Raw genomic sequence first — 57,671 nt, forward strand, 5'->3', positions numbered from 1 at the left:
TGTCTTGCCGTCTATCGCGATAAGTTGACCTTGCGTTATTTCATGCACGGCTTGCATCCACTTTATGAAACACAGCCTAAATTGCTCGGGGTCAATGCGTGAGATGGTCCTCGCGATGGTGTCATCGACAGGGACACCATCACTTAAATATCCATGCTGTTGAAACCAATCAAGATGACCATCTGCGTAGTCACGGATCTCGCTCCAGCCCTCGGCGCCTGCTATAACGCCACACAAGGTAACAAATAAAATATCTTCGAGAGGGTAAGTGATTTTAGCCGATTGACGAGTGTCGGTAAGCTCACTGAAAAAGGTTGTGAAGGCTTCAAGGTACATATTTTACTCTCCTAAAAGAGAGTATAAGATCACAGCTAAGCCAAGGCGTCAAACAGATTGTGTGTCAATATCAGCAGCTCAAAAAACGTTCACGATCTCACCCTGAATAAATAGGCTTGTTCTCGCTCAGGGGTTTTTACCATTGTTAAAATGGCATCGATATTATTTTGCTGTAGATTATTAACAATGTCTGGCCATTTATGCTCGTCATTAATGACAAACTCAATGCCTGTTTTATCACTAATCAAAGATAATATATCAATCGCTAGGCCAACAAGTTGACCGTCTTCATTAAAATAACTATAAGGCGGGAAATAACCGTCGACCCCAATTTTAACCACCGGATGTTGAGACAACCATTGTTGCTCTTGTGCAGTTAACACTGAAAGAGCATGAGTGTTTTCGTCGCGATTTTCTGCTATCAAAGGTTGCGGCAACAACAGCACCAACATCCCAAAGACAAACCATGTAAATGCATAAGTTTTGACTCTCAAAACCATAGTTAGCCGTACTCCATTGAATCTAAAACTGTAAAAAGTTGACCATACAAAAAGTAAAAATAAAAAGGATCAAGTAAACAAAGACTCACTTTTGACGACGCTTATTATTCAAATAAAAACTCAATTACAAAGCAAAAATTAGTAAGCAGTAATATATATAGATTATAAACGTAAATCAGTTGGTTAACTTGAAAATAAATCACTACCACACTTGTTTGAGTCATTATTGTGAGTCAATTCTCAAAAAAATTGTTTTTTATTAATTCAAACAAACAGCTGTTTCGTTTTAGGTCGACTCTGTTTGTGAAATCCACAGGGTTATCACGAGTGTAAAGCTTGTAAATGCTTAGCAATAATTTATTCATAAACTGACAATAACAAAGGTGGATTCATGGCGTTAGTGACAACATTGGCAGGCTTTATCGCTACTGTTATTTCAATGGGTTTATATTTTGCAAAGTAAAACGCATTTTTAGCTAATTCATCCTTAACCAACAGCCACACATGATGTGGTTGTTGGTTCATCTCCTAAAACCTAACTAACATAGATAATAAATCGACAATCGAGAACTTCCCTGTATAATCCGCGACCTTATGTCTTAAGCCCTATCAGTCTTATTTTCACAACGCTACTGTTTGTCGATAACGATGCTGTACCACTCTATGGAAACTTGTTTTGATTTCTACCGCTAATATTACTATGCAGTTTGGCCCTGAGCCGTTGTTTGAAAACATTTCGGCGCAATTTGGCCATGGCAATCGTTACGGCTTAATTGGCGCAAATGGTTGTGGTAAATCCACATTCATGAAAATTCTCAGTGGCGAGTTAGCCCCAACCTCTGGCAACGTATCCATCACGCCAGGTTTAAAAGTCGGTACATTAAGCCAAGACCAGTTCGCCTTTGAAAAATACAGCGTGGTTGATGCTGTGATCATGGGTGACGTTGCATTATGGAAAGTCAAACAAGAGCGTGATTTCATTTATGCTAAAGCAGAAATGACCGATGAAGACGGCATGCGTGTGGGCGATCTTGAAAGCGAATTTGCTGAAATGGATGGCTATACAGCAGAAAGCCGTGCAGGTGAAATCTTACTTGAAGCGGGTATTGAAGAATCATTTCACTTTGGCTTAATGCAACAAGTGGCCCCCGGTTGGAAATTGCGTGTGTTATTAGCACAAGCATTGTTTGCTAACCCAGATATCTTGTTACTAGACGAACCCACCAACAACTTGGACATTCATACCATTAGTTGGTTAGCAGAAGAGCTAAACAAGCGTAAGTGCACCATGATTATCATTTCGCACGACAGACACTTCTTGAACTCTGTGTGTACTCATATGGCCGACATCGACTACGGCGAATTACGTATTTACCCAGGTAACTACGAATACTTCCTCGAGCAATCAAGCTTGATTCGTGAGCAGTTATTAGCCGGTAATGCTAAAAAGAGTGCTGAAATTGACGAACTACAAGATTTCGTTAACCGTTTTGGTGCTAACGCATCTAAAGCAAAGCAAGCCAGTTCTCGCGCTAAAAAAATGGATAAAATTAAGCTTGATGACGTTAAATCATCTAGCCGTATTACCCCATCAATTCGCTTTACCGAATCTAAAAAATTACACCGCCAAGCGCTCGTGTTAGAAGAATTAGGCCATGGTTTTGATGAAGTGTTATTTGAACACGGCGACCTCATCCTTGAAGCTGGTTCTAAACTGGCGATTATCGGTGAAAACGGCGTGGGTAAAACCACCCTATTACGTTGTTTAGTAAACGAACTTCAACATAATCACGGCCGCATTAAATGGTCTGAAAACGCCGCCATTGGTTATTGCCCGCAAGACAGCAGCGCCGACTTCGACAATGACATGACATTATTTGATTGGATGTCACTGTGGCGCACCCCCAAACACAATGATTTAATGGTCCGTGGCATGCTAGGCCGTTTATTATTTACCGAAGATGACGCCAACAAAAAAGTGCGTAATTGTTCAGGTGGTGAGAAAAACCGTTTATTATTTGGTAAGTTAATGATGATGGACATTAACGTACTGGTAATGGACGAACCCACAAACCACATGGACATGGAAGCGATTGAAGCATTAAATCAAGCCTTGAAATTATTTGAAGGCACTTTGATTTTTGTTAGTCACGACCGCGAGTTTGTATCATCACTCGCAAATCGAATCATTGATTTAAAAGACAAAAAGCTGATTAACTTCCAAGGTACTTATGATGAATATCTTGCAAGCCAGGCAGAAGCCGAAAGCAAGTAATAACATTAACAACGGTTAATGAGCTTGCGGTTCATCGCAGTTAGCGATGTAATAAAGGCCTTTATTGATGGCGAACTTAAGCCGCAATAGAGGCCTTTTACTTTTAGGCTGTTTCAGCTAAGCCGTTTAAATAGACTGTTTAGCAACAAGATAAAGATGTTACATCGACTTATTACACTCATATTAACGGACTAACAAAGCGAACTTATCATGACGAGAAAAATCGAATTACTGGCACCCGGTGGAGACGTCGATGCAATCAAAGCAGCAATCATAGCCGGCGCCAACGCGGTATATTGCGGCCTAGATACCTTCAACGCCCGTAACCGAGCGGCTAACCTGTCGTTCGATGACTTAATTGGTGTGATTGCCCTAGCCCATCAATACCAATGTGAAGTCTTCTTAACCATGAATATTGTCATTCTGGAAAACGAAGTGTCCACGTTAGTTAAGTTGCTTAATCAACTGGTTAATACCGGTATCGACGGCATCATAGTACAAGATTTAGGGCTGTTTAATCTGGTCAGCAAGCATTTCCCATCGTTAGCCATTCATGCCTCTACTCAGCTAACCACTCACAATGAAGGCCAAATTGGTTTCTTGGCCAAAATTGGCGCAACGCGAGTCAACTTATCGCGCGAGTTAAACCTAGGCGAAATTAAAAGCTTAACGAGCCTGGCACACGATCACGATGTATTAACAGAAGTGTTTGTGCACGGCGCCTTGTGTATTGCCTTCTCTGGCCAGTGTTATTCAAGCTCAGTAAGTGTTGGTAACTCAGGTAACCGCGGGCGCTGTAGCCAGGCCTGTCGTGACGAATATGAAATCACCGCAGCAGGTAATAAGTTTCCGCTAAATTTAAAAGACAATTCAGCCTATTTTGATTTACCCGAATTAGTCGATGCTGGGGTTGATTCGTTAAAAATTGAAGGCCGTATTAAAGGCGCGCAATACGTCCACACAGTGGTAGACACTTGGCGCAAGCAAATTGATCAGTTTGTCGACACTGGCAAATTATTGGCTGACGACTCAAACCTATATAAAGTGTTTAACCGCGATTTTACCAACTCATTTTTAAAAGGTAATCTCACCAAAGATATGTTTATCGACAACCCGCGCGATAACAGCTTTAAACATGCCAACGACGTCAACAATGCTATTTCTGTGGTGCAAATCCAAGAAGCACAACACACATTATCAACGGCTAAAGATGCCATTGTTGAATTAGTCGCCGAAAAAATTAATCATTTAAACATCGAAAAACCGTCTTTAACCCTGGCATTTGCGGGTAAAGCGGGCCAAACATTGTCAATCACGGTCACCACGCCAGAGCAACATTTTGTGCTTGAATCAAGCTCAACGCTCACCCAAGCGACGGAGTCATTTATTGATGAGGCAGCAATTGAAAAACGCTTTAAGAGTTTAAAAAGCACGGGTTATCAGTTACAGCCGTTTAATTTCGATAACCTAGATACCGAGTTAACCCTGCCGTTTAGTCAACTTACCCAACTTAAAAACCAATTATTACTGCAACTTACACAGCGAGAATACATTGGCGCTGTGACATTACCTAAGTTAGTTAAGCACCCAAAAGTGACCGAAACACCAAGCTTATCATTGCTAATAAGCGATGAAAAAGACGTTAACTTATGCGATGTTACCAATGCCGACATTTACTTTAAGCTGCCAGAAAGCTTTAAGAAAAACGACAACAAATACATCGACATATTTTTGCGTAATCCAAGACTCATTCCGTGGTTTCCTGCGGTATTGATTGGTAAAGACTATATAGAAGCAGTACGACTGCTAGAAGCAGTAAAACCTGCACGTATTGTCAGTAATAATACCGGTGTCGCATTTAAAGCCTATGAAATGGGCATAGACTGGATAGCAGGTCCGTTTTTAAACACCACCAACTCATACGCGTTAATGACACTGCAAGAGCAGTTAAATTGCGCAGGTGCGTTTATTTCTAACGAGATTAATCGTAATCAAATTAGAAACATCAGCAGACCAAAAAACTTTAAACTGCTGTATAGCATTTATCATCCCATTTTGATGATGACCAGCCGCCAATGCTTTTTCCAACAAACGGTGGGTTGTAATAAACCCAGTATTGAAGATGGTTGCATGCTTAAATGCGAAAAAGCCACCACCATTACCAACGTAAAAGGCATCTCGTTTGCAGTCGACAAGCAAAAAGGTGGCTACCCGAGCATTTATAACCATGAGCAGTTTTTAAATATCGAAGCCGTAGAAGACTTATCACACTTATTTGACGAGTTCTTTATCGACTTAACCGATATTGGTTCAGGCTCAAAAGCTGAAATTGACAAAGTGCAATTGGTTAACCATTTTGAAAACGTACTAAAAGGCCTAAACGAAGCCAAAGTTCAACTAAACCAATTGGTGACCGTGTCGACCAATGCGCAATACCAACAAGGATTATAAAGCCAACCGCTTTTAGCTGACCCATTGACACAGTCGTAACGATAACAAGAATGTGCTGAGTCAATGGGAACAGTGATACGTTTGAGTTAATGTGAGTTTCAATTTTAATCAATCACTTAACATCACAGCGTAAAGAGCAAAACGTTATAGTTAATACAATAGAAGTAACGATATGAATAATGACATCGAAATAGTCGATCTACTCCGAGAGCGTATTCCCTCTTTTGAATGCAAACCCGGTTGCCATGATTGCTGCGGGCCTGTCACCACCTCATCTGCTGAAATGGCCAGGCTACCGGTTAAAACCGACGCAGAACATGACGCGGCATTAGCTGAATGGAATTGTGTTCATTTAGGCCCAAATGGTTGCGAAGTCTATGAACAGCGGCCACTTATTTGCCGACTGTTTGGCACCACACCTCGTATGCCATGCCCTGAAGATCGCGCACCAGACAAAATGATCGACACTAAAACAGAACAGCAAATCCATCATTACATAGCCAACACTCGTCAAGTATTGGTGTAGCATTTATGTAGTGATGTGGATTACAAAAGGTGCTGATAGAAATTGCTTTAGCTAGATCCAATAAACTCAATACTCGTATGCCGATTGAAAAGTGAATGCCAACAATAAGAGAACACTTCAGATGACATTACCTGTGCTCTACTCATTACGAAACTGCCCTTACGCAATGCGGGCAAGGTTGGCAATTTACGCATCGGGTCAACAAGTGCATATACGTGACCTAGTATTAAGCAACAAACCTGCAGAATTACTGGCCGTATCGCCTAAAGCCACCGTGCCAGTATTAGTGATCAAGGCCAATGCAGCTTTAAGCCATGACCATGTTATTGACGAAAGTCTCGCAATTATGCAGTGGGCTTTTTCGCAAACCGATCCTAATGATTATCTGCACAGCCAATCAGCTACCGCACTGCCGCAAATGCTCGCAATCATTACTCAATTTGACACTGAGTTTAAAGGATTGCTTGAACAATACCGCTGTGCCAAGCGTTACCATGAGCCAAGCCTCACTCAACACCGACAAGCCTGTGAGCAATACCTTGGCGATCTCGAGCGACGATTAACTCAACATCACTATTTAATGTCAAACAACCCTAGCTTGGTCGATTTAGCCTTAATGCCGTTTATCCGTCAGTTTGCTCGAGTTGAACGTCAATGGTATCTGCAAGCGCCCTACCCAAAGTTGCGCCAATGGCTTAACCACTACTTACAAAGCAAAATGTTCACTAAGGTCATGGCGCAATATCCATTATGGCTAGAAACAAAACAAGACTACATATTTGGTCACAGCCAATAACCGATGCTTGTCGCTTTTGCAGCTGATTATCACACTTGCAGCGACCCTATTACCACAACGCCTGCTCTAGCTTGCCCTCATTTCAATAGCCCCAAAATATTCCACACAAATAAAAGTGCATATACATTACCTAAATAGCCTGCAAATCATACACATTTAGCGCCCCTTAAATGTTATCAACCCAACTTGAGTCACTGTAATTAAAACAAACATCAATTTACACAGTGTTAATTGCCCGCCGCAAATGCTTTGTGACAGTGAAAACCTGCAAAGGTAATACCAATAACTTAAACGCGGTTAACCAAAACCATTACCACGGTATTGGTATTAAAATTAACAAATGTAGGTAATTCGTTAATGTAATCTGGGATTGTGTTTTTCGATTACCGATAAATAACTACCCAATTAGGGTTAAACCGCCCTGCTAACCCCTGTGGTAGCGCCTCATAGCACAAATGACCACAACATAGACCTTGGTATGACAATGTTAATAATTTGGTAATATAGATTGCATTCACCAACATCGTGTTATATAAATGTTGCTGTTGAATAAAACAACAACAATTGGTAGACCGGATTGTCATACCAAATCCAAATTCTTTGGGGGGAATTATGAAGCTTAATAAAATAAGTGCATTGTTTAGCAACTCTAAATTTAAAGCGACCAACATTACCATTTTTGGTGCAACGTTAACGGCAGTGTTAACAATGCCTGGCGCATTTGCTGCAGATGAAGAACAAACAGTAGAAGAAGTAGATACAAGCGAAATCGAAGTTATTGCGGTACGTGGTATCTTCGGTAGCTTAAAAGCAGCCAACTTACTAAAACGTACTGATGCCCGTATTGTTGATGCTATCGTTGCAGAAGATATTGGTAAATTACCAGATAACAATATTGCAGAAGCACTTCAACGTATTACCGGTGTGTCAATCGAATCAGACTTTGGTGTCGGTGAGTCGGTGACCATTCGTGGTGTGTCTGAAAACTTAATATTACTTAATGGCCGCTCAACTGCTGGCCCTGGTCGTGGCGGTATTAGCCTTGATGACTTCCCTTCAAGCTTCTTAAAAACAGTTGAAGTCATTAAATCACCTACACCAGAAATGATCGAAGGTGCACTTGGCGGTACAGTTAATATGCAAACTGTACGTCCACTTGAACTTTCAGAACCGCTTATTGCCATCACGCTTGATGGCGAATATGCCGACAAAACAGAAAACGTTGCGCCTAACTTCACTGCAGCAATGGGTGATAACTGGGACTTAGGCGACAATGGTACCTTTGGTGCATCGGTTAACTTGTCATACCAAGATCGCGAACTACGTCGTGACGAATTCTTTAACAAAGTCACTTTAGAAGACGACATTGATATTGATGGTGACGGCACAGTCGATGTATCTGGCGGCCCTAACGGTAAATACTTACGCCGTACAGAAAGCACTGTTGAACAAAAAACCGAAGAGCGTGAACGTACTGCTTACGGTATTTCATTACAATGGGCACCGGCCAGCGAAGATCTGAACGTTTATCTTGATATGAACGCAACTGAATTAGACGGTGGCCAAGCAGCCTACTCTATTCTTGACGTTGGTGGTTCAGTATCGCCACGTAGCGACTCTTATTACGACAGTAATGGTCAGCTGCATAACTATGATTTAACCGGCGTGTTAACCATTCCTAAAACTTGGAGTGACTTCACCACCAGTGAATCAACATCTCATGCGATTGGTGCAGAATGGGTTATTAACGACAACTTTGAAGTCTCTGGTGAATATTCAATTTCAAAATCAGAAGAGCGCCAAACAGCTTCAGAATTTAACCTACGTCCTATTGAGCGTACTGAACCAACGTTAGACTTAGTCACTCACACCAGTACAGGTAGCTCAACCAGTGGAGATGGTATTCCATCATATGTATTTGCTGACACTGGCATGCTAACCAATCCAGACAACCTGGTTTTCCGTGAGTTTTACCACAAAACGCTAGACACAGACAACGAAGAACAAGCGTTACGTTTTGACCTTAAAGTGAATGATATTGGTGTTGATTTTGTCACAGCATTTAAAGCAGGTGTTCGCTTTACCGACCGAGACTACACTGCAAACCGCTTTGACCTTAAGCCAAACGGTAACACCTTAAAAGATTCTTATAAAAGAGCCACCAACGAAGACGGTTTATACAGCCCTACTTGGATTGATAACGCCATTATCGCTGACAGCTTTAAAACCATTAACATGGACAACTCTTTTGACCAAACAGGCATTGCCGGTCAAAACGACTTACTGACCTACAATGTTTACGATGCTGAACAACTACAAGATGCTGAAGCAACTTATGCATTAGTTCAACAAATGTTAGCAGGTACCTCTTACGCGATGAACGGCTCATTAGCCGACAACATGGTCGAAGACACAGGTGCTTATAAAACGATTAATGAGAAAACCAGCGCAATCTACGCACAATTCCACTTAGACTTTGAAGACATCTCAGCGGTTGTGGGTGGTCGTTATATTCAAACTGAACTGGAATCAAGCATTGTAGATTCAGTGGATGCCAACGGAAACAAAGTACTTGATACCGGTAAAAATGATTATTCAGACTTTTTACCAAGCTTAAACGTGACCTATAGCTTGTCACAAGAAACCTTAATACGCTTTGCGGCGGCAAAAGTAATGCGTCGTGCTGACTTTGGTGAATTAAGCCCTGCACTGTCTATCGATAACTCGTTAGTCACCGGTACTCAAGGTTCTTACCAATTAGATCCTTACCGCGTAACGCAATATGACTTATCAGTAGAACACTACTTTGGTGACGGCGGTATCTTATCTGCAGCACTATTCTACAAAGATGTTAAATCCTTCACTCAAACAGACAGTAGCTGTTTAGCCGACTCAAGCACTATCTCTGGCCAAAACACCACACAGTGGAACAACATCTGTTTGCTTAACACCGCAGGTGAAAGCCAAGGCGACATCATCAATGCAACTCAAGACCAGGGCTTAGCCTATGTTGATGCAGAAAAAGCAGCAGGCCGCACAGGTATTGTCATTGAAACTGACGTTAACGGCGGTAGCGGTGAAGTACGTGGTTTAGAGCTAGGTTACCAGCAACAGCTTGATTTCTTACCAGGTATCTGGTCAGGGTTAGGTGTTAATGCTAACTATACGTTTGCAGACAGTGAGCAACCAGACGGCAACGAATTGCTGAATATTTCAAAGCATACAGCAAACACGCAGATTTACTGGGAAGGCGAAGATTTACAACTACGTCTTGCATACAACTGGCGTGACCGTTACTTAGATGACCAAAGCACTAAGCGTGTACAAACTGTAGGTGCATTAGGTTACAACGTATTTAACCAAAATGACCCATCAGCTGATAACTACGACCCAACTGTAGGTAATAGTTACCGTGAAGCACGTGGCCAGTTCGATTTCTCTGTTAGCTATGACATCAACGAACACTTTACCGTTGTTGCCAACGCAGTAAACCTAACAGGTGAGCCAATTGAATACACCACAGAGCTTGGTTCAGTATGGGCTTACAGCGAAGCTGACCAACGTTACACACTAGGCGTTCGAGCTAAGTTCTAATAGCCAACGACATAAAGAGCCTATCAAATTGATAGGCTCTTTTGATTAAGCCCTTTGGTGTTATTACGTCGTACTCTTGTTAATACACTTTAAGCTGAAAACAAACAGACAATACACCAAGAATTAACCCAATAATTGAACGTTAATGAGTTATAAAACCCATAAATGATAACGCCTTAACCTTGTTGCCATACCCATAATATTTCAGTAATAAGTATGTAAAACAAACAAATATACTGCCCTATTAAGTTTGTCAGTCCAACCTGCAGTAATTGTTTGACAACCAACGCAAGGTCTATTACCATTTTGTAAGACAGCTTGGTAAGCAGGTCGATAATCCTGCCATTATACGGGTTCAAAAAATTCAAAATAACAAATTGCGATACCTGCGCCCTATGTCAACACACGCGCATAGCACGCCTCTTAAAGGCACAGCAATTTACAACACACAGTTAAGCAAAACCAATATATGTAGGAGTTACAAATGACAAAGCCAGTCATCGGATTTATCGGCCTTGGCCTTATGGGCGGCAACATGGTTGAGAACTTACAAAAAAGAGGTTATCAACTTAATGTAATGGACCTTAACAAAGACGCAGTAGCAACCTGTGTCGCTCGTGGCGCAAACACGGTTGCTTCAGCCAAAGAACTTGCCGAAGCAAGTGACATTGTTATGTTATGTCTTACCACCTCTGCAGTGGTTGAAAAAATTGTATATGGCGACGACGGCATTCTAGCGGGTATTAAAGAAGGCGCTGTACTTGTTGATTTTGGTACTTCAATTCCATCTTCAACTCGTAAAATCGGTGCTGATTTAGCTGCTAAAGGCGCAGGCATGATCGACGCCCCACTCGGCCGTACTCCAGCTCACGCAAAAGACGGTTTATTAAACATCATGGCCGCTGGCGACATGGACACCTTTAACAAGGTAAAACCTGTGCTTGATGAGCAAGGCGAAAATGTATTCCACCTAGGCGCATTAGGCGCTGGCCACACCACTAAGTTAATCAATAACTTTATGGGTATGACTACAGTGTGTGCTATGTCACAAGCCTTTGCTGTCGCAGAGCTTGCCGGTGTTGACCGCGCACAATTGTTCGACATCATGTCAGCGGGTCCATCTAACTCACCGTTTATGAAGTTTTGTAAAAACTACGCCGTTGATGGTGTAAGCGACTTAGGCTTCTCTATTGCTAACGCCAATAAAGATTTAGGCTACTTCTTAAAAATGGTAGAAGACTTAGGCACTCAATCTAAGATTGCCGAAGGTTCATCTGCTAACTTACAAGCCGCATTTGATGCTGGTTTAGGTAACGGCAACGTACCAGAAATCTTCGACTACTTTGTTAAGCTAGCAAAATAGTCATATTGCATCGCCCGATAAGGGCTTTATAAATGCAACATTTAAAAGGTCTTCGTAATGAAGACCTTTTTTATCATCAAAATAAGTCGGATACTCAGCTATGCAGATTACATTTTATTCACATAAAAACGATGTAAACTTAAGCCATCTAAAACGTAAAGATGTTAGCCGAATCTGTCACAACACACATTCTTAAAAAACATAAGCCCTATCAACGATATTTATCATTTAACGACACTTTTTGTGGTCGTCAATCTGGTCAGCATAATCAATACACGGTATGGTTACACCAAACCAGAATACTGATATCGGACTTTGATTGTTTACCTACAATATCAATGGCAAAGCCAGCCGCCACTTTACTTATGCAGACCTAATAAACTGCGGCAATACGGCACAATTGCATCAAATTGAAAACTTACCTAAACAACCTGAAACCTGGCGCGCACTCAGTGCATTGGCGACAAGAATACTCGACCCAATCGTCGACCAATTTGGGCCAATTAACTTAACCTACGGATTTTGCTCACCAGAGCTTGCACGGTTAATCGCTAAAAATCCTAACCCGCACATCGCCCCAAAGCTCGACCAACATTGCGCCCACGAACTCAATATCAAGCAAGCCATCATTTGCTCACGCCTAGGCGCCGCATGCGACTTCACCGTGCTCAATAAACCCGATGGTACACCAAACAATACAACAGTCGACATGCAACAGGTAGCACTGTGGATTTGCCAAAATCTTAAGTTTGATCGCCTCTATTACTACGGCAAACACCGACCACTGCATATCAGCTTTGGACCACAACAAAACCAGTTTTTACAAACCATGAAAACCAACCCAGACACTGGCCACCGAGTGCCATCAAAAAAAGGCCGAGGGCCAACCGCAATCAGTGTGATTGAACAGGTTGATTATTGATTTTGGTTGGATTCGTCCCTAGTTTGAATACAAACTAAATACTTGAGACAGCTATAATTTATCGATAAACTCACATCAGAATAAATATAGGATGAGTTATGTCTACCATCGAGTTTTACAATCAACATTCCCAAGCCTTTTTTGACTCAACTGTTAATGCTGATGTCAGTGAACTTTATCAAACATTTGTCAGTCAATTACCGGTTAATGCTCGTGTTTTAGATGCGGGTTGTGGTTCTGGACGAGACAGCAAAGCCTTTATTGATATGGGTTACCGAGTCATGGCGATTGATGCAAGTGCAGAATTAGCTAAAACGGCCTCAGAATACATAGGCCAAACGGTAGCAGTATGCACCTTTGATGATATTGACCTCTCCCATAAATTTGACGGTATTTGGGCTTGCGCTTCTTTACTTCATGTTGAAGCAAACGCCCTACCCAAAACCTTTGCCAAGTTAGCCAGCACACTGGTACCCAATGGCGTATTTTATTGCTCTTTCAAATATGGTGTACAAGAACGAACTCATAATGGCCGTTTTTTTGCTGATGCCGATGAGTCTTTGCTTGAGCAATGGATACAAGGTTCAGGTTTGACGTGCAAACATACCTGGGTGACTACAGATGTACGCCCAGATCGCGCAAACGAAAAGTGGCTAAATGCCATTCTTATTAAGACCTCAAAGTAGAGAAACGTCATGAAGTTAGCAGAAGGACCTGTATTAACTAGCGGTGGTTTTGATGACCCGTTTTTACCTAAGTTATTGCAAGCGATAAACCGAGCAAGCAATATTGAAATCTCGGTTTCTTTTATTCAACGTTCTGGGCTGGATTTAATCTTTGATGCGTTATCAGATGCCTTAGATCGCCAAGCCAGTATTGATATTGTCACCTCTGACTACCTTTGTATTACCGATCCCGTAGCATTACGTCACCTGATGATTTTGCAATCTCGCGGCGCTAAAACTAAAATATTCACCTGTAAAAGCGGCCAAAGCTTTCACATGAAAACCTACATTTTTGTTCAACAACACAGCGATAAAAATGATACCGGTTGTGCGTATGTGGGCTCAAACAACATCAGCAAGGCCGCGTTTACCCATGCGTTCGAGTGGTGTTTGCGTCATGACTTAGTTGAAAATCAAGACCCCAGCGAATTTATCTATATTCGCCAGCAATTTTTGCAGATTTTTAATCATCAGCAATCGATGCATCTTACTGATGATTTTATCAATCGTTATGCCGAAAAACGCAAAGTGGTTAAGCCGCCGCTTGCAATCGTTAATGAAGTTGAACCAGAAGAACCTGCACCCAATTTTGCTCAGCAAGAAGCTTTATCAGCCCTTGCCAACACACGCTTAGCATTGCAATCCAAAGGTTTGGTGGTTTTAGCCACTGGCATGGGAAAAACATGGTTAGCGGCATTCGATGTACAGCAATTTAACGCCCGTAAAGTACTCTTTGTTGCACACCGAGAAGAAATATTACTGCAGGCAGAGCGCACGTTTAAGACATTGTTACCTAAACTTATTAGCGGCCATTTTAATGCCAAAACCAAAGTTGTTGATGCCGATATTGTGTTTGCATCGATTCAAACATTAGGTCAGCAAACACACCTCAATCAGGTGAACCCAAATCATTTTGATTATGTCATTGTCGATGAATTTCATCATGCCGGTGCCAGCAGTTACCAATCATTATTAAACCACTTTACCCCGCAGTTTTTATTAGGCTTAACCGCCACGCCTGAGCGTACAGATCAGGCGGATATTCTTTCCCTGTGTGATAACAATTTAGTTTACGAAAAGAACATTATTGATGGTATTGAGCTTGGTATCTTGGTGCCATTTCAATATCAAGGCATTAATGATGACACGGTTAATTATCAAGACTTACCTTGGCGAAACGGCAAGTTTGATCCCAAAGCTCTCGAAAACCAATTTGCCACCGAAAAACGTGCCAAGCATGTTTTTGGCCATTGGCAAAAACACAAACAACAACGCACTTTAGCGTTTTGTGTATCAAAAGCGCATGCAGATTATATGGCCAACTGGTTTTCACACCGAGGTATTAATGCGGTTTCGGTACACAGTGGCTCTGACGTAAGACGCGCAGAAGCCTTGAGCTTGTTAGAATCAGGCAAAATTGATGTGATTTTTTCAGTCGATTTATTCAATGAAGGTACCGACTTACCTTCAATTGATACCATTTTGATCCTGCGCCCTACTGAATCAAAAATCTTATTTTTACAGCAATTAGGTCGAGGTTTGCGTTCCTCGCCTGAAACCAATAAAAAGTTTGTATCGGTTATCGACTTTATTGGTAATCACATCAGCTTTTTGAATCGTCCAATGGCGTTATTGCAAGCTTCTGATCATAAGCAGGCGATTGCACGTTTAAACAATCCCAAATTAAACCACCAGTGTTTGATTAATATTGACCCTGAATTAATCAATTTTTGGCAGCAATTGAAGCTGGATTACACCAAAGCAGATCAACAATATCAATTACTCAAAGACGAGTTAGGCCATCGTCCTACCGCTACAGAGTTTTATCATAGCGGCTACGCTTGGAATAAAATGACCAAGCAATTTGGTAGTTGGTTTGAGCTAGTTATCAGCCAAGATCCACAAGATAGTCAATTGAAAACACTCACACCTTACTTGACATTGTTAAGTCGCGGTGTTGAAAAAACCTCAATGACTAAATGCTTCAAAGCAATATTACTTGAAGCGTTTATTGAGCTAAACGGTTTACGCACACCACCGAGTATCGACGCACTTTGTATCAAGAGTTGGCAAGTTTTTAAACGTTATCCAAAATTGTGGGATTTAGATATAAAAGACACAGAAATTCAAAAAGTCGATTCAAACTCATCAGAATGGCGAAAATATTGGTTAAAAAATCCTTTCAAAGCATTTTTGAGTAAAAATAAAACAGATAATCAAGCTTGGTTTAAAATAGAAAAAGATTGTTTTTATCTAAATATTGAACTAATTGAGAATGATATCGAAACGGTTTCAAGCATGATCAAGGAGTTAGTGGACTATCGACTAGCTGAATATATCAATCGAAAATCACCAGCAGCGGTACACCAATTACCTGTTGAGCAACCGCAACACACGTTAATGCATTTTTACCCTGACTTAAAAATTGCTTGCGGTCATTTTAAAACGGGTACTGATGAAAGTAGAGAAACCCTCAAGTTAAATTCGAGTTTTATTAGGCTCGATCCAGCCATTCACTTTATCGCCCAAGCCAGTGGCAACTCAATGAATGGCGGCAAGAACCCCATTCACGATGGTGATTTATTATTACTTGAACGAGTTACTCCAACGAATGCTGGTTCGATTACTGGTAAAATCATGGCTATTGAGATACAGGATGACGCAGGAGACAACCAATACTTACTGCGAAAAGTGAGTAAATTGCCAAATGGTCAATACCAGCTCAATGCACATAACCTTGACTATAACCCCATGATTGCCAATGAAAGCATGGTTACGTTTGCGCGTTTAAAGCAAGTGTTAGATGAAGCTGATTTTGTTGAATAACAAAGTCAGCTAACCAGTGATAAGTAATACCATTTAATCTTGTGATTAATTGTCCACTTATCTCTTGTTACTTATCTCTTGTTACTTTAGTACCAGCCGCTTAAGCATTCGTCTGCTTATCAAATGCAATTCCCAGCGGTTCAAAATAGGCCATTAATGCTTGATAGATTTCGGCGCCGTGTTTGGCATCTGGGTATGCGCCGTGTTTGCTCAGCGGTGAATTGATGGTGCTGTTTACCAGGTATGGGTTGGCGATGTCGGCGTGGGTTTCTGAATACATTTCGATACTGGCTTCAAAGGCACGGGCCATCATTTCGGTGGGTTTGGCAAAGTATTGGCTATTTTGCAGTTTGTCTAACGCAATTGAGCGGCGAACATAGTCGTGGGGTTCGTGGCCGTTGGCGCTTAAAAAGGTGACTTCAAATAACTTAGACAATTGCTGATTTAGCGGATGGTTGACGATGGTTTTATCCGCCAGCCAGTGGTCTGTGGCGCAGGCAAAGCGGTTTGCTGTGCTCATGTAATCGTCGGGGCTTAATAGGCTGTCGTCGATAAACATTTTATCGGCAATGTAATGATCAAAGGCGTGCCAAAACTCGTGGGCTAATGCCCCTGCTCCGGCATTTTTCGCTAATGCTAATTCTTTATATGCTGGCGAGTAATGGGCCTGTACGCCCTTTTGCCCGCCTGAGCCAAAGGCAAACCTCAGGCTGCCGCGTAGGCCAATTAATTCGGGAGGCACACGTAAAATATTGGCAAGGTCGGCCATTGAATCAAAAATCAAATTGGCAGCCAGTGCAGATTCTTGTTTATTGACCCATTTACCGACACGAATATGGCGTAAACCAAAAGTGTCTTTAATGTCTAAAAAGCTCACCGAGGCACCATTACGATAGTCTGGACCTATGCGCTCAAAATAACGCTGGTGGTTTAATAATGAATGATGTGACGCCAAACAATACCTCTGATCAACAAACTGAACTGACACTCTTTTAACTGGTTAGCTAGTTTACAACTTTAGTGCTTTTGAACGTAGCGAAATGTTAAATGCGGATGGATGTTATATATCAATTACCGTAAACCCAACGCTGGCCACCAGCATATTTATTCATATTTATGCAAAAATAAAAGTATTAACCACGGTATTTTTTTAACTGTTATGCATTTAATTGTATATATATGCAAATAAATACAGTTTGGCCATTAAACGTTCAATGAGTTTGATGCTGTTTGATGTGTGAGAGCCACCAGCATTTATACTTGTGTTTATATGGCTATTGGCTTTATGTTGTAATACTCATCACAAATGGAGCATTGTATGATTAACCCTATCCCGCTAGCGTTTATGTTGCTGTGTTCAACGTCACTTGCCTCAACAGCATTTGCTTCAACATCTGAGCTTTCTGCAACTGTAGTAAAGGATTCGTCGCCTACGTCAATGGTCGACAGTCTTGTGACCTTGCAAAGCCAGTATTCACCCAAAGCCACTGCTGACCGTTTTGAGTCAATTATTAAAGATAAGGGCTTTACGGTTTTTGCACGGATTGATCATCAAAAAAATGCCGAAGCTGTTGAGTTAAGTTTACCTGCGACTGAGGTGATTATTTTTGGTAATCCTAAGATTGGTACTCAATTGATGCAGTGTAATCAGCAGGTCGCCATAGATTTACCGCAAAAAGTATTAATTACAGAAGATGCGAACAACAAGGTATGGTTGTCGTTTAACAATCCACAGTATCTTAAACAACGCCACGATATTAAAGGCTGTGATGCGGTGTTAAACAAAATAGCCAATGTGCTCAACACTCTGGCAAAGGCAGCAACGACAAAATAAGTTTTGATGAATAAAAAAAACCAGCGGCATGAAAATGCCACTGGGATTTTTAGTTTCTGCTAGCAGTGCTTGGATTTGTTATTTTACTATTTTGCTATGGGCAGACGAACATAAAACCTGGCGCCACTGCCAAACTCAGATTCGTACCCAATGTTGCCCTGCATGGCTGCTGTGAGTTCTTTACACAAGGCAAGGCCTAAGCCTGTGCCGCCTTTTGCTTTTGAGCTACTGGCGTCTGCTTGTGAGAACTTTTCAAAAATTCTGCTTTTAAAATCATCTGGAATGCCTGAGCCATGGTCTTGTACGGCTATTTCAATGTCGTTGTCTATAACCGTTGCCGACAAGGTGACACAACCTTCTTTGGGTGAAAACTTTACCGCATTTGATAAAAAGTTAGTCAAAATTTGCAGCAGGCGATGTTCGTCCACATACAGTGCACTTTGATGCAGTTGCTCATCCATTTGCAGCGCGAGCGTAATATTATGTTGTTGAGCGTAGGGTTGGTGATCGTCTATGGCTCTTTGCAGTAGTGGCACAATATTGAGTTTTTTCATTTCAAATTGCATTTTGCCTGCGGCCAGTTTGTCGATATCTAATAAGTCATTAATGAGTCTGCTCAGTTGCATACAATTACTGCTGGCAATATCCATGAGCTTTTGAGCTTTTTCAGGCAAGGTGATGATTTTGCCCGATTGCAATAAGTTTAATGCACCATTAATAGAGGTGAGTGGTGTACGCAGCTCATGACTCACGGTTGAAATAAAATCATCTTTCACTTTTTGTAATTTCATTCTGTCGGTGATGTCTTGCACTGAGCCTATCATGACTAAATCGGGATTTTGGTCTTCTGATACCAGCTGGCCAAGCTCATGTACCCAGCGCACTTCGCCGTTAGGGCGAATAATTCTGTGTATGACGTTATGAATACCGGTAATGCGCGCTTGCTGCTCACTTTTTTCGACTATATCGATATCATCTGGGTGAAGCGCGCTTTTAAAGAAGCTGATACTGGGGTCAATGTCTTGTTCATCTAGGCCAAAGATTTGATAAATGATTGGCGACCACCATAAGGTACCGAGCTTTAAAGAAGCCTGCCAATACCCTATTTGCGCTTGTTCGCTGGCCAAATCGAGGCTTTGCTGTGCAACATTGAGCTGTTGGTTAAGCTCTTCGAGTTGAAGGTAATGTTTTTTAGTTTCGGTGATATCTTGAATGTAGCCATGCCATAAGGTACTGCCATCTTCCATTCTCTCGGGGGTGGCACTGCCTGATAACCATTTAAACGCGTTATTGTCACTTGATACGCGATATTCAATCTCCCATAGGCTGAGGTCTTCAATTGAGCGCTGAATGCTGCTTACTAACAGGCCTAAATCATCTGGATGAATTTTCTCAAAAGCATTTGTGGCATCGGTGCGTACTTCTTCGGGGGTAACGCCGTAAATATCTTTAATGGCGGTACTGGCATAAGGGAATGCGCTTCGCCCGTCTGGCCAGGATTGATATTGATAAACCACACCAGGTAGCTGTTGAGTTAATTTATACAATTGATCGCGGCTTTGTTGTAAGGCTATTTCACTCAATTTTTGTTGGGTGATGTCGGCATGGGTACCAAACATCATTAAGGGTTGGCCGTCGGCTGTGTAAGAGATGACTTTGCCTTGGTCATGCACCCAAACATAATGTCCTTGCTTGTGTTTCATGCGGCATTTATCGTTAAAAAATGGCGTTTTACCCTTTAGGTGATCTTCTAATTTAGCATCTGAGTCGGCTAGATCATCAGGATGCAGCATGCTTAACCAGGTGTCGATCGTAATGGGCTCTAACTCTGCAAGCGTGTAGCCCATAATCTCAGCCCAGCGTTCGTTAAGTACGGTTTCCCCCGTTTGAATATTCCACTGCCAGGTGCCTATTCGAGTACCTTCGAGTACCGAACGATACATTTCCTCTCTTGCCGCAAGTTGCTCGTGGGCGTGTTCTTGTAGTCTGTCTTGAATTTCTTGTTCAATCGTTTTGCCAATTTCGGTGGCTATTTGGCGTTCTTTGTCGGTAAATTGCCGTGGTTTGCTGTCGATAAAACACAGGGTGCCAATGTTTTCACCGTTACTGACGAGTGGCACGCCTGCATAAAAGCGAATAAAGGGTGCATTGAGCACTAATGGATTGTCGGCAAAACGGTTATCGAGTTGGGCATCGGCCACTTCAAAAATGCCCTCTCCCAAAATCGTATGGCCGCAAAATGAAATATCTCGGCCTGTCTCACAGACATCGAGCCCTTGTTTAGATTTAAACCATTGTCTGTCGCCATCGACTAATGACACTAATACAATGTCAGTGCCTAAACACAGTTGGGCTAAATGGGTTAAGCGATCAAAACGTTGCTCTGGCTGAGTGTCTAATAAACCCGTTTGTTGTAATGCGTTAAGGCGACTTGGTTCATTTGACGGAAATGTTGGGGTTTGCATGAGTTACTCCGTGACATCACTGTCTGGCGATGCAAGATAAGCTTGGTAAATAGTTTCAAGCCTATCGCCTAGGCTCATTGCATCAAACGGTTTTTCAATGACCGCTACAGCACCTGCGTCTAAATATTGTTGTTTTTCGGCTTGCTGAATGCGCGCGGTCATAAATACAATCGGGGTATGTTGGCAGTGTGGTTTTTTTCGCAGTTCAATTAATGTTTGTAAGCCATCCATGCCTGGCATCATGGCGTCGAGTAAAATTAACTCTGGGGTAAATGTGTCGACTTTGGTTAAGGCATCTTGCCCGCCATCACAAGACACTAGCGTTAACCCAGATAAATCGACTAGGGCCATTTTCACGATCACACGAATAGATTCATCATCTTCTACGTGTAAAATTTTATCTAACTGCATTTGGGCTCCTGTGCGGTTGGCTTAGCTCTTATAGACCCTAATATTGTATTATAATTGTTAATGAAGCAAACTAAGCCATTGAATAAATACATTGATATTGCCAAAAGCTTCCACGGATTTAACAATTAACTCATGGTAAATAGTAAAGATAATGATGAACAGCCTCCTGCAGCTAAGGGTCTCGATACAATGACAACCACTCACAAAGTCGGTACTGAGCTGTCGGTTAGCGGTGTAAAGCCTACAACATTAGCCGAATTGCTTAGCCCTTTTGCCGGTAATGAGGCTTTTTATCGCCGCTTGATTGCCATTTTTGAAAAAAACCTCAGCCTACAACTGCTCGATATTAAGCAACTGGCTGCACAGCGCAATATGAGCGAGTTATTAGTGTTAATACATACGCTTAAAGGCACAGCAGGGACAACAGGCCTGGCTTCGCTTCATCTGGCTTTACATGATTGGGAGCGTAAATTAACCGAGCTTGATACCACTACAGAGGCCACTCGCTGTTACGCCAATGTAGGCCAACATATTGCCGATATTGCCCATGCCGAACTTGCCCATATCCACGCGCTGTTAGCCACCTCAGCGCTGGAGAGTCCCTTAGCAAAAACAGAGCAATCTACTGAGACACTTTCTCTTGTACAGCTCACTGATGAGCTTGATGTACTTCATCAGCATTTACTGCGAGGCAATCTTAATGCTGTTGATTATTGCCAGGCACTGCAAGCAAAGCTGGCTGTTAATAGTCCACTTGCAAACGATTTAACTATCGATTTAACAATCCTTTGCGACACCATTGAAGAATTAAATTTTGACGATGCTTTAATACGCTTATCTGCACTGGCGGCAACGATTAAATCACAAGGATAAAATAACAGTGCAAAATAACATAAAACAAGTCAGCTCATTACCCAGCGACATCATCGTTAACGCGGAACAATTTGTGATCGTTTATAAAAAACGCATGTTTTGGTATGTCATCCCCGCGTTTAGTTATTTTTTAATGCCTGAGTCCTTAGGGCCTGTTGATCTTTCAAGGTTGTTTTTGCAGCGAATTGTTGGCCACTTTTACAAGGCAGAGACTTCGAGGTGTAGTTATTCTACATGAAAAGTCGATAACGCAGTAAAAATGACCAACAAACGCTGCCCGAAGGGTTCGGCTAAAAACGTTTTACTCTTTGTTGAATGAATTTTGCTTAGATGACTAGGCATCAATCCATTCGCCTCGATTAACACGTTTTTAACTCGAACAAAATTTAACCTGCAAAGATCGACAGGCCCTATATATTAGCGGTTATGTTACTTGGTGGGCTTTATGCTTATGTCTTTTTCTTTTCTAGTATATCTCGGTTACTTTGGCGCTTTGACCGTGTTTTATGGTGTCAGCTGTTTATCTCTTTAGCCATAGGCTTGGGCGCGATTGTCTTTTTGCGGCTGTTTGATCTGACACATTGGCTAATACATTCTGTGGGCTTTGTACCCGATGGCGAGGTTAAGCACATTTTTGCGATTATTGCGTTTACGCCTTTGGTGGCGGCCTATGTCGACTCCTTTAAAAAAGTGGAATTAGCCTTTTATAAATCCAAGGGATACAACTATATCGGACTGTTAGGTAATCTTAATGGTATGTAGATGGTGACTGTAGGTGTAGCCATCTACATCAAAGTCATTTGAAATCGTAATGGGGTTTGTGACATAGCCCCAAAGGGCGAATTTATCAGTGAGGTCTTCTTTATTAGCCTTTCTTAACATAGCGCACTATGCCCTCAAAAGGCTGCCTCGAATACCTCACTGATAATTTTCGCTAAAAAAGCACATTCTAATGCGGATTGGTATAACTTTGGACTTTTAGGCAATCTTAATGGTATGTAGATGACGGATGAATATTGTAAATAGAAATGCCACTCAAGTTGCTTGAGTGGCATTTTGGGTTAACTTACTTGTGAGTATTTTTACTTAATCATTGATATCACTTAAAATCTTAAAGGCTTCTAAGCGTTTTTCACCTTCGACTAATTTTGCACGCTCTTCATCAGTGAATACACCCGGTGTTGGGAATTCATCTGTATGACAGCTTGAACAAGCATTGGGCATAATATCAAACTTAACACAGCCTACAACGTTGATTGGGTAATTGAAGTTGTCGTAGCATAAGTCTTTAATCGCCTGAATACTCTCCCAATCTTTGGTTAATTGCGCATCAGGATCTGCACCCACTTCAGTATATGGGCGGAGTTCATCAAATCCTTTAAGTGAATCTGTTGGTGTTAATAAATCCCAAGAGTGTGAGGTTCCATCATAACGATGTCCGCGACCACCAGCATGTTTCATCCAAGGCATATGACAATCAGCACACTTAACATCTACCTGATTATGAGAAGCCAGTTTATGATCATCGCTGTCTTTTTCTGCATGACAACTTATACATAATGCATCTGAGTCTTCATCACCATTAAATTTGAGTTTCTGTGAATGCGGATCATGACAAGTTACACAAGACATTCCATATTCACCGTGCTTAGACTCTTCAAGTTCTAATGCGTGTGTTCTGATATGACGGCGAATGGTGGTTCCTGGCCAATAACTCACATTGTCTGATGAAGAACCTTGGAATTCGTCAAGATTGTCACCAGGGTTTGGAAACATACCATGTCCTAATGGATTGTCAGCATTGAATTTATAACCGTAACCTTTTTGGATAGCTGCAGGACTGTTTAATGAAATAGGTGCAATATGACATACGTTACATTCATCGCCAGCTTGCTCACCGGTAAGATCTTTCGTAGGTTGAATAATGTCATCAGGGCTCATAGTGCGCGCATGTTCAGCCCCAGGGCCATGACATTTTTCACAGGCGATACCAAATTCAACGGTTTTACTGGTGTTGTCAATTGGGATAACGCGATTACCAAATGCCGTGTCTTTAATTTCCCAACTGGTGACTTCATAACCTGTTGTATGGCACTCAATACATAAGTTGGTATACCCAAAGGCACGCTTACTTAACTCAAGTTTATCGCCTGTAAATAAGCTTCCATCTGAGTTAAAAAAGAATATCCCACTCGTTAGAGGCGTCCATTGATTCTCTGGTGATGGTTGCTTGGGGTTACTGTCTTCCCAATCCCAATAAATGAATGGCATGGTGATGTAGTTTTGATTAGCTTCATCCCAACTTAAAAACATTTGCGTTGTTTTGTAGCCAACTACATCAATTTGAAAGTCGAGATCATTACTACTGTCTATAGCGTCATGTAAGGTTACCCAGTATTTATCACCCTTCATGTAAGACGTGTATTTATGATTTCCACTGTCTGTAAACGTAAATGGTTCGTCTTCTGTTCCCCAAGGCGCGGTTATGGTGTTGCCATCGCTATAGAGTTTTCTGAGCATTGATGCGTGACGTGACTCTTCCCAATCATCATATTTTTGTTGGTGACATGTAGCACAGGTTTCTGCCCCAGCATACTCACCACGGCTAATAGCCACATTTTCATCCGCTTTGTCTAAAATGGTAATCGTAATTGTAGACGACGACTCTAGTGCGCTATCACTAATGGTGTAGTTAAATACTTTGTCACCGACTTCATCAATTGGTGCAGTGTAACTGATAATATTACCGTCAATAATGAGCCCTTCTGCAGAGGTGATTGAGAGCGTGTCATTTTCAGGGTCTGTGTCGTTAGCAAGAGCATCAATGGTGATGGTTTCACCTTGAGTTACGGTCGCTATGTCAGGATAGGCTTGGGGACTTTGGTTCGTTGTCGGGGTTGTTGGAGTTGTAGGTACTGTCGGTTCTATCACAGTAGTGTCATTATTATTGTCTGAACCACATGCCGATAATATGAGGCATATTGTTGTGGTTAACAGCATTGGTTTAATTTTTTTATTCATCATCGTTCCTAAAGTTCACCATTTAATATAACTCGCAATGTAAACTGCTAAAAAAAGGTTGCAGAAATCCATCGCATTTATATTTAGCGATTATTTAAAGGTATATTCTAATATTTTATTTACAACATGTAGTACAGTTTACGCGATACATTCTCCGTCTTATTCAATTACACTTAGCATCCACTAAAAACTTATTCATAAGTAATTAACATAATTCATTTTAAAGCTTACACCACATTTTGAACGATTGCTCATAATTGTTGACGCTAAATACCTATTTAGTGATACTCATCAACTTTACAGACTAGAACGAGCGTTCAGCCTGAAAAGTCATTAGTAAGCCAACACATGATAAATTAACCATAAGCCATTGTTTAAAAAACAATAAAAATTATTTTTATATAAGGTAATTTATATAGCGCAATACCGAAAAGATAATTACGTCACCAGAATTAAGAAAGACTAATACACCCAAACATTGATTAGATTTATTGATTTTAAAGGCTCAAAAACCTTAATGTTGATTATAAATTAAGTAAATATAATTCTTAAATTTTGTCATGAGTTGAATCTAACATTAAATGAGTCTATTTTTACATCACAAAAAACAAATTGAAATACATCTTATTGACCGAACATAATTAAAAAACTAACCAGAATAATTTGATTTATTTTTATTGCCATTCACAACAAAACAATTAGTTTGACACCGCAATATTGGCAAGCTGGATTTCATTTGTTATTCAAATACAAAAATGCCACTCACATTATATGAGTGGCATTTTTTAATCTTGTTTGCTTGTTAATTGCAGCTTAATCGTGCTACTTAGTCAGCTTTTTAAAGGCTTCTAGACGTTTCTCACCTTCAACCAATTTTGCACGCTCTGCATCAGTGAATACACCGGGCGTTGGGAATTCATCGGTATGACAGCTTGAACACGCATTGGGCATAATATCAAACTTAGCACAACCTACGACGTTGATTGGGTAATTGAAGTTGTCGTAGCATAACCCCTTAATAGCTTCAATTTTTTGCCAGTCTTTAGTTAGCTGTGCGTCAGGATCTGCGCCCTTTTCTGTGTATGGGCGTAACAGGTCAAATCCTTTTAACGAGTCTGTTGGTGTTAATAAGTCCCATGAGTGCGATCTGCCATCGTAACGGTGACCACGTCCACCCGCATGTTTCATCCATGGCATGTGACAATCGGTACATTTAACATCAACAGCATTGTGCGCGTTGAGTTTGTGTGCGTCGCTGTCTTGTTCTGCATGGCAACTGCTGCATAAATTATCGCTGTCTTGTTCGCCGTCAAACTTAAGCTTTTGTGAATGAGGATCATGACATGTTACACAGGTAAAGCCTGCGGCGCCGTGTTTTGATTCTGCTAACTCTAGGGCGTGAGTTCTAATTTGGCGTCTAATTTTGGTACCTGGCCAGTAACTTACGTTGTAAGCGGCTGAACCTTGGAACTCTGTTAAGTCGTCTCCGACATTGGGAAACATACCGTGACCTAATGGGTCGTTATGATTAAATTTGTAACCATAGCCTGTTTGAATCGCTGCAGGGCTGTTTAACGATACTGGCGCGATATGACATACATTGCATTGATCACCCGCTTTTTCGCCGGTGAGATCGTTAATGGGTTGAATAATGTCATCCGCTTTTTGAGTGCGCACATGCTCTGCCCCAGGACCGTGACATTTTTCGCAGGCGATGCCCATTTCAACAGTCTTACTGGTATTGTCGATAGGGATAACGCGGTTACCCAATGCCGTATCTTGCACTTCCCAACTACTTACCTCAAAACCTGTGGTATGGCATTCCATGCAAAAGTTGGTAAAACCAAAGGCGCGCTTACTGAGTTCAAGTTTGTCACCGGTAAATAGACTACCGTCTGCATTGTAAAAGAATATACCGCTGGTTAATGGGGTCCATTGGCTATCTGGAGACGGTTGTTTAGGGTTACTGTCTTCCCAGTCCCAATAAATGAAAGGCATGGTAATGTAGTTTTGATTGGCTTCGTCCCAACTTAAAAACATTTGCGTGGTTTTGTAGCCAACCACATCGATTTGAAAGTCTAAATCGTTTTGACTATTTATCGCATCATGCAACGTTACCCAGTATTTATCGCCTTTCATATATGAGGTGTATTGATGATTGCCGCTGTCTTTAAAGGTAAGTGGTTTTTCTGCTGTGCCCCATGGCGCGGTAATGGTATTGCCATCGGTGTAGAGCTTTCTTAACATGCTGCCATGTCGCGAGCCTGCCCAGTCGTTGTATTTTTGTTGATGACACGCGCCGCAAGCTTTGGCACCTGCATATTCGCCGCGACTGATGACGTCCATAACCGGAGGGTGTGTCGGTGTTGCCGAGTTTGCTTTAGGCGTTTGATCATTACTTTGGGCATTAAATGAAGATAATATTAAGCATATTGTGCTGGCTAACAATATGGGGTTAATTATGTTGTTCATCATTTCATCCTAAAAATCATGTTAAGTATTATTAGGCCAACACTTATTTATTTTACAAATCTGAATATTGTAGATAAATGTTATTGCCAGCTAATATGCTTGTTTAATATTGTTCATCGCCTATGTGTACTCACTTCGATTAATGCTTGTTTAATTAAACATAGATCAGTGAACACATAAGATACTGTAAATTGATTTTATAATAGATTTTGAACATACGCTCATATATAGCCCGTTTTTATACCTAATTAGTGATGCCAATCGGTATTTTTTCTACAGTGAGCACTCAGGCAAGCGCTGAGCAGACATAGTCGTTTGCAGGTCTCATATTGGAAAAGGTTCCATAATTCAACACGATCCGCATTACGAAATCATACCGCCAAAAGCTAATGTTAAAGTGAGTTTTACACCGACAAGCCGTGTTGAGGAACATTATCCAAAGACATGAGAACAGGCCCTAAACAATATCATTTATTATTCTGTTTATTATTTTATTACATCGGGTTTACTTGAAATAAATAACATCACTTATATAGGTTGCATCTATCTGTTTTTACAGTGATAGTGTCTCTTTGAGTCGGCAAGTTTAATTATTGGGTGTTATGTCTATTACGGGTGAAAAAAAGTACACTTTATATGGTGTGATTGCGATTTTATTGTGGAGCAGTGTCACTGCGTTTATACGAGACTTGTCTGAACTGTTTAGCCCTATTGCGGGTGCGGCAATGTTGTATAGCGTGAGCACAGTGTTTTTAATGTCGGTGATGGGTGTGCCTAAAATGGGTGCGTTCCCTAAAAAGTATCTATTGATTGGTGGCAGTTTATTTGTCACTTATGAAATATGTTTAGCGTTGTCTTTAGGCATGGCTAACAGTCGCCATCAAGCAATGGAAATGGCGATCATTAATTACTTATGGCCAGCACTGACCATATTATTGAGCGTTATGCTGAGCCGTAAACAAGTCAGTGGGTTGATATACCCCAGTGTTTGTATCGCATTTATAGGTGTAGCCTGGTGTATTGCCGGTGACAAAGGCATTTCAGTTGATATTTTATTGGCCAATATTGCCGATAACCCGCTGACCTACTTTATGGCGTTTTCTGCAGCCTTTATTTGGGCGATTTATTGTGTTGTGACTCAAAAAATAAGTCAGGGGAAAAATGCCATTGTGCTGTTTTTTGCGGTAACGGCCATCACTTTGTGGGTGCAGTATTTTTTCAGTAATGAGCCGAGTATTCAGTTTAAAGCATCATCTGCTGCGACACTGATATTGGCTGGCATTGTAATAGGCTCTGGTTATGCCTTGTGGAATCAAGCTGTGATTGGCGGCAATATCATTTTATTAGGCACCTTGTCGTATTTTACTCCGGTATTTTCAACGGTGTTTGCCTCTGTGTATTTATCTATTTCTCTCACCGGATCATTTTGGCAAGGCGTAGCATTAGTGACGCTAGGCTCACTGATGTGCTTTTGGGTGACACGTCATAAAAAACCGCTGGCGAAAAACCAATAAACAGTAAAAAAGCACGCTGATGCGTGCTCTTAGTTAACCTGAATGCTGATTTCATTTACTCAGTTTATTGATCCTGTACCGCTGGAGCAATATCACTGCCGCCAAGGGCTTGGTATAACGTGGCTTGGGCGCTGAATAGATTGTAGCGGTTGGCTAATAACGACACTTCGGCGCTGCGCTGGGTTTCTTGTGAATCTAACCAGTCTTGAATACTGACTGCACCATGGCGGTATTGGCTGGCGTAAATCTGCTCCGCAGCTGTGGCTGCTTGATATTGCTCACGTAACTTTTGTGCTTGATATTGATAATGTTGCCGTGCAGAAATCGCGTTATCGACTTCTTGAAAGGCGTTGTACAAGGTTTGCCTATATGTCACAACAGCGGATTGCACATCAACGGTGGCAAGCTCTTTATACAATTGCATTTCATTCCATTGCACAAATGGCAATAGTAAATTTGCTCCCAGCGTACCAATGGGGTTTTGCAATAACTCTTTTAGCTCTGTTGATGATGTTCCTAACGTGCCAGAAAGTGACAAGGTAGGTAAGTAACCGGCAAATGTGGCATCTTTTGCTGAATAAGCAGATTTAAGTTCATACAGTGCCGATTTCACATCTGGCCTGCGAATTAACACATCGGCAGGAATACCTGCTGCAATGCTAGGCAGTTCAGCGTCGGGCAATTGTTTGATATTAATGGCCATTTTTTCTGGCGGTTGGTTAAACAATATGGCCAGTGCATTTTGCGCTTCAACGAGTTGCTGCTCAAGTTCGCTATGGCTTGCCTGTTGCCCAGCTAAGCTGCGTTTTGCCTCAAATACGTTGAGCTGCGACACCGAACCAGAACGATATTGACGCTCTGCTAGATCATAAGTTTGCTGGGCATAATCAATACTATTTTGACTAAGAGTAAGGCTTTGTTTTAGGTAACCAATTTGCCAATACAATATGGCCGTGGTGGACACTAAGCTTTGGGCGGTGCTTTCTCTGTCTTGTTCGCTCGCTAAACTGGCCCATTTAGCTGCATCCATATCGGCAGAAACTCGGCCCCATAAATCCAGTTCGTAACTGAGCGATAATTTAGTGCCATATTCGCTTGTGCTAGCTCCACCCTCTAGAGGCTTTGTTGTAGCACCATTTACGTTAGCATTAATTTGTGGGTAACTTTGTGTATCGGTTAAGCCAGCTTGCAGCCTTGCGCGACGCAATGTTAACGTCGCGAGCGCTAAATCATTATTAGTTAATAGCACTTGCTCGATAAGCTGGTTAAGCTCTGGGTTGTTAAAGCGTTGCCACCAGGGGTCGAGTTTAACTTGCTGATTAACGCTAACACTTTGCCAACTATCAGGAATGCTAACATCTGGCGGCGTAAAATCAGTGTGAGTAAAGCTACTGCAGGCGGTAGTGAGCGACATGCACAGAGCAATACTTGACAGTTTGAGTGTAAAACTTGGGTTTATCATTATTATTCTCTCGCTAACGCATCAACGGGGTCGAGCTGTGCCGCATTGCGTGCTGGTAAAAAGCCAAACAAAATTCCAATTAACGTTGAGCAGGCAAATGCAGCGACAATCGATGCGGTAGAGTAAATCATTTGGAAACTCCCGCCGGTAAAGGCAAAGATTTGGCCAATTAAGTAGGCAAGCCCGATCCCAACAGCACCACCACACAAACACACCAAAACAGCCTCAATTAAAAATTGAAGTAATATATCGCTTTGTCTTGCTCCCACGGCCATACGCACACCGATTTCTCGAGTACGTTCGGTAACAGACACCAACATAATGTTCATTACCCCAATCCCGCCAACGATCAGCGAAATAACCGCAATGGCTGAGATAAGCAATGTCATGGTTTGGGTGGTTTTTTCGATACTTTCTCGAATTGTATCCGTATTAATGGTGTAAAAGTCTTCGGTTCCGTGGCGCATTTTTAATAATGCAATTATGCCTTGTTCTGCAGCACTACTTGACGCAGATTCATTGATCCTCACAGTAATACTGTCAAGATATTGTTGACCGACCATACGAGCAGATACCGTTGTATAAGGAACCCAAACATTGAGTGAGTCACTGATACCAAACGCACTTTCTTGGGCTTTGGTTACACCAATAATACGCACGGGTAAGTCATTGAGAAAAATCACTTTACCGATGGCTGAACTATCAGAAAACAACGACTTACGTGTGTTGTCATCAATCACAGCTTGCTGTGCCATCTCAGTTTCGCTGGTGTCATCCCAAAATTGGCCGTCCGCTAATGAATATCCACGTACTCTAAAATACTCAACCCCCACACCACTGAAACTCGCTGAAACGGCTTGATTGCCATAACGAATAGTGCCCGCGCTACTAATTGAAGGTGTAACACTGTCAACATAGGGCAATACTTTAAGTGATTCACTGTCTTGAGCCGTTAAGGTTCTGATTTTGGCCGCACGTCTGTCGCCAAAACCGCTACCAGATCGAACATCGATAGTGTTAGTTCCCATCGCACTGATGTTTTCAAGCACGGATTGTTGCGAACCGGCTCCAAGTGCCACCACAGAAACCACAGATGCAATACCAATAATAATGCCAAGCATGGTTAAAAAAGTACGTAATCGATGCGATAGCATGGCGATTAATGCCATTTTAAAGGCTTCGATGTAACGGTCCAAGTTTAACCATGAGGTAATGGACGTGCTTACCTCTGGCAACGCTTTATGTGGTGTTGACTGGTTATTTTCAACATCACGAATAATAACACCATCTTTAAGTTCAATTATTCGGTCAGCAAAATTGGCAACGTCCATGTCGTGGGTCACTAAGATAATAGTGTGACCATCTTGATGAAGCTCTCGCAGCAAGTTCATCATCTCTTTACCGCTATGGCTATCAAGTGCCCCCGTTGGTTCGTCGGCTAAGATAACGTCGCCACCATTCATCAGAGCTCGCGCCACACTGACACGTTGTTGTTGTCCACCACTGAGTTGGCTAGGTTTATGGTCAAGTCGATCAGCAAGGCCTAAACGTGACAATAGAGCTTGGGCACGCTGAGTGCGTTTCTTTTTCTCTTTACCAGCATAAATGGCTGGGATTTCAACATTACCGACCGCATCAAGATCGCCTAATAAGTGATAACGCTGAAAGATAAAACCAAAATGTTCGCGGCGTAATTGCGCTAATTGGTCAGCATCCATGGTGGAAGTATCTTGGCCATTAATGAAATATTGACCTTTAGACGGTTTATCTAAACAGCCTAAAATATTCATTAAGGTGGATTTTCCCGAACCTGATGCTCCTACGATGGCCACCATTTCGCCACGTTTAATGTCGAGATTAATGTCATTGAGAACGGTGAGTTGTTGCTCGCCCGCACTAAAAGAGCGGTAAACACCTGAGATATTAAGTAAAGAAGATTCATTCATAACTTAAAATCCCATCGGTGGACGGCGATTGCCTCTACGGGTACTAAAAGTATCGGTTGAGCCTCCTGTGCCGAGTATAATTTGATCGCCTTCTTCAAGCCCTTTCGTAATTTCGGCATTCACTTTATTGTTGATCCCAACAGTGACATTACGATATTCAATTTCATCATTGACTAAAACCGGTACCCTAAAGCCAGATCTTTTCCCATGATTAGGTTGCAGTATTTGCGATGGCACTAAAATCACATCTTCGCCCTGCTCAAGAATAATAGAGACTTGCGCGGTCATACCAATACGCAAAATACCGTCAGGGTTTTCTACATCAAACAGCCCATTATAATAAATAGCATCTGTATCACTTGAGGTCATGTTGCTATCGTCGCCATCCATAATGGTCGGCCCTGGTTCAATGGCGCGTAAGGTCGCGTTGAAACGCTTTTTTTGGCTGACCCAAAATGGTAAAGTAGACCGCTTGCCCAGGTTTAACCTTAATCACATCGGCTTCAGAAATTTGTGCTTTTACCGTCATTTTAGTTAAGTCAGCTAGCTCAACGATGGTTGGAGTTGATTGAGATGAGTTAACAGTTTGCCCCACTGTGACAGCGGTATAGACCACCATGCCGTCCATTGGGGCTTTAATGGTGGTATAGCCAAGGTTTAGTTGTGCGCTTTCTACACTGAGTTTGACCTGTTCTTGTTGAGCCTTTAGCTGGTCGAGTTCAGCTAGATATACCAATAGCGTAGCTTGCGCTGACTCATAATCTGCTTTTGAGCTCGCATTGTCGGCTAACATCGCTTTTTGGCGATTAAATTCTTGTTGAGCTAGGTTTATCTGCGCTTGCTTTGCTCGGTATTGAGCTTCATTACTTGTGAGTGAGGCAAGGGCTTCTTTCAAGGTATTTTGCTGAGTTAAACTGTCAATTTGAGAAATTAACTCACCTTGTTTTACCTGCTGACCTAGTGCGACAGGTAAATTGATAATTTGGCCAGAAGCCTGCGCGCCTACACTCACCAATTTAGACGCTTGCAGCATGCCGTTAGCCAACACACTGTTTTCAATATCACCACGGCGAACCGACTCAGTGGCATAACTTGGTGCAGGGCTGCCGCCGTTTAAGGCAAAAAAAGCACCGCCTGAAATAATCAACACGATTGCAATAATCACGATAATCAGTTTTTTTCTACTGGTTTTTTTCATGTTTGAGTCACATCCACAGGTATAACATGGGTTAATTACAATGAGTAATTTTGATCGTTAACACATCAAAAATGTTCAAGGTTTAACGTGATGTTTTTGACGCTAGGCATTTAGCGTATTATTTTGATGAGATAATGTTACATGCCGAGTTGTAAAACTATGTCTGCACAACGTAATTGTATGTAAATATGGAAGTAATAATCTGTTTTTGAATTATAAGTTTGTTTGCCAGTAAGCCACTCAAGTTAACCCTGTCTTACCCCCCCAATGCGGTATCATAAACAGTCGATATGTACTGCTACTGAATTGCAATCAAATGGAGTAAAAGTTTGAACGTTAAACAGCCCGTGTTAGGCCCGTCTGGGACATTATTTTTTTTGGTAATTGTTAGCGCATTTCCGCCGTTAACGACGGACCTGTATTTACCGGCCTTGCCTACGATGGTCGAGATGCTCAATACCACCCAAACCATGGTTAACCTTACCCTGAGTGTTTACTTTGTCACGTATGCGCTGGGCTTATTATTTTGGGGGCCATTAAGTGAAAAGTTTGGCCGTAAACCCATTATGTTGCTCGGTTTAGGGATTTATGTGGTGGCCAGTATGCTGTGTGCAATGGCAAACAATGTTGAAATGCTGATTAGCGCGCGGCTAGTACAAGCTTTTGGTGGCAGCGCGGTCACTGTGGTTGCAACTGCTATCGTTAAAGACTTATATGATGGTCGTGAGCGCGAAAAAATTATGGCGACAATTATGTCGTTAGTGATTATTGCACCTATGGTTGCGCCTGTGCTTGGGGCTTTTTTACTCAAAATTGGCTCATGGCATATGATGTTTATTGCACTGGCGATTTTTGGCGCGTTATCGACAGTGTTGGCCTGTGGTTTTCGTGAAACCATAGAGCAACGCTATACCGGCTCAGTATTACGCTCATGGGGCCGACTCGCGGTAGTGTCAAATAACCCCCGATTTATCTCGCTACTGCTCATTTTCACCTTGCCACCGATGACGTTGATGTCGTTTTTAGCCGCCGGTTCATACATTTATATCGACGGTTTTGGTTTATCGGAACAAACCTTTAGTTATGCGTTTGCCTTTAATGCATTTTTTGCCTCATTTGGCCCCACCATTTACATCAAATTGTCTAACCGAGTTAAGGTCAGCAACATTATTAGTGTGTGTTATTTGATTTTAATGTTTATTGGCGTGCTCACTTACAACATAGGCCACTTATCGCCTTGGTTATTTGCCTGCCTAGCCGCCCCAGCAACATTAATGGTAATTGTAACTCGTGTGCCTGGGATTAACTTAATGCTAGAGCAACAAACCAGTGACACAGGTTCTGCAGTCGCGGTGATCCAGTTTTGTTCTATGATGGCTGGCGCAATTGGAATGACCTTGGTGACATTGCATCCAGATAATTTAATCCACAGTTTGGCGATCATTCAATTTAGCATTGGCGCCTTAGCCAGTATTATGTGGTATTTGGCTAAAAACAAAGCTTATGTTGTTGATCATCTTACAACACCATAAACGAGAATAAGACGAGATGTCGATGTGCAACTAACCTATGCCACATTCTGCTAGAATGTGGCTAAATTAACTATCACTCTATCATTACACACTATTATGCAGCGCCCTCCACTTCGACAAGCCAAAACCATTGATAATGTTTTCAATAGTGCTTATTGGCATTTAAGCCAGCAGGATTTCACCATTAATGAAATCCGCAGCAAACTTGAACGCAAAACCGATAACCAACAATGGATTGACACAGTGTTAGCCAGGTTAATTGAAGGCGGTTATGTCAAACAAGATGTTGATTTTGCCGTGCGCTATTGTGAACTGGCGTTTAGCAATGAAATGGGCGCTGGCGCAATTAAGCGTAAGTTACAACAACGCGGCATTGCTATTAATGATATTGAACACGCTATTGAGCAAGTGATGGAAGCGCAGCAAATAGATAGCTATGCCATGGCCGCGGCTAGGTTACTCAATAAGTACGATCATTTTGAGGCCACCAGCAAAGAGAAAGTGTACGCACAAATGACTACAAAAGGCTTTTCGCGGGCCGAAATTGATCACGCCTTAGCCCAACATCCACAGCGTGATGGCTTGCGATCAAAATTGGCCATTAAAGCGGACAAAGCTGACCTATCCCGAGAGATCATCAAACTGTTCAATAAAGGCAAAGGCAAAACCCTCATTTTGCAAGAGCTCAAACAACGGCTGATTGATGTGACTGACTTTGAAGACACTGTGTATCAACTCAGTTTATCTGATGACATCGATTTTTATCAAAGCTGTAAAAACGAGCTGGCCAAAAAGCGTTATAACCTCACAGATTATAAAGAAAAATCGAAAGCTTATGCTTATTTATCACGTAAGGGATTTAGCAGTGATGAAATTAAAGAAGCGATGATGATTGATGATGAATAGTTCACCTAGTTACGTTTTAGTACCACTGCATGTTGATAACATAAATTTATTAAACTGATAAGAAATCATAATTTAATGTTTTCTCGTCTTGGATGTACATTGCAGAATTGATATTCATTCGCTAACGCAATGTATTGCGTTGGTTGATGCCAGTGAGAGAAAAATATGAAATTTTTGCACACTATGCTTCGTGTTATCGATCTTGATAAGTCGATTGCCTTTTACACCAAAGTGCTCGGCATGAAAGTGTTACAACGAACCGAAAACACTGAATGCCGTTATACCTTAGTATTTGTTGGTTATGACGATATAAACAGCGGTACTACCATTGAGTTAACGTATAACTGGGACACTCACCAGTATGATAAAGGCAATGCGTTTGGGCATATCGCCCTTGGCGTTGAAGACATTTATAGCACCTGTAACGAGATTAAAGCCCGTGGCGGCAGCGTCACCCGCGAACCAGGGCCGGTAAAAGGTGGCACGACCCACATCGCCTTTATCGTCGATCCTGATGGCTACCAAATCGAACTTATCCAAATTTAGTAAGGAATACCCAATGTCAGATACATTATTTCAACCGATTGAACTGGGCCATTTAACCTTAAAAAACCGTATTGTTATGCCGCCAATGACTCGCTCGCGCGCCACGCAACCGGGCAATGAAGCTAACGATATTATGGCCACATATTATGCGCAGCGTGCATCTGCAGGTCTTATTGTTGCTGAAGGCACACAAATTTCAGCCATGGGCCAGGGTTATGCTTGGACACCTGGGATTTACAGTGCTGCGCAAATTGCTGGTTGGAAAAAAGTCACTGAGGCTGTACATGCAAAAGGCGGCACCATTTTCGCCCAACTTTGGCATGTTGGCCGCGTGACTCACCCTGATAACATTAACGGCGAACAGCCTATTTCGTCGTCTGCGCTTAAAGCTGAAAATGTAAAAGTGTTTGTGGATGATGGAGCAAATGCGCCAGGTTTTGTTGATGTAGTGATGCCACGCGCCATGAGTAAAGCCGATATTGACCATGTAGTCGATCAATATCGCCAGGCAGCGCTCAATGCCATAGAAGCAGGTTTTGATGGTATTGAACTCCATGCTGCAAACGGTTATTTAATTAATCAGTTTATTGACTCAAATGCCAATAATCGCACCGATGAATATGGCGGCAATGTTGAAAACCGCCTGCGTTTTCTTGCTGAGGTAGTGACTGCAGTATCAGAAGCCATTGGCGCTGAACGTGTTGGCGTACGTCTTGCGCCGTTTACCTCGCTCAATGGAACGGTTGATGCTAACCCAGTTGAAACCTATGTCGCTGCAGCTGCACTGCTTAATAAGCTCAATGTGGTTTACATTCATTTTGCTGAAGTGGATTGGGATGATGCGCCAGAAACGCCAAAAGGCTTTAAAAAATCCGTTAGAGCGGCATATAAAGGTACATTAATTTATGCGGGCCGATATAACGCACAAACGGCTGCACAAACCATTGAGGCGGGACTCGCTGATATGATTGGTTTTGGTCGTCCGTTTGTATCAAATCCTGATTTACCTACACGCATTAAACACGGTTATCCACTCGCAGCACATACGCCAGAGACATTATTTGGCGGCGCAGAAAAAGGCTTAACCGATTACCCTGAATACAGCCCAAGTTAATCAAGATGCTTAATTTATTGAGTTAACAGCTAAAAAACCAACATAGTTAACGGTTTAATAACAATGTAAATTAAGTCAATAAGCGGCTCTAATGAGTCGCTTATTTATTTTAGCTTTCGCTTATTTTTGTTAGTATTTGTCATTCCTCATTGCCCTGCCGTTAAATTGGAAAGTCATATTTTGTTTCACAAACAATCATACCGTGGTGAATTATTAATTTTGCTGGCGACGATGTTGGCCGGTATAGGCTGGATAGCCTCAAAGCTGGTGATTTTAGAAGTGCCTGGCGAAACCTTTGTTACCGCACGATTTTTACTGGCAAGCATCATTTTATTACCCTTTTGCTATAAACAAGTCTTCGCCTTAAGGCCTAAACAGCTATTGTCACTTTGCGCTGTGGGTGTTGTGTTAGCCGCCTCAATTGAAGTGTGGGTTTATGCGATTTCAATCTCTAATACTTTGTCTGTTGGGGCATTTATTATGAGTTTGGCGATGATCATTGCGCCATTTATTTCATGGATACTGTTTAAAGTGCGGCCACCTAGCATTTTTTGGCTTACGCTCCCTATTACCTGCATTGGTATTATGTTGCTGACCTTAACCGACGGTTGGGTCGTTGAAAGAAGCCAATGGTTTTTCTTATTGTCGTCGGTGCTGTTGTCGCTGCATTTTGTGTTAAATAAACAGGTATTAAACAGCGTTAAGCCGCTAACCTCCATTTGTGTGCAATTGTTTATGATCGGCGCTGTTGGCCTGATTGTGATGTTGATCGTCAGCCCTGAGAGTGCGAGTTTAAATAGCCACATTTTGTTTTGGTTTGCCGTATCAACCTTTGTTGCTACGTGTATACGCTACTTATCGCAAACCCTGGGGCAGTTTAGCGTTAAGATTGAAAAAGCCTCATTAATTATGCTTCTTGAACCCATTTGGACTTTGATCTTATCTGTTAGTTTTCTCGGAGAAGTAGTTGAAACTCAGAAGTTAATTGGTGGCGGGATCATCATTTTATCATTGTTCATTTACATCAAGTTCCAGAATAAACCATCCTTAACAAAATCTGTTGTGGTTTCTCAAAAATCTTAGTTATAAAAACGGCGATGAGTGGCTGACACTTATCGCCGTTTAGTTAATCTGTATACCGATTATCTTATGCGTGAGCTTGTGTACCAAATTGCTGGTGGTAGGCTTGCATAAAGTCTTGGCGGATTAAGGCATCTAACTCGATTGCCCGCTCGGTTGGGCAAAATATCATAATATGGACATTTTGCTCACCTGTAGCACCGCTGGTGACATGAATGTGCGGTTCACTTCCTGGCAAATCAACGCCTGCATGCTTTTCTATCACGCCGTTATAGCGTTTAGCGACTTCAATAAAGTCTTCACAATGATGGTCTATTTGTTCAATTAACGCCGGAAATAACGGGTATAAATTGTCAAATTTGGTCACGGTTATCGTAATGTGGTGATAAACATAGCGCTTTAAAAAGTTATGGTTTTTAACGGCATAAGTAAAAAACATGCTGTTAGGTAATGTCGCGGTTTTACCGGTGAAATGGTATTGACCATTTTGCAGATCGATTTCTTGAATGACGGTCGCCATTAAGTTGTGCTCAATTACCTGGCCATAAATGTTGCCGACTTCAATCCAATCGCCAATCACAAACGAACGTGAACTGGCGCGCTGAATCGAACCGGTAAAACACAAAATGATCTCTTTAGAGGCAATCACCAGGGCAATGGCAATGGCGGTCACTGATAAGGCAAATTTACTGACCTCGGTTTGCCACAACAAAAACAGTATCAATATGGTGAGTACAAATACGCCATTTTTAGTGCGTGACATCCATTTACGCTGCACATCAGATAAAAATGCAACGTCCCCTCGGATTGCCGTAATAATGACGTGTTTAATCAATGAAATAATGACGATGATTAGCGCCGTAAAAAATAATTTATGCTCAAAAAGAAAATCAATGACTAATGCTATGTTATCTGCCAAACCCACGCCCTATTTTGTTAAAAATTTATTAAAAAACGCTATGCCTTTGTAGGCGACACTTTATTGTCTATAACGTGAGAAAACAAGGTAATCGTCGCGCAAATATCGATTAGATCATGACAATAGATTCAATATTAGTCATATAACACCTTATCGAGATCACATTATGAGGCGATTATGAGATTGAGACAATTTGTCCATGTGCAAATTTGTTAACTTGATCAACATCATAAATTAGACGCAAATATAGAAATTATGTTAAGGAAATTTTGAACAAGTTGATTTACATCAAGGATGATTTTTAGCTGAGATTTAGTATTGATACTGATGGAATGCAATTATTTATTAGCCCTGCGCTAAATTAAGTAGAAGGTATCAACATGGACACACATGCAGCCCTTTATAAACAAGGCCAAGAGCGTCTTGATTATTTACGCCAATTTGCTCAACGTCAGCCTTTAACATTACAACAAAAAATGGCCGACCTTGGCATATCTCGCCGAGACTTCATTAAATGGACCGCTTCGGTCACCGCAATGTTAGCTCTCCCTTTACCCTTTAGTAATCTGGTGGCACAAGCCGCTGAATTAGCCGATCGCGTGCCGTTAATTTGGTTGCACATGGCTGAGTGTACTGGATGCTCTGAGTCGCTTATTCGTACCGACTCACCAAACCTTGACACCTTAATTTTTGATCATATCTCGCTTGAGTATCACGAGACCTTAATGGCCGCGTCAGGCTGGCAAGCTGAAGAAAACCTTGAGCATGCCTTAGAAACCTACAAAGGCCGTTATTTACTCGCCGTTGAAGGTGCGGTGCCTACAGCCAATAACGGGACGTTTTTAACCGTGGGTTGTAAGGGACACACTGGGCTGCATATTGTTAAAGAAGCCGCTAAAAATGCTGCTGCGATTGTGTCGGTAGGCACCTGCGCCGCATTTGGCGGTGTACAAGCTGCATCACCAAACCCAACGGGGGCAAAAGGGATTCATGAGGTGGTTGATAAAACCGTGATTAACCTAGGCGGCTGTCCACCGAGCGAGAAGAACATTGTTGGTACATTAATGTACTTCATCATGTTTGGGAAATTACCAGCACTAGACATGTTTAATCGTCCTAAATGGGCCTACGGTGCACGGGTGCATGACAACTGCGAACGTCGTGGTCGCTTCGATGCCGGTGAGTTTGTGGAAGAGTTTGGCGATGAAGGCGCTAAAGAAGGTTACTGCTTATATAAAGTGGGATGCAAAGGACCTTATACCTATAACAATTGCCCTACCGAGCGTTTTAATCATCACACCAGTTGGCCTGTTCTTGCGGGTCATGGCTGTATGGGCTGCTCTGAACCAAATTTTTGGGATGACATGGCGGACTTTGAAAAACCGCTAGGACGTCAACTTTTACACGGCATTGATGCCACCGCTGACACAGTTGGAGCGGTTATTTTAGGTGCGACCGTTGTTGGTATTGGCGCCCATGCAGTAGCTAGCGTATTTGCTAAGCCTTTGGAGGATTAATCATGAGTAAACGTGTCGTAATCGACCCAATCACACGTATCGAAGGCCATTTACGTATCGAGGTGGAAGTAGATGATAATAATGTTATCACTAAAGCCTGGTCATCATCGACCTTGTGGCGTGGTATTGAAGTGATTTTAAAAGGTCGCACACCGATGGACGTCGGTTTAATTGTGCAACGTATTTGTGGCGTGTGTACTTATTCGCATTATCGCTGTGGTACTGAGGCCGTTGAAAATGCCCTTGGGGTACAAATTCCACTTAATGCGAAATACTTACGTAGCTTAATGCAGTCATCACTATATATGCATGATCATATTGTGCATTTTTACCATTTACACGGCCTAGATTGGGTTGATGTGGTGTCAGCATTGAGCGCCGACCCAGCATTAGCGGCCAAAGTGGCGATGAATTATTCAGATGCGCCGATAGCTGCAGGTGAAGGTGAATTAAAAGCGGTACAAGCCAGAGTAAAAGGCTTAGTCGAAACCGGCAAGCTTGGCCCATTTGCCAATGCGTATTGGGGCAACAGCACTTATCGCTTTACGCCTGAGCAAAACCTTATTGCATTATCGCATTACTTAAAAGCACTAGAGGTTCAGCGTGTTGCGGCTGAAATGCTCGCCATATTTGGTGGCAAATCCCCTCACCCACAATCTATTATTGTCGGTGGTGTCACCTCAGTACGCGACATGTTAAGCCCTGCACGCTTGCAAGAGTGGAAACAAAAACACGCAATTGTACAAGACTTTATTGAACGTGCTTATCAAGCTGACATTGTGATGGCCGCAGAAGCGTTTGGCACTGAAGCCAGTGTGCTCGGCGGGGTTAACGTGAGTAGTTTCTTGTGTGGCGATGACTTTATTATGGCCGATGGTCAAAACTTGTTTAAGCAAGGGGTGATCATTAAAGGCGATTTAGCCAATGTGATGGATATTAATCCTGATTTAATCCGCGAAGATGTCACTCACGCCTGGTATAAAGCTGATGGTCCGCAGCACCCGTATGAAGGCACAACTATTCCGGATTACACCGGTTTTGTTGAGCGCGATACAGTTTATGGCAAGTTGCCGACAGTAGACGGCGATGGTAAGTATTCGTGGGTTAAGTCGCCTCGTTATCAAGATGAACCTGTTGAAGTGGGCCCGCTGGCCTGTTTGTTAGTGAACTACGCCCGTGGCAACCAAACTGTGGTAAATGCGGTTGATGGTTTATTGGCTCGTACAGGGTTACCGATTGACGCCTTGTTTACAACTTTGGGCCGAACCGCCGCACGCATGTTGCAAACAGTGTTAGTCGGCCAGGCTAGTTTAGTCACTTTTGACGCACTGTTGACCAATATTCAATCTGATGAATCAACCTACGTTAAACCCGAAATCGACCCTAACCAGGTATATGAAGGGTACTCGATGATTGAAGCGCCTCGCGGCATGCTTAGCCATTGGATACGAATTAAAGACGGTAAAGTTGAAAACTATCAAGCTGTGGTGCCCACAACCTGGAATGCTGGACCCGTTGATGCCCGTGGCAATATGGGACCTTATGAAGCATCGTTAATTGGCTTACAACTTGAAGATCCCACTAAGCCACTTGAGGTGATTCGTATTATCCACTCGTTTGATCCTTGTATGGCGTGTTCTGTCCATGTGATGGATTACAACAAACAAACGCTTGGCCAATTTAAAATTGATCCAAACGGATTTTAATTAGGCCAATGGATTAGGAGGGATAAAAGTATGGAACATATCGCAACCCACAATAGGAAGCTGATATTTACTCCGGCCATTCGCATATTTCATTGGCTACGAGCCTTGGCAATCTTGGTGTTAGTGATCACAGGGTTTTATATCTCGTGGCCATTTTTAGTGGCGCCTGAAAGTTCAGACGTGTTGGTGCAAGGCTGGATCCGCTTTGCCCATATCGTGTTTGGCTTTTTGCTCACCAGTATTACACTGGTACGTTTTTATTTGTTTTTCTTTAGCCGTAACAACATTGAAAGAAAATCATTTAAAGATGTTATGAGTGTGAACAGTTGGATTGTGCAACTTAAATCGTATTTCTGGATGGGCAATTTACACAAGTCAGGGGTGTATGGTCCATTGCAGTTTATGACTTATGTGGCGATTTCGTTTGCGGCTCTCATTGTTTGTATTACAGGCTTAGTGTTGTATGCCAATGTATATCACTTAGGTGTAGGAGGTTTACTCGGTGGCGTATCTGATTGGCTAACGGCTTTATGCGGTGGCCTTGCTAATTTACGGACTTTTCATCATTACTTAACATGGGCGTTTATCATCTTTGTGGTGATCCATGTGTATATGGCGGTGTGGTCTGGCATTCGCTTTAAACATAACTCTGTCGACTCAATCGTGTCCGGTTACGACTACCATAAGGATCACTAATTAGCGTGAAAAAAATATTGCTGTTAGGTATAGGCAATGTATTGTACGCCGACGAAGGAGTCGGCGTACATTTTGTCAATTATATCAATGATAAATATCAATTTAATCACTCGCAACATCAACTCGATATTGTTGATGGTGGCACTTTGGCCCAGGGGTTGATCCCCATCATTTGTCAGTATGATCATTTAATCGTCGTCGACACTGTCAATAGCGTGGATGTAGGTCCGGGTGAAGTGTACTTTTTTGATTTTGACCATGCTCCTGCTGAAATTGACTGGCAAGGCAGTGCTCACGAGGTTGAAATGCTGCAAACCCTCAATATGATGGACATTGTTGGCGACAGGCCACACACCTTTGTTTTAGGCGTCACCCCCACGGTCATTGAACCCATGACGTTAGGCTTAACACCTCACCTGTTACAAGCTATTCCCACAATGGAAAAAGCCTTACTTGCACATTTAACAACGCTTGGCTTTACTTACTCATGCAAGGCCGATTTAACTATCGAACAGGTGATCCCAGATGCCTATAAGCGAGGCTGCTATGTCGATGCGTAACCATACCATTCGATTTAATTTTGTTTGCCAAAGACCCGTGCCGCTATATACACATTTATGCAATCAATATTTACACTTAGATAAACTTAATATCAGCATAGGCCGTGAGCAAAACGCCGACACTGGCGCAATTTGTTATTTTATAGAAGCCTGTGCCCCTCAAGCCGAACTCGAGGAGTTGGCAGACAATATTGCTGAAGATTTCTTACTGTCTGTGTGGTTGCAGCACACTGAGATTAAACGCATTGATACCAAGACGGGCTCAACTAATGCTTTTGTTGTAAAACATCATAAAGGGTTGCCCTTGTCTTTTTGTCAGCATTGTCAGCCGCAATTTGGTGATAATCAACATCCGTTCTTTGGTGACATTAATTTGCCCTGTGAACACTGCAAAGGCCACTATAAACTCAGCCGTGAACTCAAATCGCTCACTAAAGCTGACATTGGTGCCATGGCAAACAGTTTGTTAGCCAGCAAGGAGCTTGTGTTACCCATGCTTGGGCTGCAATTAAGCTTATCGAGCAGTAAAGCCAGTTTGACTGATTATCAACAACCTAGAGTGTTAATTTGTAATCCTAACTCGCTTAATAGCCAATTTTGTGTCTCTGACAGCCAAATATTAGCATTATCGAGCATTGAAAAACCGTTATTAAGGGTAAGACCGTGTAGCGACCATCCTAATTTGCACGCCCCGTTATACGATATTCAGTTTGCTGAAAATCGGTTATTAGTGATTTTGTGTGAAACGCTGCGTCAAAAAGGCATTCATTGGGTATATGTAAATCAAGTAGATACAGTAAATCCACATATGACTCCACCATTAAGGCTGGCTGGTGTGGCACAATATTGGATACCCACATCTGAGTTACAGTCCGGAAAAATAGCGTTGCCAAGCAACCTCACCTGTTTACACGATGAATACCACTATCAAACAGATCAACATAAGTTTTTAGCCAAAAGTACCGCCGATCAACTGCAATGGCAGGTTGTGAAGTTACATGAGCCTCAAACGCTATGTGCAGCCCCTGACAACGCGACTCACATCAATTACAGTTTATGTGCATTGTCGGCAGGGTTATTACGCCACAATGAGCATGAGCATCATAACAAGACACAGTATGTTAAAAATGCCGCTGTATTATATTTTAGTCGGCACCATGCCAGCCAAATTGTCACGGTTGATAGCCAAAGTGATGCGGAGTTATTTTTTCAGCTGCCTACGTTACCTAACAGCGGGTATGAGGTGTGCCACAGCTTATTAGATTCGCCTCAAAAAAACTTACTCGATAAATTTAAGCAATTACACCCCGCTGAATATAACCAGCTACTTGACTTGCATTTTTCGGATAAAGACAGTGCATTAACACAATTAATGGCTGTGGCAGCAGCCATTATTGGTGCAGGCCAAATCAATAGCCATCAAGGTAAGCCTGTGAGTGTGGCTGAACTTGCCGACCGATTTATTGCGTTAGCAATGTCATATCAAGACAATAATGCACCCAGAATTGATTTTCCGCTCACCAAAGGTATGGCCCATCGCAGCCTCAACTGGTGCAGAACATTAGGCTCGCTTATGAGCTTTAAACTGGCGGGCGATGTCAACTTAGCAAAACTTGCTTTTGCGTTTCATGACTCGTTTGCCGATTATCTTAGTAATTGGATTGAGCATGTGGATCAAAATGTTGGCATTAAACAATTGGTAGTCGCCGGCAGTGACTTTGCAAACCCGGTGCTTGCTGAACGAGTGCATTTACGTATTGGTAAAAACTATCCGTTGCAACTCAATCCACTATTGGATCTTGATGGGGTTAATATTGCCATTGGTGGTCTGTATCTCAAACAACGCCGAGGATAACAAGTATCTTAGCCATAACTGACTTTATATAAATCGGTAATCACTCAATGCAAATTACAGTATTTGTTAAAGGCATTGTACAGGGGGTCGGCTTTCGGCCCTTTGTTTATCGGCTTGCCTCAGAACTCAACTTATTTGGCACGGTACTCAATAATCACTTAGGCGTGACAATTGAATTACAGGGCCCGTCTGTTGCGATTGATTCATTTATCGATACATTGCAAAGCAGCCCGCCGCCCCTTGCCCGTATTGACCATATTGAGCAAACAATTTGTAGCACTGAAATAAGTTTTAACTCATTTAGTATTATCGACAGCCAGATATTGCCTGGTGAGCATGCCAATGTGGCTGTTTCTGCCGACAAAAGTGTCTGCCAGGATTGTTTAGACGAGATAAACGATCCTAACAACCGTCATTATCATTACCCGTTTACCAACTGCACCAATTGCGGTCCACGCTATACCATTATCAATGCACTGCCTTACGACCGTTGTAATACCGCTATGGCTAAGTTTGATATGTGCCCTGAGTGTGCGGCATCTTACACAGACCCGCTTAACAGGCGCTACCATGCGCAGCCAGTGAGCTGTCCACAATGCGGGCCACAGCTACAATTAAGCGTGTTAGCATCGCAATTGACTACGTTATCAAACGATGAATTAAGCCAATGTGATGTACTAGCGCAAACCGCCCAGCTCATTAAGCAAGGTGCCATTGTGGCCATTAAAGGCCTAGGTGGATTTCATTTAGTGTGTGATGCCACCAACGATGACGCCGTATCTTTGCTACGCCAACGTAAACATCGCCCAGCCAAGCCGTTAGCCATCATGGTAAAAGACCTAAACCAAGCTAGACAATGTGTGATGGCCAATCAAACCGAGTGGGACTTATTAAATAGCGCCGAAAAGCCCATTACCTTGCTAACCAAGTTACCGATTAACCCATTAGGTTTGAGTGAGCAATTGGCACCAGGCATTGATAGGCTTGGGGTATTTTTACCTTATACGCCATTGCATCATTTATTGATGCAACTCGTCGGTAATCCCATTGTTGCCACGAGTGCAAATCGAAGCGGCGAGCCCATTATTGGCGATAGCGCAGAGATTAAACATCATCTCGGCCATGTCGTTGATGCAATATTGGACCATAACCGGGCCATTATTAATGCTTGCGATGATAGCGTGGTACAAGTGATTGATAACCAAGTTCAAGTGATCCGCTTAGCGCGAGGGTATGCACCACTCACCATTAATATTGATGATGAACAGAGCGTTGGCTCACGACATGTGCTCGCAGTGGGCGCGCAGCAAAAAAATGCTGTCGCCTTTGGCTTTGATCACAACATGATATTGTCGCCCCACATTGGTGATTTATTTAGCCTTGAGGCGCAGCAGTATTTTCATCAAAGTTTGGCCACCTTTACCCGCTTATATGACTTTAATCCAAGCCATGTCGTTCATGATAATCACCCGCAATATGCGCCAAGCCAATGGGCTAAGGCGTATAAAGAACAACATGAATTACCCAGCAGTCAATGTGTTGGCATTCAACATCATTACGCGCATGTATTGTCGGTAATGGCCGCGCACCAACACACTGATACGGTTTTTGGGGTGAGTTTTGATGGCACTGGGCTTGGCGATGACGGCACCTTATGGGGCAGCGAGGTGATGCTAGCCGACATAAATGGCTTTACTACCCTCGCCCATTTCAGTGAGTTTACATTGATTGGCGGTGAGCAAGCTATTAAGCAGCCAGTACGCATTTTATTGGCACTGCTATTTGAGCATTTATCGCTTGAGCAGGTATTACGTTTGCCCATTAATGCGATTAATCATTTAGGCACGCAAACCGTGACTAATTTGCATCGGTTATGGGTAAACAACAGCCACTGTATTAAGTGCCGCTCGGTGGGTCGCTTATTTGATGCGTTGGCTGTTGGGCTTAATCTACTTGAGCAAAATGACTATGAAGGTCAGGCTGGTATGATGATTGAAACTGCGGCCAATCAATATTTACAACAAGACGCAGATCAAAACAGTCAGTTTAACACCACGATAAGTGAGATTAGCTTATCGCAACATCGCGCCTCTAAAGCGCATAACAGCGATGTAATTCAGTGGCATAGCAGCCAATTTATGACTCAATTAGTGCTAGCGGCTCATCAACAAGACTCTGCGATAACAACAGTCCTCCTAACTCAACAACTATGCTGGCAATTTATGGTTGAAATAGCGGATAAGATTGATCGGGTGGCGCAAGATTATCGTGACTACCCGCAAGTATTATGTGGTGGCGTGTTTCAAAATAAAACCTTACTTAGTCAATGTTTAACGCTAAGTAAACGTGCTAATCATCAGGTATTAACCAGTCAACATGTGCCCATTAATGACGGCGGTATTGCCCTGGGTCAATTATGGTATGGCGTACATTGGTGGGCGCAAAAAAAACACTAACAAAAGAATACAAACTGCATGGTTTACAAGATTACTGCTGTGGAGCAGATCACATTTTTATCTTGATTTTGCGCTTGTTCACTTTGTTTTTATTAAAAACTGACTTGCATCAAAGAATCCATGTGTAAGTTATCTGACACTAACACTAAGGTAAATCAGGTTTACAAGGAAATAATATGTGCAAAGATTGCGGCTGTTCTATCACCCATGACGATGTGGGGCATCAACATACTCATGGCGATCATCATCATGGTCAACTACATAGTAATCCTCAATTAAACGACAAGAAGACCTTGGCGGTTATCCATAAAATTTTGGATAAAAACGATATTGAAGCACAACACAACCGCGATCATTTTGCAGCTCAGCATGTCACTGCATATAACTTAATGAGTAGCCCTGGTAGCGGCAAGACCACCTTACTAGAATGCCTTCCCGAATACCTTAATCATAAATTCGCGGTGATTGAAGGCGATTTAGAAACCTCACGCGATGCCGACCGCTTAATTGCCAAAGGGATTAATGCGTATCAAATTCAAACAGGTTCAGCTTGTCACCTAGACGCCTTTATGGTGCATGGCGCATTACACCATATTGACCTCAACCCCATCGACATTTGCTTTGTGGAAAACGTCGGTAACTTAGTGTGCCCCGCCAGTTACGATGTCGGCACCCATAAAAATATCGTCTTGCTGTCGGTACCAGAGGGCGATGACAAAATTGAAAAGTATCCGGTGATGTTTCGCCGCGCAGATGTGGTGGTAATTACCAAATCTGACTTACTGCCATACTTTGATTTTAGTATTGAAGAAGCCAAAGCGCAGCTACAAAAGTTAAATCCTAACGTTGAGCTTTTTGTAGTTTCAGTGAAAAATTCTGATTCAATGAACGCCTTTGCGCATTGGATTACTAAAAACCTGGAGCGCTAACCATGTGCTTATCAGTACCTTCAAAAGTTGTTGAAATACATGACGATGCCAGCGTTACAGTTGACACGCTAGGCGTGCGCCGTCGTGTGAGCAGTCATTTAATGACCGAACCGTTAACCGAAGGAGACTTTGTATTAATCCATATTGGTTTTGTGATGAATAAAATCGATGAGAAAGACGCACAACAAAGTCTCGATTTATACCAAGAAATCGTCGAAAAAATGCAATTGGAGTCAGAGTAATGATCACCCTTAATGACTTCTATCAAGGGTTTCGAGACCCAAAAACGATTGGTCATTTAGCGGCGTTAATTCGCGAGCAGGCAGCGCAAACCACAGAGCAAATTAACATAATGGAAGTGTGTGGAGGCCATACACATACCATTATGAAATACGGGGTATTGCAACTACTGCCTGACAACATTCGCTTTATTCACGGACCAGGTTGCCCAGTGTGCGTGATGCCAAAAGAGCGCATTGATCACGCGGCAGTACTTGCCAGTCAAGACGATGTTATTTTAGTCACCCTAGGCGATATGATAAGAGTGCCTGGTTCTATGGGGAGTTTGGCGGAATTTCGATCTCAGGGTTGCGATATCCGCCCCATTTACGACCCTCTCGATACATTAAACATTGCCCGAGACAACCCAGATAAAACCGTGATCTTTTTTGCCATCGGCTTTGAAACCTCCACCCCGATGACCGCTGCATTGATTGCCCAGGCGGAAGCGCAAAACATCCCTAACCTATTGTTTCATATTAATCATGTGCTGGTTCCCCCTGCCATCGATGCAGTAATGGCAGACAGTCGAGCTCAGGTCAATGCGTTTATTGGCCCGGCACATGTCAGCGTGATCAGCGGCGCTAAAATTTATCAGCCAGCCGTCGACAATTACAACACACCTGTAGTGGTGTCTGGCTTTGAACCTGTCGATTTGATGGAGTCTATTTTACGCATTGTAAAACAAAAAGTGGCTGGCGAAGCTGTGCTAGATAATCAATACAGCCGCTCGGTGACCTATGAGGGTAACCTTGCAGCACAGCAACTGGTGGATACTTATTTTACCGTACGAGACAGCTTCCGTTGGCGTGGACTTGGGCCAATCGCGCGCTCTGCGCTTACCTTAAAACCCGAATATCAACACCGAGACGCTGAACGTATCTACGTTGAGGTACTACCTACAACTGAAATTGATGACCATAAAGCATGCCAATGTGGTGATATTTTACGTGGACTCGCTAACCCTAAGGACTGCAAAGTCTTTGGCCGAGGCTGTACACCACAAACGCCATTGGGCAGTTGTATGGTGAGCTCAGAAGGAGCTTGTAACGCTTATTATCGCTATGGAGAAGTACAAAATGGCAACTAAAAAGACTGTACAGCTAAGCCATGGTGGTGGCGGTAAAGAAATGAATCAGTTAATAACTGAGATGTTTTTTAAAGCATTTAATAACCCTATTTTAGCCTCACAAGAAGATGCCGCTAAATTAAACATGTGTGGCCATATCGCTTTTACGACTGACTCTTTCACGGTCTCACCACTTTTTTTTGCTGGTGGTGATATTGGCAAGTTAGCCATCGCAGGCACGGTGAATGACCTTGCGATGATGGCCGCTCAACCAGAATACTTAAGTTGCAGCTTTATTATTGAAGAAGGGTTTGCGCTTGATGACTTAAACACCATTGTGAGCAGCATGGCCGAAGAATTACATAAATCGGGTGCCAGAATTGTCTGCGGAGACACCAAAGTGGTGCCTAAAGGCTGTGCCGATGGCCTGTTTATCAACACTTCAGGTGTTGGGCGTATTTTAAACCCAAACATTTCGGCTAAACACTTACAAACAGACGACGCGATCATTGTCTCTAGAGACATAGGTCGTCATGGCGCAGCCATTTTAATGGCTCGTGATGGCTTGACACTTGAGTCATCTCTTTGCAGTGACTGTGACACCCTGTGGCCTATTGTCGAGCAATTACTGGCTGCAAACATCAAAATCCACGCGATGCGTGATGCGACCCGTGGCGGTATTTCAGCGGTATTAAATGAATGGGCGGTAGCCTCCAATGTGGGCATCAGTGTCGATGAAACCGCCATGCCTGTGTGCGATGAAGTCAAAGGCTTATGTGAACTATTTGGTTTTGAACCTTACGATTTAGCCAATGAAGGTACCTTTTTACTGTCGGTGCCAAAAGAGCTTGCCCACGGTGCCATAGAAGTGATGCAACGCTATGGCCATTGTGAACAGGCCGCAATCATTGGCCATGTCACCAAGAAGCAACCGGGAAAAGTGATTTTAAATACGCCTTGGGCAAGTAGCCGTTACTTGGATTTACCACAAGGTGAATTACTGCCAAGGATTTGTTAATGCACGAATATTCGATTGTGATGTCGTTAATGGAACAATGTGAAAGCCTGGCGCAGCAACATCAGGCGCAAGGTATTGAACAGGTAGAACTTAAAATTGGCATTTTAAGTGGCGTAGAGCCGGCATTGTTAGCTCAAGCATTTGAAACCTTTAAGCTTGAAACCATTTGCCATAACGCAAAACTGGTGATGAATATTCAACCATTGGTGTTGCAGTGCCGCGATTGTGACCAACAGTCACAAGTGGATGAGCGCACCATTATCTGCCCTATTTGTACCAGTAATAATACCTTAGTCATTGATGGCGAAGACATGATGTTAATGCAACTGGTACTCGATACCTGACGTTATTAACCACACATACCGTAAAACAAAAAAGTGAACACAATAAAAGGACTACACCATGAAATACTTATCACTTGCCTTTATTCTTGCCGCTACTCCAACTCTTGCTATGGCACATGAGGGACACGGTGGTGTTGGATTATTTCATCACTTAATGGATCTTGCACCGGCCATTGTCTTGGTGGCTATTGTGGCGTTTATCTATTGGAAACGCAGCAAATAAATACGCGGCTAATTAATATAAAATAAGCCTTCCATTAGGAAGGCTTATTGTGTGGTCTGTTATCCACGAAAGTGGTTTAGAACATCTCAGCAGGCATGGCCATAATAGACTTATCACCTTGATTAACTTGTGATAAATGATATTGAGATTTAGACAACAATTTGTCCATATAAAAATCTGCTACATATTGCTTTTGCGCCGCAAAAGTCGTGTCTTCATGGCCACTAGCTTTATCTGCCATTAATAACCAGAAGTAACCATAAAGAGCATAACCAAAGGCATCTAAAAAGTCGACCGCACATGAGTTAACCAGTGCAGGTTGTTCATGTTTATTGTCATTGATGTAATTCGCAGTAGTCAATAACTCAGCAAACACATTGCTTACTGTCGCTTTATGATCGGCATTAGCTTGAGTTAACTCAGCGAGACCCGCGTTCACGTCTGCCACAAACTCAGTCAAGGTTGCGACATTGTCACCTGTCACTTTACGGCCTAAAAAGTCAATGGCCTGAATACCGTTAGTACCTTCATAAATTTGTGCAATACGGGTATCACGCACAAACTGCTCAATACCGGTTTCACGTATATAACCATGGCCGCCAAACACTTGTTGTCCCATCACTGTGGTATCTAGGCCGCGATCGGTTAAAAATGCTTTTGATACTGGCGTTAACAAACCAACATAACGAACAGCTTTAGCTTGCACATCATCGCTGGCGTATTTGGCTAGGTCTAACTGCTTACCGGTATACACAGACAGTGCACGGCCCGCTTCAGTCAAGGCTCTGATAGTAAGTAACATTCTGCGCACATCGCCATGCACAATAATAGGATCAGAGGTAGCCCCTGTTGGTGACCCCGCAGCAGCGACACCTTGAAGACGCTCTTTAGCGTAATCGCTGGCCATTTGATAAGCCGCTTGGCCGTTGCCTAAACCTTGTAAGCCAATGGCTAAACGTTCGTAGTTCATCATAGTGAACATGCACACTAAACCACGAGCTGGACGGCCAATGAGATAACCTACGGCATTGTCGTAGTTCATTACACACGTTGCAGAGGCTTTTAGGCCCATTTTGTGCTCAATTGAACCGACAGTAACGCCATTAGCTTCACCAAGGCTGCCATCGGCATTAACACGGATTTTAGGCACTAAAAATAATGAGATACCGTTAGAGTCTGGTAACTTGGCTAACACTAAATGAATCACGTTTTCTGCTAGGTCGTGATCGCCGCCAGTGATAAAAATTTTATTACCGGTAATTGAATAACTACCATCTTCTAATGGCTCGGCTTTAGAGCGAATGCCACGTAAATCTGAACCCGCGTGCGGCTCGGTCATGTCCATGGCACCAGCCCACTGGCCGGAATATAAATTAGGTAAATAGGTTTGTTTTAACTCATCTGTTGCATGGGCATTGATACACAGCGCCGCACCTGCTGTAAGCGAGTTATAAAGCGTGAAAGAGTTACAGGTGCTGTAGCCCATTTCGTCGACTAACACACCCAACATTTTAGGCATGCCCATGCCGCCAAAATCAGCTTCGCCGCATAAACCCACCCAGCCACCTTCAGCAAACTGGCTATACGCTTCTTTAAAGCCATCTGGTGTAATGATGTCATTACCGCTATGTACCACGCCTTGCTCGTCGCCATTGCGATTTAAAGGTTGCAGTAGATCACGGCTAATTTTGGCTGATTCATCTAAAATAGCTAACGCAGTATCCATGTCTACCGTTTCTGCCATTGCTGGAAGTTGCTGCCAGGTTGTTGGCGCATCAAAAACGTTTTCTAGCAAGAATTGCATGTCTTTTAATGGGGCTTGATATGGATACATAGGGCTCTCTTAAAACGAATAATTAAAACAGTTGTTTTAATTTATACTAAAGCGTTACAAAAAGAAAAGGTTTTTTAAACAAAGTGTGACCTTTTAAGATAATCGACATTATGCCAGATCAATGAGTTACAATTACCTGTAACCCTGCGCTATCAGGTTAACCATAAAATGATACCGCCTCGATGTTGATATGTTAAAAAGCGAACCAGACTGAATGCACACGCCACAAAATCCCGCCACACCTAAAGATCAAAATCATAATCCTTACCAGCAAGTTACGGTGATAGGTAATGCACCAGGCGCCTGGCGACCAGCTGATGTCGGCCTTACGTTTGTGTTCAATGCGACTGAACATCAGGCAGACAATGTCATCAATATTTGTAATGGGCCATATGCAGGATCACCTCATGCTTTTGCGGTAAGCAACACCCCTGATGATCAACAATTAATCGCGCTATTAACCCAAGTAGCACCAACCCTCGAACAACAATTGCATTGTTGGCCTTCATCAGGGCTCGTTACCTGTTTTTTGATGTCCATTTTAGCCAGTGACATGACGGTACAACGCATGTCGCTCATGCCATCGCTTAAACGTTCGCGCGTACTAAGCGAGCAGGAGTATTTACCTTGCATGGTACATAACTGGTTAGGTGAGCGCAGACTTGCACTGGGATTACAATTAACGAATCCGCATATTAGCTGGCCGGGGTTATTGATTGATCAAGCCGCCATTCCTGAAGAGCTTAATACTCAAGCTGAACAACCAGACATTAACCCGTTTGAAGTGTTATTGAGTGATTTTATTCGTCGACGAAACAGCGATGTTAAGCCAACATATCATATAGGCACATCTCAGGCTCTAGCTTTACAAGTAACCTCTGAGCGGCCTGCGCAGCCTGATTTACAATATGCATTGTTAGCGGCATTGAGCAATTTACCTAGCGTGCACTGGTTATCGTATGCGACACAAGATGATTTAATCACTGCTGAAGCGCTGTTTTATAATGAACACCCACAAACACAAACTAGTTACTGGTATTTAGTGGATTACCAGGCCTCACAATTTTTAGATAACATTCGCCATCATTTAGCGTACTGCCAACAAGTGTTTGCGTTAACGGCTAAACAAGCGGCTGAAAACAAATCGTCATAATTACTGATGAACGGTCACAACTAATAATCAACCTGAAAATGCCTATTTCAACAAGAATTAAGTTTGTTCATCGTTTATTAACACGCTCTAATAACAAGTCATAAAAAAAGCCTCGTTGAAGAGGCTTTTTAAGGTAATCGTTACCACATTAAATCATCTGGAATAGCGTAATCTGCGTACGGATCGTCGGCATCACTGACTTGCTCTACCGAATCTTTTGCGGCTTTATCCCATAAGTATCCGCACCACTGTGGCACCAGTAATTTAACCCGTTCGGCTAACTTATGCGGCACCAAATAGCTTTTGTCTTCATGACGCACAATACCTAACGTGCCGTTAAGCAGTTCAGCTTGAATTTTATCAGTGATGTACAAAGAATAAATTTTGTTTTCTAAGGTGTAGTTAAACTTAAGCTCAGCATCTTTAGGGATGTTGATGGCAAATTTAGAAAACTCAGTAATCAAGCCGCGAACCTGGCCTTTTTCTGACGCTTGGGCGAAGCGTTGTTCATTTAACGCTTTGTCTTTTTTAGCCTGCTGTAATTTTTGTTCAGCAATTTGCTTTTTAAGCTCGCCGCTGCCGTCATCAACTTTGGCTTTTTTGTTACGACGTTGTTGGGTCTTTACATCGCGTACTTTTTGTTTGCTGGCAAGACCGGCTTTGAGTAATTGATCTTGTAATGCATTTGCCATGATTTGTTACCTTTAAATATTAATGTCTATAAGCCATGTTTAGCGGCGATATCGCCTAATTCGGTCATCGCGATACTGGCGCCACCTAAAGACCAACCACCATCAACGGGCAATACCACACCGGTAATGTACGATGCCATGTCAGATGCAAGAAATAATGCTGCGTTAGCAATATCTTGTCCCTGGCCGTTACGTTTTAAGGGCACGCTGTTAGCCACGCGCTGCTGTAATTCATCGCTGGGTGCTAGGCGGTTAAACCCTTCGGTATCGGCAATTGGGCCTGGCACAATGGAGTTAATTCTAACACCTTCTACGCCCCATTCTAACGCTAATGTGCGCGTTAACATATCAACTCCAGCTTTGGCAGCGCATACATGCGCTTGCAATGGCATGGCAATAAAGGCCTGTGGTGCAGAAATTTGTACCACACTGGCATTGGGACGTGCCAGTAAAGGATAGGCTTGCTTTAACACCTGAAAACTGCCAATTAAATCAATATCAATAACCGATTTAAACCCATTGGTTGACAGTTTAGCCGCGCTGGCAGGGAAATTACCGGCTGCACCACTGATTAACACATCGATATGAGCATACGCCTTTGCAATTTCGTTAAAGCCTAGGGTTAGTGCATCATTATCACGCACATCAAAACTCACCCCCATGTGGACTGCATTCGGGTTTGCCTGATTAAGTTGGGCAACCGCAGCATTGACTTTATCAATACTGCGACTCGCTACCGCAACATTGGCACCAGCTTTGGCAAACGCAATGGCCACTTGCAGATTAATCCCTGAAGTACCGCCAACAACCACGACATTTTTACCTGTGTAATCAAATCCTATTGCAGACCCTATTGCAGTCATAGTCATTCCCTTATTAGTTTGTTTTAATTGACGTTATAACACTTAAGCTTGAAGCGATTGATGAATTGCTGTCAGCGCAGCCAATGGATCTGCCGCTTTGGTGATCGGCCTACCAATCACGAGGTAGTCAGAGCCCGCTGCAATCGCTTGTGGCGGTGTCATCACTCGGTGTTGATCGCCAGCATCACTGCCCGCAGGACGAATACCTGGTGTCACTAAAGTGAAACCCTTGCCAAATGACGATTTAAGTAATTTAGCTTCTTGAGCTGAGCACACCACGCCATCAAGCCCTGCTTGATGAGTGAGTTTGGCTAAACGTAACACATGTTCAAAGGCTGGCACATTAATACCGAGCAACGCTAAGTCTTCATCAGACATTGACGTTAATACGGTCACGGCGATTAATAATGGCGCGTCTTTGCCATATGGCTGCAATGCTTTTTTTGCAGCTTGCATCATGGCTAATCCACCACTGGCATGCACATTGGTCATCCAAACACCCAGCTCTGCCGCAGCGGCGACGGCTTTAGCGACGGTATTGGGAATGTCGTGAAACTTTAAATCAAGGAATAAATCAAAATCACGGTTGTGAATGTCTTTTACCAATTGCGGGCCGAACAAGGTAAACATTTCTTTGCCGATTTTTAAGCGGCACATGTTGGGGTCGAGTTTATCAATGAAAGTCAGCGCGTCAGCTTTATTGTCATAGTCGAGGGCAACTACAATTGATTTATCAGTCATTAGAACTCCAGCGGCAATAGCATGTGTTAGTTATTATAGAGTGTTTAGTGCGGGGTTATTCACCGTCTAGGCCTTTAATGCGCTTAATACTGCCCCACTGTTTACATGACGGACAATGCCAATATAAAC

General features: G+C 42.5%; 49 protein-coding genes (1 of these 49 running past the window's edge). 31 read left to right on the plus strand and 18 right to left on the minus strand.

Features of this window, described 5'->3' with window-relative positions:
- The 3 genes from IEY42_RS04945 to IEY42_RS04955 all read right to left on the minus strand — a co-directional run.
- Positions 1–336: ISAs1 family transposase (locus IEY42_RS04945; protein ID WP_188924225.1), on the minus strand; the 336-nt coding region annotated here is incomplete at its 3' end.
- An 89-nt stretch (positions 337–425) separates the two neighbouring features.
- The gene (locus tag IEY42_RS04950; protein ID WP_229779924.1) at positions 426–836 is read right to left on the minus strand and encodes a transporter substrate-binding domain-containing protein; all 411 of its coding nucleotides are present in this window, start codon (positions 834–836) and stop codon (positions 426–428) included.
- A gap of 357 nt (positions 837–1,193) precedes the next feature.
- Positions 1,194–1,361: a hypothetical protein gene (locus IEY42_RS04955; RefSeq protein WP_188924226.1), complete on the minus strand. Its 168-nt coding sequence runs from the start codon at positions 1,359–1,361 to the stop codon at positions 1,194–1,196.
- Between the two features lie 151 nt (positions 1,362–1,512).
- On the opposite strand from IEY42_RS04955, the gene IEY42_RS04960 reads away from it, so the two are divergent.
- The 9 genes from IEY42_RS04960 to IEY42_RS05000 all read left to right on the plus strand — a co-directional run bounded on the left by IEY42_RS04960 (position 1,513) and on the right by IEY42_RS05000 (position 16,314).
- Positions 1,513–3,111, plus strand: a complete 1,599-nt coding sequence (locus IEY42_RS04960) for an ABC-F family ATPase (protein ID WP_188924227.1) — start codon at positions 1,513–1,515, stop codon at positions 3,109–3,111.
- A gap of 210 nt (positions 3,112–3,321) precedes the next feature.
- Positions 3,322–5,562: a peptidase U32 family protein gene (locus IEY42_RS04965; protein WP_188924228.1), complete on the plus strand. Its 2,241-nt coding sequence runs from the start codon at positions 3,322–3,324 to the stop codon at positions 5,560–5,562.
- A gap of 172 nt (positions 5,563–5,734) precedes the next feature.
- Positions 5,735–6,088 (plus strand): YkgJ family cysteine cluster protein, encoded by a 354-nt coding sequence (locus IEY42_RS04970; RefSeq protein WP_188924229.1) that lies wholly within the window; start codon positions 5,735–5,737, stop codon positions 6,086–6,088.
- A gap of 121 nt (positions 6,089–6,209) precedes the next feature.
- Positions 6,210–6,884, plus strand: coding sequence for a glutathione S-transferase (locus IEY42_RS04975; RefSeq protein WP_188924230.1), 675 nt, complete (start codon positions 6,210–6,212; stop codon positions 6,882–6,884).
- A 612-nt stretch (positions 6,885–7,496) separates the two neighbouring features.
- The gene (locus IEY42_RS04980; protein WP_188924231.1) at positions 7,497–10,478 is read left to right on the plus strand and encodes a TonB-dependent receptor; all 2,982 of its coding nucleotides are present in this window, start codon (positions 7,497–7,499) and stop codon (positions 10,476–10,478) included.
- Positions 10,479–10,962: 484 nt separating this feature from the next.
- Positions 10,963–11,841, plus strand: a complete 879-nt coding sequence (locus tag IEY42_RS04985; protein WP_188924232.1) for an NAD(P)-dependent oxidoreductase — start codon at positions 10,963–10,965, stop codon at positions 11,839–11,841.
- Between the two features lie 319 nt (positions 11,842–12,160).
- A complete protein-coding gene (locus tag IEY42_RS04990; protein WP_188924233.1) occupies positions 12,161–12,763 on the plus strand; it encodes a hypothetical protein in 603 nt (200 codons plus the stop codon).
- 98 nt (positions 12,764–12,861) lie between these two features.
- Positions 12,862–13,449, plus strand: coding sequence for a class I SAM-dependent DNA methyltransferase (locus IEY42_RS04995; protein ID WP_188924234.1), 588 nt, complete (start codon positions 12,862–12,864; stop codon positions 13,447–13,449).
- Between the two features lie 9 nt (positions 13,450–13,458).
- Positions 13,459–16,314 (plus strand): DEAD/DEAH box helicase family protein, encoded by a 2,856-nt coding sequence (locus tag IEY42_RS05000; RefSeq protein WP_188924235.1) that lies wholly within the window; start codon positions 13,459–13,461, stop codon positions 16,312–16,314.
- A 100-nt stretch (positions 16,315–16,414) separates the two neighbouring features.
- On the opposite strand, the gene IEY42_RS05005 is transcribed toward IEY42_RS05000, so the two are convergent.
- Positions 16,415–17,269, minus strand: a complete 855-nt coding sequence (locus IEY42_RS05005; protein WP_188924236.1) for a CLCA_X family protein — start codon at positions 17,267–17,269, stop codon at positions 16,415–16,417.
- A gap of 363 nt (positions 17,270–17,632) precedes the next feature.
- On the opposite strand from IEY42_RS05005, the gene IEY42_RS05010 reads away from it, so the two are divergent.
- A complete protein-coding gene (locus tag IEY42_RS05010) occupies positions 17,633–18,148 on the plus strand; it encodes a DUF302 domain-containing protein (RefSeq protein WP_188924237.1) in 516 nt (171 codons plus the stop codon).
- A gap of 86 nt (positions 18,149–18,234) precedes the next feature.
- On the opposite strand, the gene IEY42_RS05015 is transcribed toward IEY42_RS05010, so the two are convergent.
- The gene (locus tag IEY42_RS05015) at positions 18,235–20,613 is read right to left on the minus strand and encodes a PAS domain-containing protein (RefSeq protein WP_188924238.1); all 2,379 of its coding nucleotides are present in this window, start codon (positions 20,611–20,613) and stop codon (positions 18,235–18,237) included.
- A 3-nt stretch (positions 20,614–20,616) separates the two neighbouring features.
- Positions 20,617–21,024 carry a response regulator gene (locus IEY42_RS05020; protein WP_188924239.1) on the minus strand — a complete coding sequence of 136 codons (408 nt, stop codon included), beginning with the start codon at positions 21,022–21,024 and terminating at the stop codon, positions 20,617–20,619.
- A gap of 189 nt (positions 21,025–21,213) precedes the next feature.
- Here IEY42_RS05020 and IEY42_RS05025 point away from each other — a divergent pair, with 189 nt between their 5' ends.
- A complete protein-coding gene (locus IEY42_RS05025; protein WP_188924240.1) occupies positions 21,214–21,897 on the plus strand; it encodes an Hpt domain-containing protein in 684 nt (227 codons plus the stop codon).
- A gap of 426 nt (positions 21,898–22,323) precedes the next feature.
- The gene (locus tag IEY42_RS05030) at positions 22,324–22,659 is read left to right on the plus strand and encodes a hypothetical protein (protein WP_188924241.1); all 336 of its coding nucleotides are present in this window, start codon (positions 22,324–22,326) and stop codon (positions 22,657–22,659) included.
- A 324-nt stretch (positions 22,660–22,983) separates the two neighbouring features.
- Here IEY42_RS05030 and IEY42_RS05035 read toward each other — a convergent pair whose 3' ends face one another.
- Positions 22,984–24,918, minus strand: coding sequence for an Ig-like domain-containing protein (locus IEY42_RS05035; protein ID WP_188921404.1), 1,935 nt, complete (start codon positions 24,916–24,918; stop codon positions 22,984–22,986).
- Positions 24,919–25,740: 822 nt separating this feature from the next.
- On the minus strand, positions 25,741–27,390 hold the full coding sequence (locus IEY42_RS05040; protein ID WP_188924242.1) for a cytochrome c3 family protein: 1,650 nt from the start codon (positions 27,388–27,390) through the stop codon (positions 25,741–25,743).
- A 602-nt stretch (positions 27,391–27,992) separates the two neighbouring features.
- Between IEY42_RS05040 and yddG the strand changes: the two genes are divergently transcribed.
- Positions 27,993–28,904: an aromatic amino acid DMT transporter YddG gene (gene yddG, locus IEY42_RS05045; protein WP_188924243.1), complete on the plus strand. Its 912-nt coding sequence runs from the start codon at positions 27,993–27,995 to the stop codon at positions 28,902–28,904.
- 64 nt (positions 28,905–28,968) lie between these two features.
- Here the strand turns inward: yddG and IEY42_RS05050 are convergent, their stop codons facing one another.
- From IEY42_RS05050 to IEY42_RS05060, 4 genes are read right to left on the minus strand one after another with little or no spacing between them, the layout of a single operon-like run.
- Positions 28,969–30,366, minus strand: coding sequence for an efflux transporter outer membrane subunit (locus IEY42_RS05050; RefSeq protein ID WP_188924244.1), 1,398 nt, complete (start codon positions 30,364–30,366; stop codon positions 28,969–28,971).
- A 2-nt stretch (positions 30,367–30,368) separates the two neighbouring features.
- Entirely contained in the window at positions 30,369–32,312 is a 1,944-nt protein-coding gene (locus tag IEY42_RS05055; RefSeq protein ID WP_188924245.1) for a MacB family efflux pump subunit, read from the minus strand.
- Positions 32,313–32,315: 3 nt separating this feature from the next.
- Entirely contained in the window at positions 32,316–32,702 is a 387-nt protein-coding gene (locus IEY42_RS22775; RefSeq protein ID WP_229779925.1) for a permuted SH3 domain-containing protein, read from the minus strand.
- Positions 32,703–32,718: 16 nt separating this feature from the next.
- Positions 32,719–33,510, minus strand: a complete 792-nt coding sequence (locus IEY42_RS05060) for an efflux RND transporter periplasmic adaptor subunit (RefSeq protein ID WP_229779926.1) — start codon at positions 33,508–33,510, stop codon at positions 32,719–32,721.
- Between the two features lie 329 nt (positions 33,511–33,839).
- Here IEY42_RS05060 and IEY42_RS05065 point away from each other — a divergent pair, with 329 nt between their 5' ends.
- The 5 genes from IEY42_RS05065 to IEY42_RS05085 all read left to right on the plus strand — a co-directional run bounded on the left by IEY42_RS05065 (position 33,840) and on the right by IEY42_RS05085 (position 38,691).
- Positions 33,840–35,042: a multidrug effflux MFS transporter gene (locus IEY42_RS05065; RefSeq protein WP_188924246.1), complete on the plus strand. Its 1,203-nt coding sequence runs from the start codon at positions 33,840–33,842 to the stop codon at positions 35,040–35,042.
- A 96-nt stretch (positions 35,043–35,138) separates the two neighbouring features.
- Entirely contained in the window at positions 35,139–35,948 is an 810-nt protein-coding gene (locus IEY42_RS05070; RefSeq protein WP_188924247.1) for a regulatory protein RecX, read from the plus strand.
- Between the two features lie 165 nt (positions 35,949–36,113).
- Entirely contained in the window at positions 36,114–36,494 is a 381-nt protein-coding gene (gene gloA / locus IEY42_RS05075; protein ID WP_188924248.1) for a lactoylglutathione lyase, read from the plus strand.
- Positions 36,495–36,507: 13 nt separating this feature from the next.
- The gene (locus tag IEY42_RS05080) at positions 36,508–37,608 is read left to right on the plus strand and encodes an alkene reductase (protein WP_188924249.1); all 1,101 of its coding nucleotides are present in this window, start codon (positions 36,508–36,510) and stop codon (positions 37,606–37,608) included.
- A gap of 180 nt (positions 37,609–37,788) precedes the next feature.
- On the plus strand, positions 37,789–38,691 hold the full coding sequence (locus IEY42_RS05085) for a DMT family transporter (RefSeq protein ID WP_188924250.1): 903 nt from the start codon (positions 37,789–37,791) through the stop codon (positions 38,689–38,691).
- A 64-nt stretch (positions 38,692–38,755) separates the two neighbouring features.
- On the opposite strand, the gene IEY42_RS05090 is transcribed toward IEY42_RS05085, so the two are convergent.
- Entirely contained in the window at positions 38,756–39,607 is an 852-nt protein-coding gene (locus IEY42_RS05090) for a mechanosensitive ion channel family protein (RefSeq protein ID WP_188924251.1), read from the minus strand.
- A 380-nt stretch (positions 39,608–39,987) separates the two neighbouring features.
- Here IEY42_RS05090 and hyaA point away from each other — a divergent pair, with 380 nt between their 5' ends.
- From hyaA to IEY42_RS05150, 12 genes are all read left to right on the plus strand, one after another.
- The gene (gene hyaA, locus IEY42_RS05095) at positions 39,988–41,124 is read left to right on the plus strand and encodes a nickel-dependent hydrogenase small subunit (protein WP_188924252.1); all 1,137 of its coding nucleotides are present in this window, start codon (positions 39,988–39,990) and stop codon (positions 41,122–41,124) included.
- 2 nt (positions 41,125–41,126) lie between these two features.
- Positions 41,127–42,830: a nickel-dependent hydrogenase large subunit gene (gene hyaB, locus IEY42_RS05100; protein WP_188924253.1), complete on the plus strand. Its 1,704-nt coding sequence runs from the start codon at positions 41,127–41,129 to the stop codon at positions 42,828–42,830.
- A gap of 30 nt (positions 42,831–42,860) precedes the next feature.
- A complete protein-coding gene (gene cybH / locus IEY42_RS05105) occupies positions 42,861–43,526 on the plus strand; it encodes a Ni/Fe-hydrogenase, b-type cytochrome subunit (RefSeq protein WP_188924254.1) in 666 nt (221 codons plus the stop codon).
- A gap of 5 nt (positions 43,527–43,531) precedes the next feature.
- On the plus strand, positions 43,532–44,086 hold the full coding sequence (locus IEY42_RS05110; protein WP_188924255.1) for a HyaD/HybD family hydrogenase maturation endopeptidase: 555 nt from the start codon (positions 43,532–43,534) through the stop codon (positions 44,084–44,086).
- Positions 44,052–45,941, plus strand: coding sequence for a NiFe hydrogenase (locus IEY42_RS05115; protein ID WP_188924256.1), 1,890 nt, complete (start codon positions 44,052–44,054; stop codon positions 45,939–45,941). Before IEY42_RS05110 ends, IEY42_RS05115 begins: the two co-directional genes overlap by 35 nt.
- 47 nt (positions 45,942–45,988) lie before the next feature.
- Complete coding sequence (gene hypF, locus IEY42_RS05120; protein ID WP_188924257.1) at positions 45,989–48,397, plus strand: carbamoyltransferase HypF; 2,409 nt, start codon at positions 45,989–45,991, stop codon at positions 48,395–48,397.
- A gap of 176 nt (positions 48,398–48,573) precedes the next feature.
- On the plus strand, positions 48,574–49,326 hold the full coding sequence (hypB, locus tag IEY42_RS05125; protein ID WP_188924258.1) for a hydrogenase nickel incorporation protein HypB: 753 nt from the start codon (positions 48,574–48,576) through the stop codon (positions 49,324–49,326).
- A gap of 2 nt (positions 49,327–49,328) precedes the next feature.
- Positions 49,329–49,568, plus strand: a complete 240-nt coding sequence (locus IEY42_RS05130) for a HypC/HybG/HupF family hydrogenase formation chaperone (RefSeq protein ID WP_188924259.1) — start codon at positions 49,329–49,331, stop codon at positions 49,566–49,568.
- Complete coding sequence (hypD, locus tag IEY42_RS05135; protein WP_188924260.1) at positions 49,568–50,695, plus strand: hydrogenase formation protein HypD; 1,128 nt, start codon at positions 49,568–49,570, stop codon at positions 50,693–50,695. Before IEY42_RS05130 ends, hypD begins: the two co-directional genes overlap by 1 nt.
- A complete protein-coding gene (hypE, locus tag IEY42_RS05140; RefSeq protein ID WP_188924261.1) occupies positions 50,685–51,692 on the plus strand; it encodes a hydrogenase expression/formation protein HypE in 1,008 nt (335 codons plus the stop codon). The genes hypD and hypE overlap by 11 nt, the downstream gene beginning before the upstream one ends.
- Complete coding sequence (locus IEY42_RS05145) at positions 51,692–52,036, plus strand: hydrogenase maturation nickel metallochaperone HypA/HybF (RefSeq protein WP_188924262.1); 345 nt, start codon at positions 51,692–51,694, stop codon at positions 52,034–52,036. The genes hypE and IEY42_RS05145 overlap by 1 nt, the downstream gene beginning before the upstream one ends.
- Positions 52,037–52,094: 58 nt before the next feature.
- Positions 52,095–52,259, plus strand: coding sequence for a hypothetical protein (locus IEY42_RS05150; RefSeq protein ID WP_188924263.1), 165 nt, complete (start codon positions 52,095–52,097; stop codon positions 52,257–52,259).
- Between the two features lie 76 nt (positions 52,260–52,335).
- Here the strand turns inward: IEY42_RS05150 and IEY42_RS05155 are convergent, their stop codons facing one another.
- Complete coding sequence (locus tag IEY42_RS05155) at positions 52,336–54,093, minus strand: acyl-CoA dehydrogenase C-terminal domain-containing protein (protein ID WP_188924264.1); 1,758 nt, start codon at positions 54,091–54,093, stop codon at positions 52,336–52,338.
- 214 nt (positions 54,094–54,307) lie between these two features.
- Here IEY42_RS05155 and IEY42_RS05160 point away from each other — a divergent pair, with 214 nt between their 5' ends.
- Positions 54,308–55,246: a hypothetical protein gene (locus IEY42_RS05160; protein WP_188924265.1), complete on the plus strand. Its 939-nt coding sequence runs from the start codon at positions 54,308–54,310 to the stop codon at positions 55,244–55,246.
- 140 nt (positions 55,247–55,386) lie between these two features.
- On the opposite strand, the gene IEY42_RS05165 is transcribed toward IEY42_RS05160, so the two are convergent.
- The 4 genes in view from IEY42_RS05165 to lapB are tightly spaced (at most 55 nt apart) and all read right to left on the minus strand, a layout consistent with a single transcriptional unit that may run on beyond the window.
- Entirely contained in the window at positions 55,387–55,938 is a 552-nt protein-coding gene (locus tag IEY42_RS05165; protein ID WP_188920800.1) for a DUF2058 domain-containing protein, read from the minus strand.
- A 26-nt stretch (positions 55,939–55,964) separates the two neighbouring features.
- Positions 55,965–56,801, minus strand: coding sequence for an SDR family oxidoreductase (locus IEY42_RS05170; RefSeq protein ID WP_275974538.1), 837 nt, complete (start codon positions 56,799–56,801; stop codon positions 55,965–55,967).
- Positions 56,802–56,843: 42 nt separating this feature from the next.
- Positions 56,844–57,542, minus strand: a complete 699-nt coding sequence (gene pyrF / locus IEY42_RS05175) for an orotidine-5'-phosphate decarboxylase (protein ID WP_188924266.1) — start codon at positions 57,540–57,542, stop codon at positions 56,844–56,846.
- 55 nt (positions 57,543–57,597) lie between these two features.
- Positions 57,598–57,671 carry the 3' portion of a lipopolysaccharide assembly protein LapB gene (lapB, locus tag IEY42_RS05180; RefSeq protein WP_188924267.1) on the minus strand. It continues 1,087 nt past the right edge of the window, so 74 of the gene's 1,161 nt are visible here — the last part of the coding sequence; its start codon lies off the right edge, out of view; its stop codon occupies positions 57,598–57,600.

Origin of the sequence: Shewanella algicola (assembly GCF_014648035.1) — a bacterium.
In the GTDB taxonomy this organism is placed as follows: domain Bacteria; phylum Pseudomonadota; class Gammaproteobacteria; order Enterobacterales; family Shewanellaceae; genus Shewanella; species Shewanella algicola.

What these genes read in the sequence shown, in the direction of transcription:
- IEY42_RS04950 (WP_229779924.1), bottom strand. Translation starts at nt 836, where the DNA reads ATGGTTTTGAGAGTCAAAACTTATGCATTTACATGGTTTGTCTTTGGG.
- IEY42_RS04955 (WP_188924226.1), bottom strand. Translation starts at nt 1,361, where the DNA reads ATGAACCAACAACCACATCATGTGTGGCTGTTGGTTAAGGATGAATTA.
- IEY42_RS04965 (WP_188924228.1), top strand. Translation starts at nt 3,322, where the DNA reads ATGACGAGAAAAATCGAATTACTGGCACCCGGTGGAGACGTCGATGCA.
- IEY42_RS04970 (WP_188924229.1), top strand. Translation starts at nt 5,735, where the DNA reads ATGAATAATGACATCGAAATAGTCGATCTACTCCGAGAGCGTATTCCC.
- IEY42_RS04975 (WP_188924230.1), top strand. Translation starts at nt 6,210, where the DNA reads ATGACATTACCTGTGCTCTACTCATTACGAAACTGCCCTTACGCAATG.
- IEY42_RS04980 (WP_188924231.1), top strand. Translation starts at nt 7,497, where the DNA reads ATGAAGCTTAATAAAATAAGTGCATTGTTTAGCAACTCTAAATTTAAA.
- IEY42_RS04985 (WP_188924232.1), top strand. Translation starts at nt 10,963, where the DNA reads ATGACAAAGCCAGTCATCGGATTTATCGGCCTTGGCCTTATGGGCGGC.
- IEY42_RS04995 (WP_188924234.1), top strand. Translation starts at nt 12,862, where the DNA reads ATGTCTACCATCGAGTTTTACAATCAACATTCCCAAGCCTTTTTTGAC.
- IEY42_RS05000 (WP_188924235.1), top strand. Translation starts at nt 13,459, where the DNA reads ATGAAGTTAGCAGAAGGACCTGTATTAACTAGCGGTGGTTTTGATGAC.
- IEY42_RS05010 (WP_188924237.1), top strand. Translation starts at nt 17,633, where the DNA reads ATGATTAACCCTATCCCGCTAGCGTTTATGTTGCTGTGTTCAACGTCA.
- IEY42_RS05015 (WP_188924238.1), bottom strand. Translation starts at nt 20,613, where the DNA reads ATGCAAACCCCAACATTTCCGTCAAATGAACCAAGTCGCCTTAACGCA.
- IEY42_RS05020 (WP_188924239.1), bottom strand. Translation starts at nt 21,024, where the DNA reads ATGCAGTTAGATAAAATTTTACACGTAGAAGATGATGAATCTATTCGT.
- IEY42_RS05025 (WP_188924240.1), top strand. Translation starts at nt 21,214, where the DNA reads ATGACAACCACTCACAAAGTCGGTACTGAGCTGTCGGTTAGCGGTGTA.
- IEY42_RS05030 (WP_188924241.1), top strand. Translation starts at nt 22,324, where the DNA reads ATGTTACTTGGTGGGCTTTATGCTTATGTCTTTTTCTTTTCTAGTATA.
- IEY42_RS05035 (WP_188921404.1), bottom strand. Translation starts at nt 24,918, where the DNA reads ATGAATAAAAAAATTAAACCAATGCTGTTAACCACAACAATATGCCTC.
- IEY42_RS05040 (WP_188924242.1), bottom strand. Translation starts at nt 27,390, where the DNA reads ATGAACAACATAATTAACCCCATATTGTTAGCCAGCACAATATGCTTA.
- yddG (WP_188924243.1), top strand. Translation starts at nt 27,993, where the DNA reads ATGTCTATTACGGGTGAAAAAAAGTACACTTTATATGGTGTGATTGCG.
- IEY42_RS05050 (WP_188924244.1), bottom strand. Translation starts at nt 30,366, where the DNA reads ATGATAAACCCAAGTTTTACACTCAAACTGTCAAGTATTGCTCTGTGC.
- IEY42_RS05055 (WP_188924245.1), bottom strand. Translation starts at nt 32,312, where the DNA reads ATGAATGAATCTTCTTTACTTAATATCTCAGGTGTTTACCGCTCTTTT.
- IEY42_RS22775 (WP_229779925.1), bottom strand. Translation starts at nt 32,702, where the DNA reads ATGGATGGCGACGATAGCAACATGACCTCAAGTGATACAGATGCTATT.
- IEY42_RS05060 (WP_229779926.1), bottom strand. Translation starts at nt 33,510, where the DNA reads ATGAAAAAAACCAGTAGAAAAAAACTGATTATCGTGATTATTGCAATC.
- IEY42_RS05070 (WP_188924247.1), top strand. Translation starts at nt 35,139, where the DNA reads ATGCAGCGCCCTCCACTTCGACAAGCCAAAACCATTGATAATGTTTTC.
- gloA (WP_188924248.1), top strand. Translation starts at nt 36,114, where the DNA reads ATGAAATTTTTGCACACTATGCTTCGTGTTATCGATCTTGATAAGTCG.
- IEY42_RS05080 (WP_188924249.1), top strand. Translation starts at nt 36,508, where the DNA reads ATGTCAGATACATTATTTCAACCGATTGAACTGGGCCATTTAACCTTA.
- hyaA (WP_188924252.1), top strand. Translation starts at nt 39,988, where the DNA reads ATGGACACACATGCAGCCCTTTATAAACAAGGCCAAGAGCGTCTTGAT.
- hyaB (WP_188924253.1), top strand. Translation starts at nt 41,127, where the DNA reads ATGAGTAAACGTGTCGTAATCGACCCAATCACACGTATCGAAGGCCAT.
- cybH (WP_188924254.1), top strand. Translation starts at nt 42,861, where the DNA reads ATGGAACATATCGCAACCCACAATAGGAAGCTGATATTTACTCCGGCC.
- IEY42_RS05115 (WP_188924256.1), top strand. Translation starts at nt 44,052, where the DNA reads ATGCCTATAAGCGAGGCTGCTATGTCGATGCGTAACCATACCATTCGA.
- hypF (WP_188924257.1), top strand. Translation starts at nt 45,989, where the DNA reads ATGCAAATTACAGTATTTGTTAAAGGCATTGTACAGGGGGTCGGCTTT.
- hypB (WP_188924258.1), top strand. Translation starts at nt 48,574, where the DNA reads ATGTGCAAAGATTGCGGCTGTTCTATCACCCATGACGATGTGGGGCAT.
- IEY42_RS05130 (WP_188924259.1), top strand. Translation starts at nt 49,329, where the DNA reads ATGTGCTTATCAGTACCTTCAAAAGTTGTTGAAATACATGACGATGCC.
- hypD (WP_188924260.1), top strand. Translation starts at nt 49,568, where the DNA reads ATGATCACCCTTAATGACTTCTATCAAGGGTTTCGAGACCCAAAAACG.
- hypE (WP_188924261.1), top strand. Translation starts at nt 50,685, where the DNA reads ATGGCAACTAAAAAGACTGTACAGCTAAGCCATGGTGGTGGCGGTAAA.
- IEY42_RS05145 (WP_188924262.1), top strand. Translation starts at nt 51,692, where the DNA reads ATGCACGAATATTCGATTGTGATGTCGTTAATGGAACAATGTGAAAGC.
- IEY42_RS05150 (WP_188924263.1), top strand. Translation starts at nt 52,095, where the DNA reads ATGAAATACTTATCACTTGCCTTTATTCTTGCCGCTACTCCAACTCTT.
- IEY42_RS05155 (WP_188924264.1), bottom strand. Translation starts at nt 54,093, where the DNA reads ATGTATCCATATCAAGCCCCATTAAAAGACATGCAATTCTTGCTAGAA.
- IEY42_RS05160 (WP_188924265.1), top strand. Translation starts at nt 54,308, where the DNA reads ATGCACACGCCACAAAATCCCGCCACACCTAAAGATCAAAATCATAAT.
- IEY42_RS05165 (WP_188920800.1), bottom strand. Translation starts at nt 55,938, where the DNA reads ATGGCAAATGCATTACAAGATCAATTACTCAAAGCCGGTCTTGCCAGC.
- IEY42_RS05170 (WP_275974538.1), bottom strand. Translation starts at nt 56,801, where the DNA reads ATGACTGCAATAGGGTCTGCAATAGGATTTGATTACACAGGTAAAAAT.
- pyrF (WP_188924266.1), bottom strand. Translation starts at nt 57,542, where the DNA reads ATGACTGATAAATCAATTGTAGTTGCCCTCGACTATGACAATAAAGCT.